At 71.8% G+C, this 55594-nt stretch carries 45 protein-coding genes and 15 pseudogenes (2 of these 60 only partly in view); 25 read left to right on the top strand and 35 right to left on the bottom strand.

The annotated features are described in order from the left end of the window. Positions 1-445 (top strand): annotated as a pseudogene (locus ABZV31_RS08495) (SigB/SigF/SigG family RNA polymerase sigma factor) (its annotated part extends 201 nt beyond the left edge of the window); the annotation flags it as partial. A 49-nt stretch (positions 446-494) separates the two neighbouring features. Here the strand turns inward: ABZV31_RS08495 and ABZV31_RS08490 are convergent. Both ABZV31_RS08490 and ABZV31_RS08485 read right to left on the bottom strand, forming a co-directional pair. Next, the gene (locus ABZV31_RS08490) at positions 495-950 is read right to left on the bottom strand and encodes an ATP-binding protein (protein WP_355889880.1); all 456 of its coding nucleotides are present in this window, start codon (positions 948-950) and stop codon (positions 495-497) included. A 105-nt stretch (positions 951-1055) separates the two neighbouring features. Continuing rightward, complete coding sequence (locus tag ABZV31_RS08485) at positions 1056-2333, bottom strand: DUF6777 domain-containing protein (protein ID WP_355889877.1); 1278 nt, start codon at positions 2331-2333, stop codon at positions 1056-1058. Positions 2334-2724: 391 nt separating this feature from the next. Between ABZV31_RS08485 and ABZV31_RS08480 the strand changes: the two genes are divergently transcribed. After that, on the top strand, positions 2725-3906 hold the full coding sequence (locus tag ABZV31_RS08480) for a streptophobe family protein (RefSeq protein ID WP_355890099.1): 1182 nt from the start codon (positions 2725-2727) through the stop codon (positions 3904-3906). Between the two features lie 143 nt (positions 3907-4049). Here ABZV31_RS08480 and ABZV31_RS08475 read toward each other — a convergent pair whose 3' ends face one another. Genes ABZV31_RS08475 through ABZV31_RS08465 form a run of 3 tightly spaced genes read right to left on the bottom strand, consistent with a single transcriptional unit; the run spans position 4050 to position 7411 of the window. After that, positions 4050-4598, bottom strand: coding sequence for a hypothetical protein (locus ABZV31_RS08475; protein ID WP_355889874.1), 549 nt, complete (start codon positions 4596-4598; stop codon positions 4050-4052). A 13-nt stretch (positions 4599-4611) separates the two neighbouring features. Next, positions 4612-6951, bottom strand: a complete 2340-nt coding sequence (locus ABZV31_RS08470) for an FHA domain-containing protein (protein WP_355889871.1) — start codon at positions 6949-6951, stop codon at positions 4612-4614. A gap of 49 nt (positions 6952-7000) precedes the next feature. Continuing rightward, a complete protein-coding gene (locus ABZV31_RS08465) occupies positions 7001-7411 on the bottom strand; it encodes a hypothetical protein (RefSeq protein ID WP_355889868.1) in 411 nt (136 codons plus the stop codon). Positions 7412-7721: 310 nt separating this feature from the next. On the opposite strand from ABZV31_RS08465, the pseudogene ABZV31_RS08460 reads away from it, so the two are divergent. Further along, positions 7722-8105: pseudogene (locus tag ABZV31_RS08460) on the top strand (nuclear transport factor 2 family protein). Between the two features lie 86 nt (positions 8106-8191). Beyond that, positions 8192-8480: pseudogene (locus tag ABZV31_RS08455) on the top strand (DUF1905 domain-containing protein). A 78-nt stretch (positions 8481-8558) separates the two neighbouring features. Here the strand turns inward: ABZV31_RS08455 and ABZV31_RS08450 are convergent. After that, positions 8559-8639: pseudogene (locus ABZV31_RS08450) on the bottom strand (hypothetical protein); the annotation flags it as partial. Positions 8640-9341: 702 nt separating this feature from the next. After that, entirely contained in the window at positions 9342-10331 is a 990-nt protein-coding gene (gene mgrA / locus ABZV31_RS08445; protein ID WP_355889865.1) for an L-glyceraldehyde 3-phosphate reductase, read from the bottom strand. Positions 10332-10458: 127 nt separating this feature from the next. Between mgrA and ABZV31_RS08440 the strand changes: the two genes are divergently transcribed. The 3 genes from ABZV31_RS08440 to ABZV31_RS08430 all read left to right on the top strand — a co-directional run bounded on the left by ABZV31_RS08440 (position 10459) and on the right by ABZV31_RS08430 (position 12238). Beyond that, complete coding sequence (locus tag ABZV31_RS08440; protein ID WP_355889862.1) at positions 10459-11373, top strand: LysR substrate-binding domain-containing protein; 915 nt, start codon at positions 10459-10461, stop codon at positions 11371-11373. 67 nt (positions 11374-11440) lie between these two features. Then, positions 11441-11695, top strand: a complete 255-nt coding sequence (locus ABZV31_RS08435) for a carotenoid oxygenase family protein (protein ID WP_355889859.1) — start codon at positions 11441-11443, stop codon at positions 11693-11695. A 27-nt stretch (positions 11696-11722) separates the two neighbouring features. Then, positions 11723-12238 carry a DinB family protein gene (locus tag ABZV31_RS08430; protein WP_355889856.1) on the top strand — a complete coding sequence of 172 codons (516 nt, stop codon included), beginning with the start codon at positions 11723-11725 and terminating at the stop codon, positions 12236-12238. Here the strand turns inward: ABZV31_RS08430 and ABZV31_RS08425 are convergent. The 4 genes from ABZV31_RS08425 to ABZV31_RS08410 all read right to left on the bottom strand — a co-directional run bounded on the left by ABZV31_RS08425 (position 12220) and on the right by ABZV31_RS08410 (position 15691). After that, positions 12220-13290, bottom strand: coding sequence for an adenosine deaminase (locus tag ABZV31_RS08425; protein WP_355889853.1), 1071 nt, complete (start codon positions 13288-13290; stop codon positions 12220-12222). The two genes, ABZV31_RS08430 and ABZV31_RS08425, sit on opposite strands and share 19 nt — an antisense overlap. A 43-nt stretch (positions 13291-13333) precedes the next feature. Beyond that, positions 13334-13792 (bottom strand): VOC family protein, encoded by a 459-nt coding sequence (locus ABZV31_RS08420; RefSeq protein ID WP_355889850.1) that lies wholly within the window; start codon positions 13790-13792, stop codon positions 13334-13336. A gap of 601 nt (positions 13793-14393) precedes the next feature. Next, positions 14394-15323 carry a M48 family metalloprotease gene (locus ABZV31_RS08415; RefSeq protein ID WP_355889847.1) on the bottom strand — a complete coding sequence of 310 codons (930 nt, stop codon included), beginning with the start codon at positions 15321-15323 and terminating at the stop codon, positions 14394-14396. After that, entirely contained in the window at positions 15320-15691 is a 372-nt protein-coding gene (locus tag ABZV31_RS08410) for a BlaI/MecI/CopY family transcriptional regulator (RefSeq protein ID WP_355889845.1), read from the bottom strand. The genes ABZV31_RS08415 and ABZV31_RS08410 overlap by 4 nt, the downstream gene beginning before the upstream one ends. Positions 15692-15920: 229 nt before the next feature. On the opposite strand from ABZV31_RS08410, the gene ABZV31_RS08405 reads away from it, so the two are divergent. Together ABZV31_RS08405 and ABZV31_RS08400 are read left to right on the top strand one after the other, a co-directional pair. Next, positions 15921-17048, top strand: coding sequence for a sodium-dependent transporter (locus ABZV31_RS08405; protein ID WP_355889842.1), 1128 nt, complete (start codon positions 15921-15923; stop codon positions 17046-17048). A gap of 71 nt (positions 17049-17119) precedes the next feature. Continuing rightward, complete coding sequence (locus tag ABZV31_RS08400) at positions 17120-17578, top strand: pyridoxamine 5'-phosphate oxidase family protein (protein ID WP_355889839.1); 459 nt, start codon at positions 17120-17122, stop codon at positions 17576-17578. Between the two features lie 180 nt (positions 17579-17758). On the opposite strand, the gene ABZV31_RS08395 is transcribed toward ABZV31_RS08400, so the two are convergent. The 6 genes and pseudogenes from ABZV31_RS08395 to ABZV31_RS08370 all read right to left on the bottom strand — a co-directional run bounded on the left by ABZV31_RS08395 (position 17759) and on the right by ABZV31_RS08370 (position 24066). Further along, positions 17759-18664 carry an oxidoreductase gene (locus ABZV31_RS08395; protein WP_355889837.1) on the bottom strand — a complete coding sequence of 302 codons (906 nt, stop codon included), beginning with the start codon at positions 18662-18664 and terminating at the stop codon, positions 17759-17761. 42 nt (positions 18665-18706) lie between these two features. Continuing rightward, entirely contained in the window at positions 18707-20077 is a 1371-nt protein-coding gene (locus ABZV31_RS08390; protein WP_355889835.1) for a phospholipase, read from the bottom strand. Between the two features lie 60 nt (positions 20078-20137). Beyond that, entirely contained in the window at positions 20138-20848 is a 711-nt protein-coding gene (locus ABZV31_RS08385) for a chitinase (RefSeq protein WP_355889832.1), read from the bottom strand. Positions 20849-21087: 239 nt separating this feature from the next. Continuing rightward, a pseudogene (locus ABZV31_RS08380) lies at positions 21088-22331 on the bottom strand (aldehyde dehydrogenase family protein). Positions 22332-22505: 174 nt separating this feature from the next. Beyond that, positions 22506-23702 (bottom strand): RNA polymerase sigma factor, encoded by a 1197-nt coding sequence (locus tag ABZV31_RS08375; protein WP_355889829.1) that lies wholly within the window; start codon positions 23700-23702, stop codon positions 22506-22508. Continuing rightward, positions 23702-24066: pseudogene (locus tag ABZV31_RS08370) on the bottom strand (YciI family protein). The gene ABZV31_RS08375 and the pseudogene ABZV31_RS08370 overlap by 1 nt, the downstream one beginning before the upstream one ends. Before the next feature lie 98 nt (positions 24067-24164). Here ABZV31_RS08370 and ABZV31_RS08365 point away from each other — a divergent pair. Beyond that, positions 24165-25214, top strand: a complete 1050-nt coding sequence (locus ABZV31_RS08365) for an acyl-CoA dehydrogenase family protein (RefSeq protein WP_355889826.1) — start codon at positions 24165-24167, stop codon at positions 25212-25214. 3 nt (positions 25215-25217) lie between these two features. Here ABZV31_RS08365 and ABZV31_RS08360 read toward each other — a convergent pair whose 3' ends face one another. From ABZV31_RS08360 to ABZV31_RS08335, 6 genes and pseudogenes are all read right to left on the bottom strand, one after another. Beyond that, positions 25218-26399 (bottom strand): LLM class flavin-dependent oxidoreductase, encoded by a 1182-nt coding sequence (locus ABZV31_RS08360; RefSeq protein WP_355889823.1) that lies wholly within the window; start codon positions 26397-26399, stop codon positions 25218-25220. A 26-nt stretch (positions 26400-26425) separates the two neighbouring features. After that, positions 26426-27610, bottom strand: coding sequence for an SfnB family sulfur acquisition oxidoreductase (locus ABZV31_RS08355; protein WP_355889821.1), 1185 nt, complete (start codon positions 27608-27610; stop codon positions 26426-26428). Between the two features lie 5 nt (positions 27611-27615). Next, positions 27616-28170: an NADPH-dependent FMN reductase gene (gene ssuE / locus ABZV31_RS08350; RefSeq protein ID WP_355889818.1), complete on the bottom strand. Its 555-nt coding sequence runs from the start codon at positions 28168-28170 to the stop codon at positions 27616-27618. Between the two features lie 56 nt (positions 28171-28226). After that, positions 28227-29439, bottom strand: a pseudogene (locus tag ABZV31_RS08345) (acyl-CoA dehydrogenase family protein). A 45-nt stretch (positions 29440-29484) separates the two neighbouring features. Next, complete coding sequence (sfnG, locus tag ABZV31_RS08340) at positions 29485-30606, bottom strand: dimethylsulfone monooxygenase SfnG (protein ID WP_355889816.1); 1122 nt, start codon at positions 30604-30606, stop codon at positions 29485-29487. Positions 30607-30762: 156 nt separating this feature from the next. Beyond that, the gene (locus ABZV31_RS08335) at positions 30763-30840 is read right to left on the bottom strand and encodes a putative leader peptide (protein WP_351520955.1); all 78 of its coding nucleotides are present in this window, start codon (positions 30838-30840) and stop codon (positions 30763-30765) included. 143 nt (positions 30841-30983) lie between these two features. On the opposite strand from ABZV31_RS08335, the pseudogene ABZV31_RS08330 reads away from it, so the two are divergent. The 3 genes and pseudogenes from ABZV31_RS08330 to ABZV31_RS08320 form a co-directional block, all read left to right on the top strand. Further along, positions 30984-31892: pseudogene (locus ABZV31_RS08330) on the top strand (LysR family transcriptional regulator); the annotation flags it as partial. A gap of 190 nt (positions 31893-32082) precedes the next feature. After that, positions 32083-33615: an SDR family oxidoreductase gene (locus ABZV31_RS08325; protein ID WP_355889813.1), complete on the top strand. Its 1533-nt coding sequence runs from the start codon at positions 32083-32085 to the stop codon at positions 33613-33615. 73 nt (positions 33616-33688) lie between these two features. Beyond that, positions 33689-34102 (top strand): annotated as a pseudogene (locus tag ABZV31_RS08320) (deoxyribodipyrimidine photo-lyase); the annotation flags it as partial. On the opposite strand, the pseudogene ABZV31_RS08315 reads toward ABZV31_RS08320, so the two are convergent. Beyond that, positions 34102-34443: pseudogene (locus tag ABZV31_RS08315) on the bottom strand (IS200/IS605 family accessory protein TnpB-related protein); the annotation flags it as partial. The pseudogenes ABZV31_RS08320 and ABZV31_RS08315 sit on opposite strands and share 1 nt — an antisense overlap. Continuing rightward, positions 34436-35011: an IS607 family transposase gene (locus tag ABZV31_RS08310; protein ID WP_355889810.1), complete on the bottom strand. Its 576-nt coding sequence runs from the start codon at positions 35009-35011 to the stop codon at positions 34436-34438. The gene ABZV31_RS08310 and the pseudogene ABZV31_RS08315, both read right to left, overlap by 8 nt. Positions 35012-35083: 72 nt before the next feature. On the opposite strand from ABZV31_RS08310, the pseudogene ABZV31_RS08305 reads away from it, so the two are divergent. Together ABZV31_RS08305 and ABZV31_RS08300 are read left to right on the top strand one after the other, a co-directional pair. Further along, a pseudogene (locus ABZV31_RS08305) lies at positions 35084-35287 on the top strand (FAD-binding domain-containing protein); the annotation flags it as partial. 17 nt (positions 35288-35304) lie between these two features. Then, positions 35305-35439 carry an SPW repeat protein gene (locus ABZV31_RS08300; protein ID WP_355889808.1) on the top strand — a complete coding sequence of 45 codons (135 nt, stop codon included), beginning with the start codon at positions 35305-35307 and terminating at the stop codon, positions 35437-35439. Between the two features lie 77 nt (positions 35440-35516). Here ABZV31_RS08300 and ABZV31_RS08295 read toward each other — a convergent pair whose 3' ends face one another. Further along, on the bottom strand, positions 35517-36284 hold the full coding sequence (locus ABZV31_RS08295) for a metalloregulator ArsR/SmtB family transcription factor (RefSeq protein WP_355889805.1): 768 nt from the start codon (positions 36282-36284) through the stop codon (positions 35517-35519). Between the two features lie 645 nt (positions 36285-36929). Between ABZV31_RS08295 and ABZV31_RS08290 the strand changes: the two genes are divergently transcribed. Both ABZV31_RS08290 and ABZV31_RS08285 read left to right on the top strand, forming a co-directional pair. Beyond that, on the top strand, positions 36930-38111 hold the full coding sequence (locus ABZV31_RS08290) for an ROK family transcriptional regulator (protein WP_355889803.1): 1182 nt from the start codon (positions 36930-36932) through the stop codon (positions 38109-38111). 105 nt (positions 38112-38216) lie between these two features. After that, positions 38217-40943 carry an exo-beta-D-glucosaminidase gene (locus ABZV31_RS08285; RefSeq protein ID WP_355889801.1) on the top strand — a complete coding sequence of 909 codons (2727 nt, stop codon included), beginning with the start codon at positions 38217-38219 and terminating at the stop codon, positions 40941-40943. 40 nt (positions 40944-40983) lie between these two features. Here ABZV31_RS08285 and ABZV31_RS08280 read toward each other — a convergent pair whose 3' ends face one another. Continuing rightward, the gene (locus ABZV31_RS08280) at positions 40984-42429 is read right to left on the bottom strand and encodes a hydrolase (RefSeq protein ID WP_355889799.1); all 1446 of its coding nucleotides are present in this window, start codon (positions 42427-42429) and stop codon (positions 40984-40986) included. A gap of 213 nt (positions 42430-42642) precedes the next feature. On the opposite strand from ABZV31_RS08280, the gene ABZV31_RS08275 reads away from it, so the two are divergent. Continuing rightward, positions 42643-42909, top strand: coding sequence for a GlsB/YeaQ/YmgE family stress response membrane protein (locus ABZV31_RS08275; protein WP_355889796.1), 267 nt, complete (start codon positions 42643-42645; stop codon positions 42907-42909). Between the two features lie 157 nt (positions 42910-43066). On the opposite strand, the gene ABZV31_RS08270 is transcribed toward ABZV31_RS08275, so the two are convergent. Further along, a complete protein-coding gene (locus ABZV31_RS08270) occupies positions 43067-43645 on the bottom strand; it encodes a hypothetical protein (protein WP_355889794.1) in 579 nt (192 codons plus the stop codon). Positions 43646-43700: 55 nt separating this feature from the next. Here ABZV31_RS08270 and ABZV31_RS08265 point away from each other — a divergent pair. Next, positions 43701-43853, top strand: a pseudogene (locus ABZV31_RS08265) (WHG domain-containing protein); the annotation flags it as partial. A gap of 104 nt (positions 43854-43957) precedes the next feature. Here the strand turns inward: ABZV31_RS08265 and ABZV31_RS08260 are convergent. Beyond that, entirely contained in the window at positions 43958-44734 is a 777-nt protein-coding gene (locus ABZV31_RS08260; RefSeq protein ID WP_355889791.1) for a GNAT family N-acetyltransferase, read from the bottom strand. Positions 44735-44775: 41 nt separating this feature from the next. After that, positions 44776-45186, bottom strand: coding sequence for a MerR family transcriptional regulator (locus ABZV31_RS08255; protein WP_355890096.1), 411 nt, complete (start codon positions 45184-45186; stop codon positions 44776-44778). 223 nt (positions 45187-45409) lie between these two features. On the opposite strand from ABZV31_RS08255, the pseudogene ABZV31_RS08250 reads away from it, so the two are divergent. Beyond that, positions 45410-45698 (top strand): annotated as a pseudogene (locus tag ABZV31_RS08250) (nucleoside deaminase); the annotation flags it as partial. Here ABZV31_RS08250 and ABZV31_RS08245 read toward each other — a convergent pair. Then, entirely contained in the window at positions 45695-46549 is an 855-nt protein-coding gene (locus tag ABZV31_RS08245; RefSeq protein WP_355889788.1) for a GNAT family N-acetyltransferase, read from the bottom strand. The pseudogene ABZV31_RS08250 and the gene ABZV31_RS08245 overlap by 4 nt on opposite strands. 327 nt (positions 46550-46876) lie before the next feature. Between ABZV31_RS08245 and ABZV31_RS08240 the strand changes: the two are divergent. Then, positions 46877-47086: pseudogene (locus ABZV31_RS08240) on the top strand (glycosyl hydrolase); the annotation flags it as partial. Positions 47087-47169: 83 nt separating this feature from the next. Here the strand turns inward: ABZV31_RS08240 and ABZV31_RS08235 are convergent. Continuing rightward, complete coding sequence (locus ABZV31_RS08235) at positions 47170-47820, bottom strand: chaplin (protein ID WP_355889785.1); 651 nt, start codon at positions 47818-47820, stop codon at positions 47170-47172. Positions 47821-48079: 259 nt separating this feature from the next. After that, positions 48080-48586: a hypothetical protein gene (locus tag ABZV31_RS08230; protein ID WP_355889782.1), complete on the bottom strand. Its 507-nt coding sequence runs from the start codon at positions 48584-48586 to the stop codon at positions 48080-48082. A gap of 287 nt (positions 48587-48873) precedes the next feature. Between ABZV31_RS08230 and ABZV31_RS08225 the strand changes: the two genes are divergently transcribed. Next, positions 48874-50469, top strand: a complete 1596-nt coding sequence (locus ABZV31_RS08225; RefSeq protein WP_355889779.1) for an alpha/beta hydrolase — start codon at positions 48874-48876, stop codon at positions 50467-50469. 160 nt (positions 50470-50629) lie between these two features. Next, positions 50630-51145: a DUF4232 domain-containing protein gene (locus tag ABZV31_RS08220; protein WP_355889776.1), complete on the top strand. Its 516-nt coding sequence runs from the start codon at positions 50630-50632 to the stop codon at positions 51143-51145. Here the strand turns inward: ABZV31_RS08220 and asnB are convergent. Next, positions 51138-52979 (bottom strand): asparagine synthase (glutamine-hydrolyzing), encoded by a 1842-nt coding sequence (gene asnB / locus ABZV31_RS08215; RefSeq protein ID WP_355889773.1) that lies wholly within the window; start codon positions 52977-52979, stop codon positions 51138-51140. The genes ABZV31_RS08220 and asnB overlap by 8 nt on opposite strands. Before the next feature lie 474 nt (positions 52980-53453). Next, positions 53454-53943, bottom strand: a pseudogene (locus ABZV31_RS08210) (arginine deiminase family protein); the annotation flags it as partial. Between the two features lie 124 nt (positions 53944-54067). Here ABZV31_RS08210 and ABZV31_RS08205 point away from each other — a divergent pair. Both ABZV31_RS08205 and ABZV31_RS08200 read left to right on the top strand, forming a co-directional pair. Beyond that, positions 54068-55168 (top strand): chemotaxis protein, encoded by a 1101-nt coding sequence (locus tag ABZV31_RS08205; RefSeq protein WP_355889770.1) that lies wholly within the window; start codon positions 54068-54070, stop codon positions 55166-55168. 73 nt (positions 55169-55241) lie between these two features. Next, a protein-coding gene (locus ABZV31_RS08200) for a Gfo/Idh/MocA family oxidoreductase (protein ID WP_355889769.1) crosses the window boundary here: on the top strand, positions 55242-55594 show its 5' end (the start). The gene runs 673 nt beyond the window's last position; 353 of the gene's 1026 nt are visible here — the first part of the coding sequence; the start codon lies at positions 55242-55244; its stop codon lies off the right edge, out of view.

Here is a 55594-nt window from a genome sequence, read left to right as displayed (position 1 = left end):
CTGCGCGTGGAGCTGGCCAGGGCCCGCGAGGAACTCTCCAGCCGCCTGGACCGGGAGCCGACCGTCGCCGAGCTCGCCACCCTGATGAACCTCTCCGAGGACGAGGTCGTCGAGGCGCAGATCGCGTCCAACGGCTACAACTCCGCGTCGCTCGACGCCGCCCTCACCGGTGACGGCCCCGAGGACGGCGAGGCGGTACTCTCCGACTTCATCGGCGTGGAGGAGACCGGGATCAGGCTCGTCGAGGACTTCCACTCCCTCGCGCCGCTCGTGGCCGAACTCAGCGAACGCGATCGGCAGTCATCCACCTCAGGTTCGTGGAGGAGGCCACCCAGGCAGAGATCGCGAACGGCTCGGCTGCTCGCAGATGCACGTCTCCCGCCTGATCAAACGCATCATCACGCAACTGCTTCAGGGCATGCTGGGCGAGCTCGGCCGCGCCTGACGGACGCGCCCCCGGCGCGCGGGTGCCGCCCAGTCCGCAGTCCGCGGAATCAGCCGCGCCCGAGATCCACCACGGCACGCACCCGCTTGCCGACCGGCACCCGTTCGACGGTCACGTCCGTCGCCAGTGCGTGCACGATCTCCAGCCCGTGCCGGCCCACGCGTTCCGGGTCCCGGGGGAACCGCCGGGGCAGTGCGGCGCTGCTGTCGTACACGGACACGGTCACCGAGGTGTCCGTGCCCTCCAGCTCCAGGACGTACGGCCCGTTGCTGTGCCGGTTCGCGTTGGTGACCAGTTCGCTCACCACCAGGAGCAGTGCCTCGCCGGCTCGGCCGTCGATCTCGGCGCACCACTCGGTCCTGAGCTGTTCGAGGAAGCACGCGGCCAAGGACCGCGCCTCGGCTATGCATCCGGGTTCACCGGTGTAGTGCGCCGCCCGCCGAAGCGGTTCCACGGGAACGTCGAAACCAGTCGGTATCACTGCCCCGTCCAGGTGCTCGCTCATGCGTGTGTCTCTCGGAAGCCGGTCTGACCGGTCGCTGCTGCACTTGTGCTCGTACCCCGGGCCGCGCCCGGCAGTCCCCGCCGAGCGGCCTCGCCTCGGACCGCGTCAGGACGCCGGTTCCGTCGCGGGGGATTCCGGGGCGCTGGGGGTGGACGCCGGCTGGGAAAGCGTCTCGGCCGGGGCGGAGGTGGGCGGAGCTGCGGAGGTGGGCGGAGCCGCAGAGGTGGGCGGGGCTTCGGAGGTGGGCACGGACTGGGAGCCCAAGGATTCGGAGTACGGCGGCTGAGAGGTCGCGGGCTCGGAGGACGGCGGCCCGGAGGTCGGGGGCGCCACGGACGACGACGAGGACGGCACGCTCGACGACGACGACGGGGACGGGGACGGGGACGGGGAAGTCTTGGACGGGGACGGCGAGGACGGCGAAGTCTTGGACGACGACGAAGACGGCGAAGTCGTGGACGCCGATGGCGTGCAAAGCGCCGGCTTTCCGCTCACGCACGGTGTCGGCGTGCCGGGGGCCGTCGTGGTGGGCAGTGTGACGCTCACGCTCGGGACGGGCGGGTGCTCCGGCGGCCGCGTCCAGTGGTCCTTGTGGCCCGTGTCGCCGGGGTAGCGGGCGAACCACTTGTCGTGGTGGGGGTCGAAGACGACGAACGCCTTGACGATCTGCGGGGCGGGCGTGACCACGACGACGTTCTGGGGACGGTACGACGACCACTTCGGGCCGACGTACCGGGGCGCGGTCCGCTGGGCGACCGGCGGCGCCAGCGGGTTGCCGCAGGCGCACCGGGTCCGGGGCACCCCGTGGCTGTCCACGAGGACGGCCGTCCCCGCCTGCAGGACGGCCTGGTAGCTGGTGGTGGATCCGTTGCGGTAGCCGTGATTGGTGACGCGTGTGTCCATCCGCAGCTGTACGGGCGTGAGCGAGCGCAGGTACGCGGGGACGTCGGACGGGCGGACGCCCACGGAGGCGGCGAACGCGCTGTTCCGGGCCGGACTCGCCTGGTAGTACTTGACCTGCTTCTCCACGTTGCAGCTGGAGACCTTCTGGGTGCCGCTGTAGAGGCCGGGTGCCCCGCCCTCGATGCCGCGCACGGCGTTCGGCGCCGTCGACCGTGGAGCCGGGGCTGTCGAGGCGGACAAGGTCGGTGATGCCGACTGGCCGGGAGATGTCGGCGATGCCGAGTGGGCAGGCGCTGCCGACGAGGGGGAGGTGTTCGTCGCGGACGACTCCGTGAAGGGATCGGGGCCCGTCTCGGCCGCGGGCTGGAGGAAGACCTCGCCCTGGGCCTTGGAGCCACCGCCGGAGTTGGTGAGGACGACGGCCACCACCACGGCGGCCACCACCACGGCGGCGAGCACCGCGACCCGGGGTACCGACAACCACAAGTGGCGGCGAGGCTCTGGTTCGTCGGCATCGCCCCCGCCCGAAGGCTGGGTGGGCGGGCCCGAAGGCGGCTGGGAGGGCGGGCCCGACAGGGGGCCGGAAGGCGGTCCGGTGGGGCGGCCGGAGGCCGGCGGTTCCACACTCACAAGCGCTCCCGATGTCGGCATTTTGCGGCGTATGAACTAACTACTGCCGCATTTCCCGAACATGACCATTGTGTGCTCCGGTCCCGTACCGCTCGCAAGCGGACGCGGACGGACCTCCCGGCGGGCGCGGCGCTGCGGCGCTGCTTAGCGTGGCAGCGTGATCCCAAGCCCCTCCGCCCCGCCGACCGCCCCCCACGGCTGGGCGCAGGCTGTCGCCACGGCGCTGGCCGGGCTGATCGCCATGGGCGTGGTCGCCGCGCTGGGGCTGTGGGCCGCCGGGTCCGCTTACCTCCCCGACCGGGCTTTCCCCCGGGCCGTCGCCGCGACCGTGGTGACGGCGGTCGGCGGGACCGTCGAGCTCTCGGGGAACGCAGGCGCCCTCGCCGAGACGCACGCCGGCATCACGGTGATCCCGCTGTCGGTCACGCTCGTCGGGGCGCTCGTCATCGCCACGGGCTTCCTGCGGCCGCTTCGGCACCGGGCGGTGACCAGCGTGCGGGAACTGGCCGGGTGGGCCGCCCGGATCGCCGTGCTGTGGCTGCTGGGCCTCGTCGGTCTGGCGCTCGGGGCCCGCCAGACCTTCGCCATCGACCTCGGCAACGGGGTGCTCGGCGACATCGGCGACCTCTTCAACGCCTCGCCCAAGGTCGGCTTCACCACCCAGGTGCCGCTGACCGTGGTCTTCGGGCTGCTGTGGCTGGCGGGCGTGCTGGTGCTGGCCCTGCTGGTGGCGCGCGGGGCGCCACTGCCGTCGCGGCTGCTGCGGTTCCAGGCTTCGGTGCGTCCGGCGGCGTACGCCATGGTCGTTCTGCTGCTCGCGTACGTCGTCGTGGGCCTCGTCGTCGCGCTTGTCACGGCGGCGACGCGCGGACATCCTGCCGAGACCTTCGCCTTGATCCTGCTCGGTCTGCCGAACCTGGCCTGGCCGGCCCTCACGATCGGTTTGGGAGCCACCTGGAACGGCCGGGTGGACGGCCCGTTCGGACTGCCCGTACCGCACCTGCTCGACGAGGTGCTGCGCACCCGGGACGTCTCCACGCTCAATCTGCGCACGCTCGCCGAGCACGACGGCACGGTGTGGTGGCTGGTGGTCGTCGACACGGTGCTGCTGCTGGCCACCGCGTTCCTGATGGCGGCACGCTCACCGGCGCGGGTGCGCCCCCGGCAGCACGCCCTCCGCATGGCCGTCGCCCTGGCGCTGACGGTGCTGATGATCTGTCTCGTGGGCCGGATCTCCGCCCATTACGGGCTCTCCCTGCTCGGCCTTGGCGACGTGGGCGGCGGTCTGTCCGGGGAGTTGCTGCTCAGGCCCCGGCTGTGGAGCGCGCTCGGCCTGGCCGTGCTGTGGGGCCTGGTCACCGGCTTCCTGGGGGCTCTGTCGGCCCAGCGGGTGCGCCGGCGAGGCGAGGTCCCACACGGTTAGCGGCCGGCCCGTCGCCAGGAGCGGGTGCGCTCGGCCGGCGACAGGAGGGCACCCTGCGTGGCGCTCCTCGTGCCGGGCGGCACCGTCCACCGCCCCTGTCGGTGGCGCCGGCCGGCCCGAGGACCGGCTCGGATCGTGCTGTGTCAGGGCTCTCCGTTCGGCGTGACGACGCGGGTCGGGGTGTGGTCGGAAGGTCCGGCGGCGGCCTGTGGTGCCTCGTCGGCCGCGTACGTGGTCAGCCGCGTTCCGTCCCCGTACACCCACCGCCCCTGCTCGGCGTCGTACAGCCACACCGACTCGCCGTCGACGACGACGCCGATCCGCAGCTCCCGCGTACGACTGCGGAAGGACTCTCCGTCGAGGCCGCCGTCGGCCAGCTCCTCCACGGCGGCCCGGTAGCGCGCCAGTGCCTCTTCGGCGCGGGCGAGCAGCGGGCGCGGGTCCGCCGTACGGTCGGGCGGCCCGTCGGCGACGGGCGGGTCCCGCGGGACGGCGACCAGGCGGCGGCCGTCGACCCAGGCGGACCAGCCGTTGGCGCACAGGATGTTTCCCCAGTCGCCGCGCCGTTCGAGGAGCTGCACGGGCAGCAGCGGGTCGAGAGGCGCGGTGGGCCGGTCGGGGTCCGGGGCCTCCCAGGCGGGCAACCCGTCCTGGGGCACGATGTGGGTGGGCCGGAAACCGGGGCTCGTCATCGTGGCGCCACCCTCACTTCCGCATGACGGCGGGTTCATGGCGGCGCAGCAGCCGGGAGACCCCGTAACCGAAGCCGACCGACAGCACCACCAGCACGAGCAGGTTGCGCAGCCACACCTGCGGCGCGTGTCGGAACAGCGGGTCGGCGGTCAGGTCGCTGGGCACGATCCGGGCCAGATCGACGGTACCGGCCATCGCGCTCAGCGCCCACCGCGAGGGCACCAGCCAGGACATCTGGTCCAGGCCGGGCACGCCGTGCAGCTTCACCAGGGCCCCGCAGAAGTCGACTTGGACGACGGTCAGCAGCACCAGCAGCGGCATCGTCACCTCCTCCTTGCGCACCAGCGCGGAGACCAGCAGGCCGAGCAGCATCGCCGTGAAGGCCAGCAGGGCCACCGCGAGGATGATTTCGATCAGGGACGGCAGCAACACACCCTTGCCGCCGGGGGTGTTGAGGTCGACGCCGAGCAGGCCCACGAGGGTGAGCACCACCGCCTGCAACACCGTGATCGCCCCCAAAACGATGACCTTGGAGACGAGGTACGCCGATCTGGGCAGGCCGACGGCCCGCTCACGCTGGTAGATCACGCGTTCCTTCACAAGTTCGCGCACGGCGTTGGCCGCGCCCGTCAGCATGCCGCCCACGCACAGGATGAGCAGCACGTTCATGGCGGTCAGCGGGGTGAGTCTGCTGCCGGCGACCGCCCGGGCCATCACGCCCGTGAGGAACGGCAGCGCGATCATGGTGGCGAGGAAGGTGCGGTCGGCGCCGATCACGGCGGTGTAGCGGCGCACCAGCGTGCCGAGCTGGGTGACCCAGCCGCGCGGTTTCGGCGGCGGGGTCGCGGCGACCGGTCCGGAGCGCGGCAGGTGCGGCTGCGCGGTGGAATCCACGACGTACTGGCTGTGCAGCGGCGAGTCCCGGTACGTCCCCGCCCAGTCCCGCTCGCGGTCGCCCTCGAACGCCTCGAAGGCCTCCGGCCACTGCTCGAAGCCGAAGAAGCCGAGGGCGTCGTCGGGCGGCCCGTAATAGGCGACCTTCCCGCCAGGCGCGAGGACGAGCAGACGGTCGCAGACGTCGAGGCTGAGGACGCTGTGGGTGACGACGACGACGGTGCGGCCGTCGTCGGCCAGGCCGCGCAGCATGCGCATCACCGAGCGCTCCATGCCGGGGTCGAGGCCGGAGGTCGGCTCGTCGAGGAAGAGCAGGGAGGGCTTGGTGAGCAGTTCCAGGGCCACGCTCACCCGCTTGCGCTGTCCGCCGGACAGGCTGTGCACCGGCTGCTGGACACGCTCCTGCAGGCCCAGCTCCTGCACCACCTCGTCGACGCGGGTCCGACGCTCGGCCGACGAGGTGTCCTGCGGGAAGCGCAGCTCGGCGGCGTACGTGAGCGCGCTGCGCACGGTCAGCTGGGCGTGCAGGATGTCGTCCTGCGGGACCAGGCCGATGCGCTGGCGCAGTTCGGCGTAGTCGCGGTAGAGGTCGCGGCCGTCGTACAGGACCGTGCCGTGCTCGGCGGGCCGCTGCCCGGTCAGGGCGCCCAGCAGCGTCGACTTCCCGGCGCCGCTGGGCCCGACGACTGCGAGCAGGCACTTCTCCCCCACCGGGAAGGACACGTGGTCGAGCAGGACCTTCCGGCCGCGGTCGACGGTGACCGTGATGTCCTGGACGTCGAGGGAGACCTCGCCGGTGTCGACGTACTCCTGGAGTTCGTCGCCGACGAGGCAGAACGCCGAGTGGCCGATGCCGACGATGTCGCGGGGGCCGACCACGGCCCGGCTGACGGGCCGGCCGTTGAGGAACGTGCCGTTGTGGCTGCCGAGGTCGACGATTTCGTACGTTCCGTCGGGGCGGGCGTGCAGTTCGGCGTGCCGGCGGGAGACGACCAGGTCGTCCACGACGAGGTCGTTGTCGGCGCTGCGGCCGATGCGGATGACACGGACGGGCAGCGGCCGCACGGAGGTGGGCCGCCGGAAGGTTCTGGTCTGGGCGGGCATGGAGACCGCGGACGGGCGGTCGGGTGCCGGTGCCGGGCGGCTGACGAGGAGTGCGCGCGGTCCGTCGACCGGGTTGCCGAAGCGGATCACGCTGTCCGGCCGGACGCCGCAGTCGTGGATGCGGCGGCCGTCGGCGTAGGTGCCGTTGGTGCTGTTGTCGTCGTGGAGCGTCCAGTGGCCGTCCTCCGGGCGCAGCACCGCGTGGTGCCAGGAGACCCGGGAGTCGTCCAGGACGACGTCGCTCAGCGGGTTGCGTCCGACGTGGTAGTCGCGGCCCGGACTCATCACCGTCGAGCCCGTCTCCATTTCGAGGACGAGCTCGGGTGCAGTCGGCGCGACCGGCCGCTCAGCCATGTCAGAATTCTATCGATTCGTCCATATGTGCGCCCGACCGGCGCGGCCGTCAGACCAGCGGCAGGACGAGCGCCGGGATGGTCCGCTGCATGCGCAGCGCGTCCACGGACTCCGCGAGCAGCTCGTACTCGGTGGTGTCGTCGTCGGCGGCGATCCGCACCAGCCGCCCCTCGGTCAACTCGTAGGCCACGATTTCCTGTTGGGCCACGTCGGCGCACCAGGCACGCAGGATGCCGGGCACGTCGGGCACGGTGTCCGGTACCGGGACGAGCGCGCGCGGCGGAAAGTGCGGGCTCGCCGGCGCGGGGTCGAGCCGTTCGGCGATCCAGGAGGCCCGGTCGCGCAGCCACCACAGGGCAAGAGCCAGGGTGGGCGCCCGGTAGGTGCCGAGCGGTACCCCGATGCGGCGGCCGTCGCACATGCCGTACGCGGTGACATGGCACAGGAATTCGTCGTGCACTGCTCCTCCCCCGTCGCGTGGTTCGTCTGCCGGTCGTGCCTCGCTCTCCGTGCGGTTCCTGTGCGGTGAAGCATCCCTGACCTTCGAGTATGTTCACCCCTGAAACACTGTCACCATGGCTTTCCGGCCAGTCTCCTGGCATATTCACCGCCCCCCTTGGCCGAAACCGCGCGGATCCGCTGTCGCGGGCACTAGCCGGGCGGTAATCGACCCCTCCGCCGCCTCCCGGCATGGTGGTCCCAACGGGTCGCCGACCACGGAGATCCGGGTCCTGACCAGCACCTACGACCTCGATGGAGGCCGATTCACCATGTCCGCGCACACCGACCGTTACGAGAGTGCCGTCGCCCGCTACTTCGAGGCCTGGAACGCGGGCGAGCCGGAGGCCCTGGCGAAGGCGGTGGCCACCGCCTGGGCGCCGGACGGCAGCTACACCGACCGGCTCGCCGACGTCCGCGGCCACGAGCGGATCGCGGCCGTGATCGCCGCGGCCCACGAGCAGTTCCCCGGGTTCGCCTTTGGGCTCACCGGCGCCGTCGACGGGCGCCACGACACGGCACGGTTCTCCTGAGAGCTGGTCAGCGAGGCGGACGGTTCCGCGCCGGTCGCCGGGTCCGACGTGATCACCCTGGACGGTGAGGGGCGGATCCGGACGGTGCTCGGTTTCCTGGACCGGGTACCCGCCGGAACCTGACGCCCGCCGCCGCGATGAGTTCTACCGCGCGCGGTGGTCTCTTGAAACGAACGGTCCGTCGGGATCGCCGTGAGCGGAGGAACACCATGGGCACGACCGGAGAAGTGGACGCGGAATTCACCACCGAGCTGCGCAGGAGTCCGAACAAGGGCGGCTGGACCTATGTCGTCTGGCCGGAGTCCGTCGCCTTCTTCGGAACGCGCGGACTCGTCAAGGGTCCGCGGCACGATCGACGGCCACCCTTTCCGGAGCTCCTTCATGGCGCTGGGCGAGGGGACCCACAATTTGCCGGTGAAGGCCGACGTGCGCAAGGCGATCGGCAAGGGCGAGGGCGACACGGTGACCGTGCACCTTCAGGAGCGGCTCAGCTCGTAGCCCCCGTGCGCCGCGCCTTCTCCCGGTAGCGGCGGGGGCGATACCGACGGTGCGCCTGAAGGCGTTGCTGAAGGCGCTCTCGGAGGTGTAGCCGACCGAGCGGGCGAGTGCCGCCACCGGTGTCCCGTCCTGCCGGAGGGCGCGGGCGGCCAGGCTCATTAAAGGACCATCCCTTCTGCAGCCCTCACGGGTAGGGTTGTGACCTCTCGGTCCCGGCGGGTGCACGGCCTGCGGCGCGCCTAGGGGTTGACTCAGGGAACTCATGCGCGAACCACCTGGGGCACTTCCAGCTGGTGGCCCGGCTGTGGCCGGCGCTGGTCGCGGCCGGCGGGGCGCGGGTGGTCGCGGTGTCCTCGCGGGCCACCGCTTCTCCCCCGTCGTCTTCGACGACCTGCACTTCGAGCACCATGCGTACGACCGGTTCGCCGCCTACGGCCAGTCGAAGACGGCGAACGCCCTTTTCGCGGTCGAACTGGACCGGCGGGGCCTGGCGCAGGACGTGCGTGCCTTCTCCGTGCATCCCGGCGTCATCATCGACACCGGTCTCGCCAAGCACATCACCGAGGACGTCATCCGGGCGGCCGGTGCCGTCGACGACGAGGGCCGCCCCGTACGGGACCCCGCCCGCCAGCTCAAGACGGTCCCGCAGGGAGCGGCCACCAGCGTCTGGTACGCCACCCTGCCCGCAGCTCGACGGCCTGGGTGGCGTCTACTGCGAGAACTGCGATATCGGTCCGCTCGTCGAGGACGAGGCCGCATGGCGCACCGGGGAGGAGACGGCCGGCGTCCTGCCGTACGCGGTGGACCCGGAGGCGGCCGCCCGCCTCCGGGAGGCGAGCGAGCGTCTCACGGGTGCGCGCCTCACGGCTTGACGACCGCGTCGATGCGCGCCAGCTCCTCCGCGTCGAAGTCCAGGTTGCGGATCGCCGCAACGCTGTCCTCCAGCTGCTGTGGGCTGCTCGCGCCGACCAGGGCGGAGGTGACCCGGCCGCCCCGCAGGACCCAGGCAAGAGCCATCTGGGCCAGGGACTGGCCGCGGGACTTGGCGATCTCGTCCAGGGCGCGCAGCTTCCCCACCAGCTCCTCCGTCACCGCGTCGGAGTTCAGGAAGGGGCTGTCGCTCGCCGCCCGGGAGTCCTCGGGGATGCCGCCGAGGTAGCGGGCGGTGAGCAGGCCCTGTTCCAGCGGGGAGTAGGCGATGGAGCCGACCTGAAGCTCGTCGAGGGTGTCGAGCAGGCCCTCCTCCGGGCGGCGGTCGAGCATCGAGTAGCGCGGTTGGTGGATGAGCAGGGGGGTGCCGAGTTCGCCGAGGATGCGGGCGGCCTCGCGGGTCTGCTCCGGGGAGTAGTTGGAGACACCGACGTAGAGCGCCTTGCCCTGCTGGACCGCCGAGTGCAGGGCGCCCATCGTCTCCTCCAGGGGAGTCTCCGGGTCGGGGCGGTGGGAGTAGAAGATGTCGACGTAGTCCAGGCCCATCCGCTTCAGGCTCTGGTCGAGCGAGGACAGCAGGTACTTGCGCGAGCCCCATTCGCCGTACGGGCCGGGCCACATCAGGTAGCCGGCCTTGGTGGAGATCACCAGCTCGTCGCGGTACGGCGCGAAGTCCGCCTTCAGCGCCTCGCCGAGGGCGGACTCGGCGGCGCCGGGCGGCGGGCCGTAGTTGTTGGCCAGGTCGAAGTGGGTGACGCCGAGGTCGAAGGCGCGGCGCAGGATGGCACGCTGGGTGGCGACCGGGCGGTCGGGGCCGAAGTTGTGCCACAGGCCGAGCGACAGCGCGGGGAGCTTCAGACCGCTGCGTCCGGTACGCCGGTAGGGCATGTCCGCGTAGCGGTCGGGGTGGGCGGTGTACAACGCGACTCCATCATGGGTTGGCACACAGGTGACCGGTTCCGGGGAACCGGTGTCCACTCTGGCGCGACCTGCGGGCAGTGGTCCAACAGAAGAATCCGATGGAATTCAGCGGATACGCTTCTCAATCATGGAACTGCGTCACCTCCGGCACTTCGTCGCGGTCGCCGAGGACCAGCACTTCACCCGGGCTGCGGAACGGCTGATGGTGTCCCAGTCGGGTCTGTCGGCGTCGATCCGGGCGCTGGAGCGGGAGCTGCAGACCCCGCTGTTCGTGCGCACCACCCGCCGGGTGACCCTCACGGAGGCCGGACGCGCGCTGCTCGGCGAGGCGGAGCGGATCCTGGCACAGGTGCGGGCGGCCCACGAGGCGGTGGCCGCGGTGCAGGGCGTGCTGCGCGGCACGCTCTCGCTCGGCACCGAGCAGTGCATCGCCGGGGTGCACGTGGCGGCGCTGCTGGCCGCGTTCCGGCGGCGGCACCCGGACGTGGAGATCCGTTTGCGGCAGGCGGGGTCGGGCGCGCTGGCCGAGGAGGTCGCGGCCGGGCGACTGGACCTGGCCTTCGCCTACCGGACGCAGGCGGACAGCGACCAGCTGCGCTCGGTGGCAGTGACCCGCGAGCCGATGACGGTGCTGTGCCACCCCGACCACCGGCTCACGGCGCCGGGAGCGGCCCTCATACCGGAGGACCTGAGCGGCGAGGTCTTCGTGGACTTCCACCCGGACTGGGGCCCGCGCCGCACCACGGACGCGGCCTTCTCCGCCGCGGGCGTTCGCCGCACGGTGGCCCTGGAGGTGAACGACGTGCACAGCCTCCTCGACCTGGTCGACGAGAACCTCGGCGTCGCCGTCGTCCCCCGGCACTTCCGGCACAAGCGTCCGTCGCTCACCGCGCTCCCCCTCAAGGGCACCGGCGAGACGGAGTACGAGACCGTCGCGCTGCTGCCGCCCGAGCAGGCCACCAGTCCGGCGGCCCGCGCGCTGCTCGCCCTGCTGGAAACAGGGGACCTGGCACCGCCCTCGGACGGGGCCCATCCTTCCTGACCCGGCCGTCCCGCCGCCACGGACACGTGACCGTCCCTCACGGCAACTACGCCCAGGCGTACGGACGATGACGGAACACACGCGGCACAACGTGCTGCGCGGGGCCGCGGCGGCGGGCGGGGCCGTGTTCGTCCCGGCGCACCCCACGGACCCGGGGGCGGCCAAGGGCGCCGGGTACGCGCTCGCCCACGTCCACCATCCCGACCGCGGTGCGGCCGGCCTCAAGATCCGCGCCGCGCAGGACTTCACGGGTGAGCCGGTCGCGCGGATCCATCTGCGGGTGCCGCTGGGCTTCCACGGAAGCCGGATTCCGGACGCATGACGGACAGCGATGCGCGATGGTGGACGTATGCATGCAAAGGACGTCCTCATCGACGGCTACGGCCGCATCCAGGAAGAAGTCCACGCCGCCGTCGACGGTCTGTCGCCGGACCGGCTCAACGCCCGTCCCGCCGCCGACGCCAACTCCATCTCCTGGCTGGTCTGGCACCTCACCCGCGTGCAGGACAACCACGTCGCCGACGCTTTCGACCTCGACCAGGTGTGGCTGTCTCAGGGCTGGGAAAAGCGCTTCGGGCTCGACCTCAACCGCCACGACACCGGGTACGGCCACAGCTCCGCGAAGGCCGCCAAGGTGCGGATCGACTCCGGGGACCTGCTGACCGGCTACTACGACGCCGTGCACGAACAGACCCTCCAGGCGCTGCGCCAGCTGACCGCCAAGGACCTCGAACGCATCGTCGACGAACGCTGGGATCCGCCCGTCACCCTGGGCGTGCGGCTGGTCAGCGTCCTGTCCGACGATCTGCAGCACGTCGGACAGGCCGCCTACGTCAAGGGGCTGCTTCAGAGCGCGGCCTCGTAGCCCGGCAGGACGACGTCCTCGATGAGGGCCTTGCGCTCGTCGAACGGGATGAACGCGCTCTTGACGGCGTTCACCGTGACCGTGCGCAGGTCCTCGACCGTCCAGCCCGCCTCCTCGACCAGCAGGGCCATTTCCCGGGTCATCGTCGTGCCGGAGACCAGACGGTTGTCGGTGTTGAGGGTGACCCGGAAGCCGAGGTCCTTCAGGGCGGTGATGGGGTGCTCGGCGATCGACGCGGCGGCGCCGGTCTGGAGGTTGGACGTCGGGCACATCTCCAGGGCGATCCGGCGGTCGCGCACCCAGCCTGCCAGGCGACCCAGTTTGCCGTCGACGATGTCGTCGGTGATGCGCACGCCGTGCCCGATGCGCTGGGCGCCGCACACCTGCAGGGCCTGGTGGATGCTGGGCAGGCCGTGCGCCTCGCCGGCGTGAATGGTGAACGGCACGCTCTCGCGGCGCAGATACTCGAAGGCGGCCAGGTGGTCTGCGGGCGGGAAGCCGTCCTCGGCGCCGGCGATGTCGAAGCCGACGACACCGGCGTCGCGGTAGGCGACGGCGAGGTCGGCGATCTCACGGCTGCGGTCGAACATCCGCATGCCGCACAGCAGGGTGCCGACCCGCACCGGCGTACCGGCGGCGGTCGCCTTCGCCATACCGGCCGCGAGCCCCTCCTGGACGGTCTCGACGACCTCGCTCAGGGTCAGCCCGCCCTTGACCATCAGCTCGGGCGCGTAGCGCACCTCGCCGTAGACGACGCCGTCCTCGGCGAGGTCGAGGACGTACTCCTCGGCGGTGCGCAGGAGGCCTTCGCGGGTCTGCATCACGGCGAGGGAGTGCTCGAAGGTGGCTATGTAGCGAACCAGGTCGCCGGAGTTGGCGGCCTCGAAGTACCAGGCGGCGAGCTCGTCGGGGTCGGTGGTGGGCAGGGTGTGGCCGACCGCGTCCGCGAGTTCGACGACGGTGGAGGGGCGCAGGCCGCCGTCGAGGTGGTCGTGCAGCACGGCCTTGGGGAGCCGGCGGAGGGTGTCGGTGTCGATGCGGGGCGCGGTCATGCGGGTGCTTCCTCGGCAGGTGGTGCGGTGGTGGGCGGTGTGGTCAGTCGATCGCGGGGGCGGGCTGGAGCAGGTCCCAGCGGTTGCCGTAGAGGTCCTGGAAGACGGCGACGGTGCCGTACGGCTCGTGGCGCGGCTCCTCCAGGAAGGTCACGCCCGCGGCGTGCATCCGGGCGTGGTCGCGGGCGAAGTCGTCGGTGTGCAGGAAGAAGCCGACGCGCCCGCCGGTCTGGTCACCGACCCGCGCGGACTGAGCCTGGCCCTTGGCACGGGCGAGCAGCACACCGGTGCCGTGGCCCGCCACGTCCAGACCTTGGCCCGCGGCGTCCAGACCTTGGCCCGCGGCGTCCAGACCTTGCGGAGCCGGCGCGACGACGACCCAGCGTGAACCGTCCGGGCGCGGGGCGTCCTCGACGAGCCGGAAGCCGAGCGCCTCGGTGTAGAAGCGGATCGCCTCGTCGTAGTCGTCGACGACAAGGGTGACCAGGGCGATGCATCTCATCGGAGCCTTTCGGGGCGGGTGATCGACGGGTGAGGTTATACGTAAAACTCCGCGCACGCCAGTCAGGCCCGGGACGGGACGGTTTCGACTGCCGGGGCAGTGCGAGGGAGAGTTCTGCGCGGAGCCCCCGACGACCGCTCGGGCGCGGTCACCAGCAACTGGACGCCGCGGCCCGGCCCGCTCCGGTTCGGTCTGCTGCGCGCCCCGCACCCTGGCCGGCGGGGGAATTCGGCAGCCCGCCGACACGGCTTCCCGCCCTCGGCACCCCGGACCGCCCGGACCGCCCCGATCCGCCGCCATCGGCTCGAGGCATTCCTTTCCCGTCAGCGACCTTCCGCGCGGCGGGCCACGGCAGCCCGGCGGCCCGAACCCGCGCAACCGGTGTCCGACCGCGTCCGACCGCGTCCGACCGCCCCCGGTCCTCCTCTCGACCCAGTGGCAGCCGTCTCGCCCCAGCGGCACCCGTCCTCTCGGCGGACGGCCGCGCGGCCCGCCCGGCCCGCCCTGCACTCCGACGGTTCGGCCTCCTGCCTGACACCAGCCGGACGATCCCGTGCCGCGCCGACGGGTGTGCCCAGGCGTCCGGCCCGCCGCGGGCGGCTCAGTGGGACTCTTCGCCCTGCGCGATCTCCACCCGGTGATGGAAGTCGATCATCCCGGTCGCGGAGGCGGCGCAGGAGGCGGTGGCGCAGGCCACCAGCAGCCCGGCGATCCAGGCCGCGGCGCGGCGCGGGACGTGCGGGGCCGACAGGAGGGCCTTGACGCGCTGCGGGACGGGGCCGGAGGTGGCGGCGGGGGCGAACTCCGGGCGTTCGGAGCGGGCCTCCTGCCCGGCGAGGGCGGCACGGGCGATGGCGCGCGCGGTCAGGCGCCGGTCGCCGACGGCGGCGGCCGCGGCCTCGTCGGCGGCACGTTCGGCCGCGAGGCCGATGGTCTCGCGGACCGGGCGCAGCGCGGGATGGCAGTGGGCGGCGAGCTCGGCGGCGGCCAGGAAGTAGTGGTGGCCGCCCCGGTTGTGGGCGCGTTCGTGGGCGAACAGCGCCTCGCGCTCGGCGGCGTCGAGGCTGCGCAGCATCGCGGTGGTGACGACGATACGGTGCGGGCGGCCGGGCAGGGCGTACGCGTCCGGGTGCGGGGAGTCGACCACGCACAGGTCGCCCGCGGCGGGCCGGCGGTCGGCCTCCGTGTGGGCGCTGCGGAAGGCCCGGAACTCCCGCACCGCCGCGCGCCCGAGGGTGCTCGCGCACACGGTGAGCGCTCCGACGGAGGTGGCGGCCGCCGGTACGACCAGGAGGTCGGAGGCGGTGTGCAGCGGGCGGACGAGCTCCCCGAGCGCGGCGAAGACGGGGAGCTCGAGCAGGCCGATGAGGACGAAGGCGCCGAGCGCGGCGAGGGAGCAGCTTGCGAGCACGGCCGCGGAGACCGTGATCACCCACAGCGCGGTCACGGGTGTGAGGCGGTCGAGTGCGCGCCGGGCAAGCGCCGGCATGGCGAACGGCAGCACGAGCGGCAGGAGCAGCAGCGCGATCATCGCTCACCGGATTCGAGCAGGTCGCGCAGGATGCGCTCGTCGTCGGGGCTGAGCTGCGCGACGAAGCGGGCGAGGACCCTCTCGCGGTCGGTGTCGCGGTCGAGCTCGGAGTGCATGCGGCGAGCGGTGAGTCCGTGCGCGTCCTGGACGGGGTAGTAGGCGTAGCCGCGACCCTGACGCCGGCGTTCGACGACCCCTTTGTCGTGCAGCCGGGTGAGGATGGTGGTCACCGTGGTGCGGGCCAGGTCGGCGCCGAGGCTCCGTTGGACCTGGCCGGGGGTCTGGGGCGCGTCGGCGGCCCACAGAACGGCCATGACACTGGCTTCGAGCTCGCCGGCCGGCCGGCGTTCGTCCTTCGCGTCGGTCATGGGAACGTTCCTCACCCCGCCATGGTCTACAGTTCAGTAGACCGTCTACACGATTGTAGTCATCGGGTGCCGTCTCCTGCTCATGGCTGCGCCCGCATGCCCATTATGAAAGGGCCCTCGCCGATGACCGCAGCGATTCGCACACTCGTGCACCGGCGCTTCCCGGCGAGCCCCTCCGCGATAGCGGCGTTCCGTCTCCGCCCAGGTCCGACGACGGAAGAGCGCCGCCATGCACGTCCAGCAGCAGAATCATCCCGCCCCGCCCCCGCACTGCGCGGGCCCGCGTCCGAAACGGCCCGCCGCGCACCGCGCCGTCGCCCTGCTGCGGCGCCGCCTCGGCCGGGCCGTCACCGTGACCTACGTCGCGGCCGCGGCGCTGCCCTCCCCCGGCCTGTGGCTGCGCCGCCCGCATGTGCTCGGTGTCGCCGGGCTCGTTGAGCTGCCGTTCAAGGCACCGCAGTTCCTGCTCGCACTGGTCCTGTTCAGCGCGGGCCTGCAGGTCCCGCTGGGGGAGCTCCGGCGGCTGGTGCGGCGGCCCGCCGCCCTGGTCACCGGCCTCGCGCTGCACGTGCTGGCCCCGCTGCTCATCGTCCCGGCGGTGGCGCTCGCGCTGCGGCAGACGTCGGACAGCGACGGCGGCAGTGGCATGGTCGCCGCGATGATCCTCATCGTCGCGATGCCGGTGGCGGCCGGGGCGACGGTGTGGACCGCCAAGGGCGACGGCGACCAGCCCACGGCCGTCGGCCTGGTGCTCGCCTCCACCCTCGCCAGCCCGCTGACCCTCCCGCTCACGCTGGCCGCCCTGTGCCCGCTGCTGAGCGCGGACTACGCGGGCCGGCTGGCCACGGCCGGGCAGGCGGCGGGGCACGCCTTCGCGCTCACGTCGGTCGTGCTGCCGTGCGGCGCGGGCCTGCTGAGCCGCCTGGTGCTGCCGCGCCGTGCGCTGCACGGCCTGCTCTCGACCGCCGTCCCCGCGGCCCTGCTCGGTTCGCTGCTGCTCACCTACGTCAATGCCAGCGGCGTCCTCGGGCCCTTCCTGGCCCGCCCCAGACCGGTCCTGCTGGCGGCCGCGCTCACCGTCGCGGCGACCGTGTGCGGACTGTCCTTCGTCCTGGGTGGCCTCACCGCCCGCGCCCTGCGGCTGGACGCGCACGCCGGGGCCTCCGTGACGCTGGCCTGTGGGATGAACAACAGCAGCGCGAGCGCCGTGCTCATCACCACGACCCTGCCCGACCGTCCCCACATCCTCCTGCCGGTCCTCGCCTACGGCCTGCTGCAGAAGGTGGCGGCCGGCCGTGTCGTACGGGGGTACGGGCGTGGCAACGTGGCATCGGAGCGCATCGGGCCGGGGTCGTAGGGGTCGGGCCCGAGGGAATGCCGAGCTCAAGCCCGAAGTGCCGTGCGGGACCGGCCGGTGGCGTCCCCCGCATGAAGATCCCCGAGCCGCCCCGCAGCCCCGAACACCGCAAGCGCGACCTCCTGGCCCGTCTGGAACGGGAGACGGACATCTGGGTGGCCTCCGCGGACGCCGGCGGACTGCCGTGTCTGGTCGCGCTGTGGTTCGTCTGGGACGGCGAGTCCGTGTGGCTGTCGACCCGCCTCACCAACCCCACCGGCCGCAACCTGCACGACGGCAGGCGCACCCGGCTGGCATTCGGGGACACCCGCGACGTCGTGCTCATCGACGGCGACGTGGAGACGTTCACCGCGGCGGACGTGCCGGCCGCGGCGGCCGACGCCTTCCGTGCGAGGACCGGCTGGGATCCCCGCACGGACAGCCCCTCGTACGGCTACTTCAGGGTGCGGCCGCGGGCCGTGCAGGCCTGGCACGGGGAGCCTGAGCTGCGTGGCCGACACCTGATGCGGGACGGGGTCTGGGTGGTCTGAGCGCGCAACCCGACCCGGCGCCCCATCCGGGGACTCCCTCACCCGAGAGCTCCGTCGCCCGAGGTCGCCCAGGAGAGGTGCGCGCCCCGGACGGTGACGAGTTGGGGCACCGCCTCCACGGACACGAGCCTCTCGGACCACTGTCCGCCGACCGCGCACGCGGGCCGGGCCCCGCGTCGGTCAAGCGGCCTTCGTGTGCAGCGCGTCGAGCCGGGCCATCTCGTCGTCGCTGAGGTGGAGCGCTCCCGCGGCGACGTTCTCCACGAGGTGGTCGGGGTTGCCGGTGCCGGGGATGGCCAGCACGTGCGGGCCCTGTTGCAGCGTCCAGGCGATCCGGACCTGCGCGGGGGTCGCGCCGTGGGCCCGGGCGATGGCCGCAACCTCCTCGTCGTGGTCTCCGCTCACGCCCTGCGAGCCGCCCTCCCCGGCGATGGCGAAGAACGGCACGAAGGCGATGCCCTGGTCGCGGCAGATGCGCAGCAGCTCGTCGGTCGCGGGGTCGTGGAGGTCGAGGCCGTAGCGGTTCTGCACGCACACCACGGGCGCGATGGCCTGGGCCTCGGCAAGGTGCCGGGGCTCGACGTCGGAGATGCCGAGGTGCCGGATCAGGCCCTCGTCACGCAGTTCGGCGAGCGCGCCGAAGTGCTCGGCGATCGAGTCCTGCCGCATCCGGCGCAGGTTGACGACGTCGAGGTGGTCGCGGCCGAGCTGGCGCAGGTTCTCCTCGACGTGGCCGCGCAGGTCGTCGGGCCGCGCCGAGGTGCCCCACTCCCCCGAGTAGTTCCGGTAGGGACCGACTTTGGTGACGATGACCAGGTCGTCCGGGTACGGCGACAGCGCGCTGTTGATGAGCTCGTTGGCGGAGCGCAGGGAGGAGAAGTAGAAGGCGGCCGTGTCGATGTGGTTGACGCCGAGCTCAACGGCCTTGTGCAGCACGGCGATCGACCGCTCCCGGTCGCTCGGTGTGCCGAGGTGGAAGGCGGCGCTGCCCGTCAGCCGCATGGCGCCGAGGCCGATCCGGTTGACGGACAGCTCGCCGAGTTTCCAGGTGCCCGCGGCGTCCGCGGTGATCGTTTCGGAGGTCATCGACGGAGTGTCGCACATGCCCCGGGCACCGATGCGCGCGCTTTACGGATACGTGTACGTGTTCAGCGTGTTGACGGCAGCGGCCGGATTGCCGAGGTCGTAGCGGTCCACGGCGAGGAAGTTGGGCTTCTTGCGCGCGGCCGACTGGCAGAACCGCTGGGCCCGGTCGGTGAGTTTGGTGTTGTCGGTCTGCGCCGTGCCGGCGATGGTGGCGTCCCGGAAGTGGTTCATCACGAACAGCGGGCGGAAGCCGGGCTCAATGTGCGTCAGCGGGATGTTCGTGTTGGCGTCGTACCAGCGGCTGTAGCAGGACCAGTCGGAGGAGCCGACGCCCGAGCCCATCGACCAGTAGTTCTCCACCGTCCACTCCCGCTGGTACATCACGCCGAAGCTGTCCCGGGTCAGGCCCGCGGCCTCGTCGGCGGCGCGGCTGTGGTCGGTGAAGATCAGCAGCCGGTGGTTGGCGGCGATCAGGTCGGCCAGCTTCGGCCAGCCGCTTTGCCGCACCCCGGTCTGGTCGGGCCGGTAGAGCACGTCCGACAGGCCGCTGACGCGGGCGAGTTCACCGCGCAGGACGCCGGGGTCGACGTAGTCCTCGAGGAAGACGGTGACGAACTGGTCGGGATGCGCCTTGAGGAAGTTCACCATGCGCTGGAGGTCGCCCCACAGGGCGACCGGCTTGCTGACCAGCGTGCAGCTGTTGTGGCAGAGGATCGCGCCGTCCGGGGTCTGGTGGATGTCCAGCATGAACCCGCGGACGCCGTCGGCGAGTTGCTGGTCGATGCCGCGGGACTGGTTGGGGACGAGGTTGACGAACGGCGGGGCGAAGCCGCCGTCGACTCCGTTGGCGTAGGCGTTGTGGGCGGTGAGGAAGGTGACCTGGTCGAGGGTGCGCTGGTCGGCCGGCGGCATGGGGCGGGTCGTCGGCGTCACCGGGGTGAGGTACCAGGCGGCGAGGGTGCCCGAGGAGCCGATGGCCAGCTGGGCGGGGTAGTTGGCGCCGGAAGGTTTGGCGCCGACGGTCAGGTAGCGGTCGGTTCCCGGGGCCTTGAGCGTGTACTGGTCGGCCCCGGCCGGCGTGATCTCCCAGGCCGCGTCGGCGCTGGTGCAGGCGACGGTGCGGGCCTGGTCACCGGAGCGGCCGAGACAGCTGCCCGCCGTGTCGGTGCTCTCCAAGAAGTACGAGGAGCCGCTCGCTCTCAGGTTCCACTGCTGGTGGTCCTCGTTGCCCTTGGGGTTGTGCTGCTCGACGGCGCCTTGCTTGTCCGCCGCGTTGAGGCCGGTCGTCGCGCTCTGGACGTAGTAGGTGCCTGCGGCCGGATCCGCCGCCGCGGCGCTGGAAGAAGGCGGAGGAGCCACGACCGCGGCGGCCAGCGCCGCGGTCGTGGCGAGCAGGGCGTGGGGGGTGCGCATGACGGTGTGCCCTTTCGTCGAAATAGTCAGGTGCATGACACCATGCCCTGTGGTGGCGCGTCAGCAGTAAAGGTTGCCGCCCGGTGAAACTCCGAGGATCTGCGCGAAGCGCTGGTAGGCGTCCACGCGGCTCTGCACCTGGGCGGGGTTCTTGCCGTCGCACTCCAACGCGCCGTTGATGCTGCGGATGGTCTGGCCGAATCCCGCATCGTTCACCATGGCATTGTGGCCGGTCATGCTGCCCGGGCCGGACTGGGTGTTCCAGTACCACAGGCCGGTCTTCCAGGCGACGGAGGCGTCGTTCTGCACCTGGTACGGGTTGTTGAGCAGGTCGATGCCGAGCGCGTCGCCCGCGGCCTTGTAGTTGAAGTTCCAGCTGAGCTGGAGCGGGCCGCGCCCGTAGTACGCCGCCTGGCCGGCCGGACAGCCGTACGGCTGGCTCCAGTCGCAGTAGTGCGGGTAGTTGGCGGTGTTCTGCTCGACCACGTACACCAGCCCGCCGGTCTCGTGGCTGACGTTGGCGAGGAAGGCCGCGGCCTCCTGCTTCTTCACCGTGTCGCTGCCGGTGTTGGCGAAGGCGGGGTACGCGCCGAGGGCGGCGGTGAGCCCGCTGTAGGTGTAGAAGGAATTCCGGTTCGGGAACATCTGGTTGAACTGCGCCTCACTCACGACGAAGCCGGCGGCGGACGCCGAGGGGGCCTGTTGAAGCACCAGAGCGGCGCTGGACAGGGCAAGCGAGGTCAGGACTGCGGCGATGCGGCGCCTCGACACAGGATCAACTCCTTTGCGATGCACGGCCGCACCCGGACAAGGGCAGAGCGGAGCCGACCTTGTGCGCACGCGCCGGTGGTACCGGCCACGCGTGGGGGCGGCCGTGGTGGGGGGTGTGGAGGCACACTCAACCGCGTTGGTCTGTACCAGTCAAGGGTGTAGACCAGTCAACTGCTCATGCCGACAGGACGACTCGGGCCCGGCCGCAGACGCGACCAAACCCGACGGCTCTGCGCACGTCAGCCCAGCGGCTTCTCCAGAACCGCCTTGCGGTGGCTGAACGTCTCGATCGAGTAGCGGCCGTGGTAGCTGCCCGTCCCGCTCTCCCCCACGCCGCCGAACGGCAGGTCGGAGACGGTGAGATGGGCGAGCGGCAGGCCGTGTCCGAGGCCGCCGGAGGACGTCTCGGCGGCGATCCGCTGCCGCGTGTCGTCGGACTCCGTGCACACGTACAGGGCAAGCGGCTTGTCGCGGTCGTTGATGAAGGCGATCGCCTCGTCGAGGCCGGACACCGTGACGATCGGCAGGACGGGACCGAAGATCTCCTCCTGCATGACCGGCGACTTGGGATCCACGTCCGCCAGGACGGTCGGCGCGATGTACTTCGCGGTACGGTCGCTGCCCCCGCCCACGACAGCACGACCGGAGTCGAGCAGGCCGACGAGCCGGTCGAAGTGCCGCTCGTTGACGATCCGGCCGTACTCACCGGAGGCGGACGGGTCGGTGCCGTAGAGGGCCTCGACGGCGCGGGCAAGCGCCGGTTCGAGGGCGGCGGCGGTTTCCGGATCGGTCAGGACGTAGCCCGGGGCCACGCAGGTCTGCCCGGCGTTGAGGAACTAGCCGCGGGCCAGCCGGTCGGCGACCACGTCGAGGTCGGTGCCGCGGTCGACGAACACCGGGGACTTGCCGCCGAGTTCGAGGGTGACCGGGGTGAGGTGCTCGGCGGCGTGTGGTCGAAACGCTCGGCCAGCAGGGCCGTGGTCTCCGGGATGCCGCCCTCGACGACGGCGACCGCCGAGGTGTCGAGGTACGCCGGCAGCAGCCGGGCCAGCGCGGCCGAGGTGGCCGGGGCCAGCTCGCTGGGCTTGGCGACGACCGCGTTGCCCGCGGCCAGGGCACCGATCACGGGGGTCAGCAGGAGCTGGGCCGGATAGTTCCAGGGCGCGATCACCAGGACGACGCCGAGGGGGTCGTACTGGGTCCAGGCCGTCGCGTCACCGCCGAGGTGCGCCGGGACCGGGGCGGGCTCGGGGCGCAGCCACTCCTCGAGGTGGTCGAGGGTGTGGTCGATCTCGCGGATCGTGAAGTCGATCTCGGTGCGGTAGGCCTCGGTGGAGCTCTTGCCGAGATCGGCGTGGAGGGCGGCGGCGAGCTCCGGGCCGTTCTCCGTGAGCATCTCGCGCAGGCGGCGCAGCTGGGCCGTGCGCCAGTCGACGGGCTTGGTACGACCGGCGCGGAAGGTGGCGCGCAGCCGGGCGACCACGTCGGTGGGCTGCTCGGGGGTGGGCTGCTCGGGGGTGGGCTGCTCGGGGGTGGGGTGATTCACGGTGCCTCGCCGGTGGTGTGCGGCCCTTGCGGCCGCGGAACAGGTCGGGTGTAAACACCGACCTTTCAGGCGCCAGAATAAATTCCGAGCACGAGAGGGTTACGTGCGCGATCAATCACGTACGAGTTCCCGCCGCCGCCGTTCGAGGTATGCCCGTTGCGCCAGGCTCTCGGTGCGGGCGAGGGCCGCCTCGTAACTCCGTACGGCCTCGGCGGGGCGGCCGAGGCGCCGCAGCAGGTCGGCGCGGACCGCGTGGAAGACGTGGTAGCCGTCGAGGTCCAGCGCGTCCACCAGGTCGAGGGCCTGCCGGGGGCCCTCGGCCTCGGCCACCGCGACCGCCCGGTTCAGGGCGACGACCGGGCTCGGGGCGAGCGTCATGAGCTGGTCGTACAGCCGCAGGATCTGCCCCCAGTCGGTGGCGTCCACTGATGGCGCATCGCTGTGCACGGCGTTGATCGCGGCCTGGATCTGGTAGGGCCCCGGCCGGCCCAGGCGCAGGCAGCGGCGGACGAGGTCCTGCCCCTCGGCGATCAGGTCGCGGTCCCAGCGGGTGCGGTCCTGCTCGGGCATCGGCACCAGCTCACCGTCGGTCCTCTCGCGGGCGCCCCGGCGCGCCTCGATGAGCAGCATCAGCGCGAGCAGGCCGGTGACCTCGGCCTCGTCCGGCATCAGTGCAAACACCAGGCGGCCCAGGCGTACGGCTTCGGTGCACAGGTCCAGCGAGCCGCTGTAGCCCTCGTTGAAGATCAGGTAGATGACGGCGAGCACGCCGTTCAGGCGGTCGGGCAGGTCGGCGTCGCGGGGCACGCGGTACGGAATGCCCGCATGGCGGATCTTGGCCTTGGCACGGACCAGGCGCTGGGCCAGCGTGGGCTCCGGCACCAGGAAGGCGCGGGCGATCTGCGCCGTGGAGAGCCCGCCGAGCAGGCGAAGGGTCAGCGCCACCCGGGTCTGCAGGGCCAGGGCCGGGTGGCAGCAGGTGAAGACCAGACGGAGCCGGTCGTCGCGCACGGGGCCCTCCTCGGGCGGTGCGTCGGGCACGTACAGCCGTGCCGCCTCGGCGTGGCGGGCGTCCCGGGAGGACTCGCGGCGCAGCCGGTCGATCGCGCGGTTGCGCGCGGTGGTGATGATCCAGCCGGCCGGGCTCGGCGGCACGCCGGTCTCCGGCCACTTCTGCAGGGCCGTGGTGAAGGCGTCCTGGACCGCTTCCTCGGCGAGGTCGATGTCGCCGAGGAAGCGGACGAGGACGGAGACCGCGCGGCCGTACTCGGCGCGGAAGACGGCCTCGACGTGGGGGGCGTCCGGCATCAGCCCTCGGCGTCCTCGGCCGTGTGCAGGAAGGGGCGCACCTCGATGGGGAGGGTGGTGGCCCGGGTCGCCTTCCGGCCCCATTCCAGGGCCGCGTCGAGGTCGGGAGCCTTGATCAGGCACAGGCCGCCCAGGTACTCCTTGCCCTCGGCGTAGGGCCGTCGGTGATCAGCACGTCGTCGCCCTTGGGGCGCAGGACCGTGGCCGTCTCCGGGCCGTGCAGCCCGCCGGCGAAGACCCAGGCCCCGGCCTCGCGCAGCTCCTGGTGGAAGGTCTCGACATCGCCCATGATCTTCGCGAGTGCCTCGGCCGAGGGCGGCTCGCCCTCGCTCGGCTGGATCACGCTGAGCAGGTAGTACTTCATGACGTCCTCCTTGGCGTCGTGCCGTTGTCCCACCTCCTACACGAACGGCACACCCCCGGATCGACACCTTGCCCGGCGACATCGGGAGAATCTTTTTCATGACCACCGCAGCGCACCCCCTCGTCACCCGCGCCCGCCGGCTCGCGCAGGACCTGCTCGCCCCGAACGCCGAGCGCGTCGACCGGGAGGGGGTGGTGCCCACGAGCCACATCGAGGCGGTCAAAGGGTCGGGCCTGCTCGGGCTGAGCGCGCCGGCGGAGTACGGCGGGGCGGCCGCGCCCGGCGCCGTGGCCCGTCGGACGGCGGAGATCCTGGCCGGGGCGTGCTGTTCGACGTGGTTCGTGGTGACCCAGCACTACACCCCGGTGAAGCTGCTGGCGGCGTCCGAACTCCCCGTCCGCGAACGGCTGTTGCGTCCCCTGGCGTCCGGCGAGCTGCTGGCGGGGATCGCCTTCGCGCACGTCCGCGCCTTCCCACGGATCCCCGTGCGGGCCACGTCCGAGCGCGGCGGCTGGCGCTTCGACGGCACAGTGCCGTGGTACACGGGCTGGGGCCTGAACGACGTGATGCTGCTGGCCGGGGTCACCGACACGGCCGAGGTGGTGTTCGCGTTCAGCGAGGCGCGCGAGCAGCCGGGCCTGCGCCCGTCGTCGCCGATGCGGCTCGCGGCGCTCACCGCCGCCCGCACGGTGTCGCTGGAGCTGGACGGCCTGTGGCTCCCCGAGGAGGCGATCGTCCTGCGCACCCCGCAGGAGAAGTTCGCCCTCGTCGACCTGCCTCGCAACACCAACGCCTCCCCGGCCGTCTTCGGAGTCGCTTACGCGGCACTCGCCCTGCTGGACGGCGCCCCGGAGGCGGCGGACACGGCGCGTTCCCTGCGCACCCGCCTCGACGAGGTACGGGAGCAGGCGTACGCCCTCTGGGACCACCCGGTGCCGCACGAGCGCGTCGAGGAGCGGCTCGCGCTCAAGATACGGGCGTACGACCTGATGCGCGCCGCGACCACCGCCGCGATCGTGGCCGGGGGCGGCCGGTCCCTGGACCTGGGCAGCCGGGCCCAGCGGCTGGCACGGGAGGCGATGTTCCTGCTGGTCCAGGGGCAGACGGCCGAGGTGCGCCGGGCCCACCTCGGCCATCTGGCCGGCTGAGGCTCAGCTCGCGAACGGCACCTGTGCCGCAGGGGCGTCCTGCTTCCCGGCCGGATGCCGCCACAGACCCTGCGCGGCGAGCCGCGGCAGCACGCCCTCGCCGAACCAGTACGCCTCCTCCAGGTGCGGATACCCGGAGAGCACGAACTCGTCGATGCCGAGGGCGTGGTACTCCCTGATCCGCTCGGCGACCTCGTCGTGGCTGCCGACCAGGGCGGTTCCCGCGCCACCGCGCACCAGCCCGATCCCGGCCCACAGGTTGGGGTGGATCTCCAGCCCGGTGGGGGTCCCCCCTGCTCGAGCGGATTCGAGAGCTTGGGGGAGGCCGCCGCCGTGCAGCGCGAGCATGCGCTGCTGGCCCTCGGACTCGCTGCGGGCGAGCCCGGCCTGGACGGCCCTCACGGTCTCCGCGTCGAAGCCGTCGAGCAGCCGGTTCGCCTCGGCCCAGGCCTGCTCGGAGGTGTCGCGGGTGATGACGTGCAGCCGGATGCCGAAGCGGAGGGTGCGGCCCTCCCTCGCGGCCAGCGACCTGATCCAGGCGATCTTCTCGGCGACCTGCGCGGGAGGCTCGCCCCAGGTGAGGTAGACGTCGACGTGCCGGGCCGCGACCTCGCCGGCGATCGGCGAGGAGCCGCCGAAGTAGACCTCGGGGACCGGATCGGGCACCCGGGCCAGCTTCGCGTCCTCGACCCGGAGGTGCTCGCCGTGCAGGTCGACGGTCTTGCCCTCCCACAACTGCCTTACGATCTGCAGGAATTCGCCGGTACGGCGGTACCGGGCGTCCTTGTCGAGGAAATCGCCGTAGGCCCGCTGCTCGTGGCTCTCGCCGCCCGTGACGACGTTGAGGAGGAGCCGTCCGCCGGTCTGCCGCTGGAAGGTGGAGGCCATCTGCGCGGCGAGCGTCGGCGAGACGAAGCCGGGCCGGAAGGCCACCAGGAACTTCAGGCGCTCGGTGTTCTGGCTGACCATCGCGGTCGTCAGCCACGCGTCCTCGCACCAGGCGCCGGTCGGCGTGAGCGCGCCGACGAAGCCGAGGTCCTCGGCCGCGCGCGCGATCTGGGTCAGATAGGCGACCGTCGGCGGCCGGTCCCGTCCGGTGGCGGTGGCCGGGGTGCCGTGGCCGCCGCCGACCACGTGGCGGCTGTCGCCATTGGTGGGCAGGAACCAGTGGAAGGTGAGGGACACGTGGGGTCTCCGATCGCGAGTGTCCGTTAGAGCAGGCCGTGGCGGGGCGGCCTGGTGCCGTTCAGCACGTACCGGCCGATGTGCTGGATCTTCCAGCGCACCGGGTCGTGCAGCGTGTGGGTGCGGGCGTCGCGCCAGTGGCGGTGCAGGTTGAGGGAGTCGAGCGCCGAGCGGGTGCCGGACACCTCGAACAGGGCGCCCGCCACCTCCACCGCGGCCTGGGCCGCCTGCACCTTGGCGGCGGCGACGGCGATGGAAGCCTCGGCCGCCGAGCCGTCGGTGAGGTCGGCGCGGGCCGCGTCCACCGCCCGGGCGGCGTCCCGGAGCAGCGCCTCGGACGCCCGTACCTGGAGGGCGAGTTCACCGAAGCGCTGGATCAGCAGCGGGTCCTCGGCCGCGGTCTCGGCCCCGCTTTCGAACCAGGGCCGGCTCTTCGTCCGTACGAACGCGACGGCCTCCGCCAGCGCTCCCCGGGCGATCCCCGTGTCGATGGCCGCGTGCAGCAACTGGGCGACCGCTCCGTGGAGTTGGGGTCCTTGGAAGGTGAGGTGGTGCGGGAGGACCCGGTCGGCGGGCACCGGGACGTTCTCCAGTCGGACGGTGCCGCTGGCGGTCGTCCGCTGGCCCATGCCGTCCCAGTCGTCGACGACCGTGAGGCCGGGGGCGTCGCGGGGCACGTAGGCGACGTGCAGGTGGTCGTCCTCGGCGCGGGCCAGCACGGGAATCCAGTCGGCGAAGAGGGCGCCGGTGGAGTAGTGCTTGACGCCGCTGAGGACGTACGAACCGTCGGGCCGTGGCTCCAGGCGGGTGCGGAGGTCCTGGACGTGCCGGGTGCCCGCCTCCGACTGCGCGTTGCCGAAGCGGCGCCCGGCGAGCAGCTCGGCGAAGAAGAACTTCTGCTGCTCCGCCGTCCCCTGACTGCGGATCACATTGATGTAGACGAAGTGGCTCTGCGGAATCTGGGCGAGGCTGCCGTCGGCCGAGCCGAGCAGCCGGAAGATCTCCGCGAGGGTCTCCATGCGGACGTCCGCGCCGCCGTGCTCGGCGGGCACGGTGACGGCGAGCAGCCCGGAGGCGGAGAGCCGGTCCAACTCCTCGCGGGGCAACCTGCGTTCGGCGTCGCGTGTACTGGCGCCGACGCGGAACTCCTCGGCGAGCGACGCGGCGACGGCGAGGGCCTCGGCGTCATCGGCGATCACATGTGCGGTCATGGTGCTCAGCCCGCCACGGCCAGGAGGGGGGTGCGGCCGAGGGCCGCCGAGAACTGGTCGACCACCTGGGTCAGCGCCTCGCCGGCGGACGGCGCGACGGACAGGGAGCCGTCCTCGTGCACGGTGATGTCCTGGTCGAGGGTGAACCAGCCCTGCACGATGTGCGACGCTCCCATGGAGTTGAGGACAGGACGGAGGGCGTAGTCGATGGCCAGGACATGGGCGGTGGTGCCGCCGGTGGCGAGCGGCAGCACCGTCTTGCCGGTGAGGGCGTACTGCGGCAGCAGGTCGAGCAGCGCCTTGAGGACACCGGAGTACGAGGCCTTGTACACGGGGGTGCCGACGACGACCCCGTCGGCGCGGGCGAACAACTCGGTCGTCTCGACGATGGCAGGGTGCCGGAAGTCGGCGCCGAGCAGGGCCTCGGCGGGGATCGTACGGACGTCGAGCGGGATCACCTCGTGGCCCTGTGCGGTCAGCCGCTGGTCCAGATGGCGCAGGAGGCGATTGGTGCGGGAGGAGGCGGAGGGGCTGCCGGAGACGGACAGAACGGTGGCCATGGGTCCTCTTTCTGGGAGCCCGGGCGCCCGTACGGACGGGCGCCCGGAGTGAGCGGTCAGGAGTACCAGGTGGGTTCGGGCAGTTCGCCCTCCAGGACCCAACGGCCGACCTCGCGCCGCTTGTAGGCGACGGGGTCGTGCAGGGTTGCGCACGTTGCGCCAGAAGCGGTCGAGGCCCTCGGCGGTGGCCGTGGAGCGGGCTCCGGTGACCTCGAAGATGCGGCTCGTGATCTCCAGAGCGACGTCGGTGGCGCGGGCCTTCACCGCGGCCACCCGTACCTCGAACTCGCAGCGCGCCTGCTCGGTTACGGCGTCGGGGTCATCGTGCAGCTTCTGTCCCTCGGCGGCGACGGCGTCGGCGAGCGCCTCGACCGCCCACAGCTTCGCGGTGAGGTCGCCGTAGATGTCGATGACGTACGGCTCGTCGACCGCGCGCTCATGGCCACCGTGCAGCCAGGACCGCGACTTGGTGCGGGTGTAGGTGGCGGCCGTCTCCAGCGCGCCGCCCGCGATGCCGAGGTAGAAGTTGACGAAGACCAGTTGGATGGTAGGGACGTTGAGGGTGTTGTAGGTCCGCGGCTGGAACCCCTTGTCGACGTACCCGGCCGCCGAGGACCACGGCGTGCGGACCCCGTCGATGGTGACGCTGCCGCTCTCGGTGAGCCGCTGGCCGATGTTGTCCCAGTCGTCGTGGAAGGTCAGCCCCTCGCTGTCGGAGGGCACGATCGCGAAGACGTGCTTGTCGGTGCCCTCGAAGACGCCTTCCAGGACGGTGACGTCGGAGACCTTGCTGCCGGTGGAGAAGGACTTGCGTCCGGTGAAGACCAGGTCGTCGCCGTTTTCGGTGACGACCACATCCTTGTCGCGGGGGTTCACGGCCCCGCCGAAGAACCAGCGGTTGCGTGCGGCCTCCGCCTCGACCTGCTCCCACTGTTCGCGGGTGCCGACCAGGCGGGCGGCCCAGTTCCACAGGTAGTGGTAGCCGAGGAGCTGGCCGATGGAGCCGTCGGCCTTGGCGATCTCCCGGACGACGCGGTAGGCGGTGGGCCAGTCCTGGCCTCCGCCGCCGTGCTCGGTGGGGCCGAGCAGGGTGACCAGGCCGGCGTCCTTCAGCAGCTGGACCTCGGCGTACGGGGTGGCGCCGGCGCGGTCGCGTTCGGCGGCGTCGGTGGCGAGGACGGCGGCGACCTCGGCGGCGCGGGCGATCCACTCCGGGGCGGTCTGCGGGGCGGGACGTGTCTGCCAGTCGGTGGGCGTGACGGTGCTCATGCTTGATGACCTCTTTCGCAGTGCGGTGCCGAAGGTGGGGGGTGGTCAGGCGTGCACGGGGACGGACTCGGCCTCGTCGTCCGGGAGCTGGGCCTCCAGCTCCCGGACGAGGGGCAGCACGTGCTTGCCGAAGTACTCGACCTCCTCGTGGTAGTGGAGGAAGCCGAGCAGGAAGAGGTCGACGCCGAGCTTCTTGTAGGCGACAATGCGCTGGGCGATCTGCTCGGGGGTGCCGATCAGCCCGGTACGGAAGCCGTCGTTGTACTGGACGAGGTCCTCGAAGCTGGAGTCCTGCCACATGCCCTTGCCGTCGGCGGTGGACTGACCGGCCTGCTTCACCGCGGCACCGAAGCCCTCGACTGCCTCGGTGTCGGCCTTGGCGACGATCTCGCGCAGGGTCTCGCGGGCCTCGGCCTCGGTGTCGCGGGCGATGAGGAAGCCGTTGAGGCCGAACCTCGGGGCCCTGCGCCCGGCTTCCGAGGCGGACTGGCGGACGTCGGCGATCTGCTCGACGACGCCGTCGAAGTCCTTGCCGTTGGAGAAGTACCAGTCGGAAACCCGGCCGGCCATCCGGCGTGCGGCGGTGGAGTTGCCGCCCTGGAAGATCTCCGGGTGCGGGCGCTCGGGTGTGTTGAGGGGCTTGGGTTTGAGGGAGAAGTCGCGCAACCGGTAGAAGTCACCGGCGAGTTCGGCATGGTCCTCGGTCCAGATGGTGCGCAGGGCGCGGATGAACTCCTCCGAGCGGCGGTAGCGTTCGTCGTGCTCCAGCCAGGGCTCGCCGAGGGCGGTGAACTCGCCCTTGAACCAGCCGCTGACCACGTTGACGGCGAAGCGGCCGTTCGACAAGTGGTCGGCGGTGGCGCCGAGTTTGGCCAGGACGCCCGGGTGCCACAGGCCCGGGTGGACGGCGGCGATGACCTTCAGGCGCTGGGTGGCCAGGAGGAGAGCGAGGCTGAAGCTGGTCGACTCGTGCTGGTACTCGGCGCCGTAGCTGGCCATGTAGCGGACCTGGCTGAGCGCGTACTCGAAGCCGTTGTTCTCGGCGAGCACGGCGAGTTGGCGGTTGTAGTCGTATCCCCAGTCGGTGCGCTGCTGGATGGTGCTGGTGACCAGTCCCCCGCTGACGTTGGGGACCCAGTAGGCGAACTTCACGGGCTCTGCGGGCATGCGGAACTCCTGTTGCGGATTGCTCGGGATTTCGGGGACGCCGAATTCAAAAAGCGTGAGATGTCGCTGAATTCATGCGGTGAAGGGAATACACGACACGCAGCCGTCAGCCGACGGGCGCGGCGTGGGAGAAGAAGGCGCGGCGGATCAGCAGGATCAGGCCGCGGTGCAACAGGAGGCGCTGGAGACGCGCGCGAGGTCGACATGGCGTCGCCGCGTGAGGTCCAGTCGCATCTTCATGCCGACGATCGTGGCAGCAGCCGGTGACGGCAGTCAAGGAAAACCCGACCGGTCTCGTATCGCGGACCATTGAATTTCACGAAGGTGTGACAGGGAAACCCTTGAACCGGTCCCCGTAAAGGCCACAGTCTGCGGTCGTGCGGACAGAACGGCTGGAATACATTGCGGCGGTCACCCGGCTCGGCTCGCTGCGCCGGGCCGCCGAGGAACTTCGCCTGTCACAGCCCGCGTTGAGCGAGACTGTGCGGAATCTGGAACGGGAGCTCGGCGTCGACCTGCTGGAACGCAAGCGCTCCGGCGCCACGATGAGCGCGGAGGGCCGGGAGCTCTGGCCGCACATCGTCGGCGTGCTGGATGCGGTGGACCGGCTGCGGGCCGCGGCGGGCGAGCAGTACCGCATCAGCCGCATGGTGCGCGTCGGCACGGTCAACGCGGCGACCGTGCCGCTGCTCATTCCCGTGGTGCGGTCCTTCCGCGCCTCCCACCCCGTCACCCAGGTCGAGGTGGTCGGCGCGCAGCAGACGGACATCCAGCGGGCGCTGTCCGAGGGCGGTTGCGACCTCGGCCTGGTCAACCACCTGGAGGGGGACGACGTGCCCGCCGACTTCGAGTCCACCGAGCTGCTGCGCGGCCGTCCGGTGGTGTGCGTGCGCCCCGACAGCCCGCTCGCGTCCCGGCCGGCGGTGACGGTGGACGACCTGCTGTCCGAGCCACTGATCGCCATGCGCTCCGGATATGTGATGCACCGCTACATCCACCGGCTGCTGGACGGTCGCGTCCCGTCCTTCTCGTACTCCACCGACGGCGCCGAGATGGGCAAGCTGATGGTCGCCGAGGGCCTGGGGGCGACCGTCCTGCCGGACTTCAGCGTCATCGGGGATCCGCTGGAGCGACAGGGCCTGATCACCCACCGGCCGGTCACCGAGGACGCGACCCGGGTGCTGCTGATGCTGCAGCGCCGCAGGGCGGAGTCCGTGCCGCAGGCGGCACAGGCCCTGTACGAGGTGTTCGTACGCACGGCACGGGAGCTGGGCGGAACGCTCACGCCTCAGCACGGGAACCGGGCGGAACGCACCCACACCTTCGTACCGCCGGCCCCCGATCGGAGCGGACATGTACCACCCGCGGCGACCCTCCGCCACTCGGCCGTGACCTGGTGTGACGGGCGGATCCGGAAGGGGCGTTTCGGGGAAGACATCACCAAGGGACGCGACGCCGACACGAAGGACGCAGCCGATGAACGGTGACGAGGCGCAGCAGCCGCTGCGCTGCCTGGTGACCGGTGCGACCGGGTACATCGGCGGCAGGCTGGTCCCGGAGCTCCTCGCCGCCGGCCACCGGGTGCGCTGCCTGGCACGCTCGCCGGAAAAGCTGCGTGACCACCGGTGGGCGGGCGACGCAGAGGTGGTGCGCGGGGACGTCACGGACGCCGAATCGGTCGCCGAAGCCATGCGTGATGTCGACGTCGCGTACTACCTGGTGCACGCCCTGGGCACGGGCACGGGCTTCGAGGAGACCGACCGCAGGGCGGCACGGATCTTCGGGGAGGTGGCCCGGGCGGCGGGCGTGCGCCGCATCATCTACCTCGGCGGCCTCACGCCCTCGGGCGTGCCGGAACGGGATCTCTCGCCGCACCTGCGCTCGCGCGCCGAGGTCGGCCGCATCCTGCTGGACTCGGGCGTGCCCACCACCGTCCTGCGGGCCGCAGTCATCATCGGCTCCGGCTCCGTCTCCTTCGAGATGCTGCGCTACCTCACCGAACGCCTACCCGTGATGATCACTCCGAGCTGGGTGCGCACCCGGATCCAGCCCATCGCGGTGCGGGACGTGCTGCGCCTCCTCGTCGGCAGCGCGCGCATGCCGCGCGAGGTCAACCGCGCCTTCGACATCGGTGGGCCGGACGTCGTGACGTACCGGGACATGATGGTCGGTTACGCGGCGGCCGCGGGTCTTCCGCGCCGGGTCATCGTCCCCGTTCCGGTGCTCACTCCCGGGTTGTCCAGTCTCTGGGTCGGCCTCGTGACCCCTGTGCCGGCGTCCCTCGCGCGGCCGCTCGCCGAGTCGCTGCGGCACGAGGTCGTGTGCCATGAGCACGACCTCGCCCGGTACGTACCGGACCCGCCCGGCCACCCCATCGGCTACGATCAGGCGGTCCGGCTCGCCCTGCAGCGGGTCCGTGACGCCCGGGTCACGACCCGCTGGTCCTCCGCCTCGGTGCCCGGAGCACCCAGCGATCCGCTGCCCACCGATCCCGACTGGGCCGGGGGCAGTCTCTACACGGACCACCGGGAACTGCCCGTCGACGCCCCGCGGGAGGTCTTGTGGCGGGTCATCGAGGGCATCGGCGGCGACAACGGCTGGTACTCCTTCCCACTCGCCTGGGCGCTGCGCGGCTGGCTGGACCGGCTGGTCGGTGGGGTCGGCCTGCGCCGTGGACGTCGTGACGCCGAGCGGCTCCGGGTGGGCGACTCCCTGGACTTCTGGCGGGTCGAGGAGATCCAACCAGGCCGGCTGCTACGGCTGCGGGCCGAGATGCGGCTGCCCGGCCTGGCCTGGCTGGAGATGTACGCCGCCGCGGACGACGACGGCCGCACCCGGTACCGCCAGCGCGCGCTGTTCCACCCGCACGGGCTGCTGGGCCACGCCTACTGGTGGAGCATCTCCCCCTTCCACGCCGTTGTCTTCGGCGGCATGGCGCGCAACATCGCGCAGGCCGCGGCCAGGGCGGCCCCACCCACCCGGGTGAGGGAGCGCGCGCCCTCCCGTTGACGCGCGCATCTCTCGGGTCACCCGGGCCGGAAGCAGATCACGGTCACCGTTCCTCTCGCCCGGAGTGCGCACCATGAACGTCTCGGTCGTCCTGTTCACCGCCGACCTGCGCCTGCACGACCACCCGCCGCTGCGGGCCGCCCTCGACGGCTCCCGTCACGTGGTGCCCCTGTTCGTACGGGACCGGGCCGTGGACGAGGCCGGATTCGCCACTGCGAACCGTCTGGCGTTCCTGGCCGACTGTCTGCGGGACCTGGACGCGGGTCTGCGCCGGTGCGGCGGCCGGCTCGTCGTGCGGTCCGGCGACGTGGTCGTGCAGGTCTGCGCGGTGGCCGCCGAGGCGGACGCCGACGAGGTCCACATCGGGGCCGACGTCAGCGCTCCACATCGGGGCCGACGTCAGCGCGTACGCCCACCGGCGTGAGGAGCGGATGCGGGTCGCCCCCTGGAGGCGGAGGGGCGCCGGCTGCACGTGCACGACGCGGTGATGGTCCGGATGCCCGCTTCCAGGCGACGGAGGTGCGCCAGCTGACAGCGGCGGGCCAGCGCCCACTGATCATGAGACGCCTTGGTGATCGCCCCGGCCCAGCGCGACGACGACACCGCAGTCAGCTCCCGCTTGCGGACCGCCCAGGTGTCCGTGGAATGCTCCAGACCGTCACGGCACCGGGCTGCGAGGTCCTTCGAGGCCAGCGACCCCAGATGCGCGCCCACCAGCCGCAGCACCGTCTCATCCTCGGCCGTGAGGTGCCCCAGGCGGGTGCGTATCGCCACACCGGACGGCCCGAGAGCCACGAACGACAAGGCGATCGGGCGGAGATCAGCCACGCTCGGCTGCCTCCAGCGCCTTGCGGGCACGGTTCTTCGCCGACCTGCGCCCGTACAAGCGGGCACAGAACGAGGCCAGCACCTCCACCATGTCTGGGACCAGATCGTCTTCGACCTCGCCATCGTCCAGCACGGCAAGCCGGCGCCCGGACGCTTCCAAAGCCGCCTCGACCAGTTCGGTGTTCATCCGGCCAAGCCGGTCCCGGTGCTCCACCACGACCGTGGTCACCTCGGGATCGGCCAGCAAACGCCGGGCCTTGGCACGCGCCCCGTTCATCCCCGAACCGGTCTCGGCCTCAACCCGGACGACGCGGTGGCCGGCCCTGGACGCCCACGTGGACAGCCGGGCAATCTGGCGTTCCAGGTCCGCTTTCTGATCACGGGAGGAGACCCGGGCATACAGGCCCACACCACCGACAGCCTCAGCCGCCGCGTTGGCCTCAACGTTCACCAGGATCATGCGTGGCCCAACCCGCTGCGCGGGTACCGGCAAGATGCCCTCACGAAACCAGCGATACGCGGTCTGCGGATGCACACCCTGCGCTCTCGCCCACTCCGTCAGCTTCACACCCTCACAACGATGCTCACCCCATCGAAGTCACGCTCACTCAAACGACCTCGAAGGCGAACAGTTAATTACCCCGTCACCCAGGCCAGACGGTACGACCCCGACGGGGCGTACGTGCGGCGCTGGGTGCCCGAACTCGCCGGGCTGGAAGGGCCGGCCGTGCACGAGCCCTGGAAGCTCCGGGGGCGGGACCACGCGGCCGTCGCCCACCCGGACCCGATCGTGGACCTCGCCGAAGGACTCACGCGCTTCAGGCAGGCCCGGGCCCGCGCCTGAGAAGGCCCGCGCCTGACGTGACCCACAACCTGATCATGGGGATCGCGATAGGCCTGCTGGCCCTCGGGTTCACCACTGCCCCGGCACGCTTGTACGGCCTCGGCTCGGCCATGTGCGCCGCTACGGCGGCGAAGAGCGCCCCCAGGCCGTAGCCCTCCGGCAGCCCCCTGGTAGCCCCCGGAAGGAGAGATGGCGGCCGGTCCGCTCGCGGCGGACCGGCCCCGCCGCGTCAGCGGCCCGGCACCAGCCACGGCTCCTGCGGGAGCGGACTGCCGGTCTCGATGAGGGACTTGAGGTTGGACAGGACCGCCGGCCAGCCGCCCGACACGTCGGCGAGTTCTCCCTCGTTGTTGAGGTCCTCGTGGGTGACGGTGAGGCGCACGATGTCGCCGTGCGGCTGGATGTCGAAGGTGACCCGGGAGTGCCTGTCCTCCTGGTCCTCGTTCTCCGGCGCGGCCCAGGTGGTCACCAGGCGGGTCGGGCGCTCGGCCTCCACGACGCTGCCCACCACGTCGGCGATGCCGGAGCCGTCCGTGCGGACGTGCTCCCAACGGGAGCCGGGCTTCCAGTCCGAGACGTTGCTGTGGCCCCAGTAGGCGGCGGTCAGGTCGGCGTCGGTCAGCGCGTCCCAGACCTTTTCGGGTGTGCTCTCGATGTAGATGACGTACACGAAGGTCGGCTTGTCGGTCATGGTTTCCTCGGCTCGTCGCTTCAGGGCGCCGAGCGCGCGAAGGCGCGGGCGCTCGAACTTGTCGATCCACCGCTCCTGGATCTCGTGGAGCGGGACCGGGTTGAGGTAGTGCAGCTTCTCCCGCCCCCGCCGCACCGTGCTGACCAGGTTCGCGGCCTCCAGGACGGCGAGGTGCTGGGTCACCGACTGGCGCCTCATGTCGATGCGCGCGCACAGCTCTCCCAGCGTCTGCCCGTTGTGCTCGTGCAGCCGGTCCAGAAGCCGTCTGCGGGTCTCGTCGGCGAGCGCCTTGAAGACCTTGTCCATCCCTGAGTCGCGGTCTGATTGCACACTCAAAGTTATGCAGGCAATTACCTGCATGTCAGGCAAGTGGATGCCGGGATGTCGAAGGGCAGCCGACGAACGGCGCGTCAGCGCAGGCAGGCGCCCAGTTCCCGCCGACGCGATCGGGACGAGACTCGTGTCGGCACGGGCCGCGGTCCGCTCTTCGAGCGTCACGGCGACCTGTGTGCCGGCGTACACCGGACGGTCGAGTCGACGCGGACCACCTCGTTGACCGCCCCGCCGTGGAGTCACGACTCTCACCTGCCTCCGGGCCGACTGCCTCCGGGCCGACTGCCTCCGGGCCGACTGCCTCCGGGCCGACTGCCCTCGGGCCGACTGCCCTCGGGTCGACGCGGAACGAGATCCACACGTCCGGCGGCACGTCCGGCCACCGGTGGGTGACGGGCTACCGGACATGGGCACTCCTGAAGCAAGGCGCGGGGAGGGGTACGGCGTACCGGCCACCGCCCGGTCGGCGGCCAGCGGTTCAAGGGCGGCGGGTATCCGGCCGACGCTGGGCTCCCCTTGGCTCCCCTCGGCTCGCCCGGCGAGGCTGACTGGCCGATAAAGTTAAGGAGCCTTACTTGATGCGTCAAGAGGCCTCCCCGGATGCGTGAGAATGGTGCGATGCCCGCCAGCGACGCCATGGACCGGCCAGAACAGCCCTGGAACCGCCGCCGGCTGCGCAGCACCAACGAGCGGTTGCTCCTGGACCGGCTGCGCGCCGCCGGTGCCGCGTCGCGCGCCCAGCTGGCCCGGGAGACCGGCCTGTCCAAACCGACCGTCTCCAGCGCGCTCGCCTCCCTGGAAGCGGCGGGACTCGTCCACGAGGTGGGTACCCACGCGCCCGAGCGTGGCCGCACCGCCGTCCTGTACGCCCCCGATCCGGCGGCCGGTTACGCCCTCGGCGTCGATGTCGGCCGCAGCTGGCTGCGGGTGGCGGTCGCCGACCTGGACGGCAGCGTCGTCGCCCGGTCCGACGTGCGCAACCGGGCCCGCAGCTCCGGCGCGATGGCCGACCTGGTGGTCACGACGGCCCGGCAGGTGGTCGCCGGGTCCGGCGTGGACCCGGACGAGGTGGTGCACGCGGTGGTGGGCACTCCCGGCGTGTACGACGAGAAGCAGCGGCGGGTGCGCTACGCGATGCATCTGCCGGGCTGGGGGCGTGCCGGGCTCTTCGACCGGATGCGGGAGGAACTCGGCGTCCCGCTGGAGGTGCACAACGACGCCAATCTCGCAGCGCTCGGCGAGTACACGTACGGCGTCGGCGCGGGGAGCCGGCTGTTCGCGTACATCCTGATCGGCACCGGACTCGGCATGGGCGTGGTCAGCGAGGGGCGGCTGTTCACGGGGGCGCACGGCCTGGCCGGGGAGATCGGCTTCCTGCCGTGGCCGGGGCAGCAGAAGCCGGGGCTGGAGGACGCGGTGTCGGGGGTGGCCGTGGTCGAGGCGGCGCGCCGGTTCGGGATGGACGGGCAGCTCACCGCGAAGGCCGTGTTCGACGCGGCCCGGCAGGGAAACGCAGCCGCGGTCCAGGCCGTCCAGCTGGAGGGCGAGCGGATAGCGCACACGGTGGCGGCGGCCGCGGCCGTGCTCGACCCGGATCTCGTGGTCCTCGGCGGCGGGGTGGGCCACAGCGTCGATCTGCTGCTGCGGCCCATACGCGACCACCTTCGGACCCTCACTCCCCTGCGGCCGAAGGTGGTACCCAGCCGGCTCGGCGAGGACGCGGTGCTGCTGGGCGCGGTGGCCACGGCCCTGGGCACGGCGCGGGACGTGGTGTTCGAGCGCCGGACGGCCGCGTCCTGACCAACTCGGCCAACGGCAATGGTGATTGACACGACCCACTCCGCGCCCTAGCGTGAGGCGAGTTAGTAAAGTTTCCTAACTTTACGAAGAGGCTGGAGACCCCCAGTGTTCCACCGCCCCGACACCGGACGCCGTCTCGCCACGGCCGGCGTCGCCCTGAGCCTGCTCGGTTCGCTGCCGATCAGCGCCTGGGCCGGGACCCACAGCAACCGGGCCGCCCCACACACCCGGATCACCCGGATCACCCAGGTCTCCTCGGCGCCGGGCAGCGCCACCGCCCTGTCCGGCTACACCGTCCAGTCGACGGCCAAGGTCTCCGACCCGGCGTCCGCCGTCTCCTCCCCCGGCTATCCGGCGACCGGCTGGTACCCGGCCGGCCCCCGCTCCACCGTCCTCGCGGCCCTGCTCGCGAACGGCGTCTACGCCGACCCGTTCCACTCGACCAATCAGCAGAAGATCCCCAAGGCCGACTTCCAGGTCCCGTGGTGGTACCGCGCCGACTTCACGGTCGCCGGCACCTCCGAGCGCACGTACCTAGACTTCAGCGGCGTGATCTCGGCGGCCGACGTCCATGTCAACGGCAAACAGGTCGCCACGACGAAGGACGTCACCGGCGCCTACACGCGGCACGAGCTGGACGTCACCTCGCTCGTCCGGTCCGGTACGAACACCGTCGCCTTCCGCGTCCAGCCCAACGACCCGACCAAGAACCTCACCATGGGCTGGATCGACTGGCTCCAGCCGCCGCCCGACCAGAACATGGGCATCGTCCGCGACGTCCTGGTCCGCCGCGGCGGCCCGGTCGCCCTGCGCGACGCGCACGTGGTGACCCGGCTGGACGTCCCCTCGCTGGCCTCGGCCGACCTGACGGTCAAGGCGCAGGCCCGCAACGACTCCGGTGCGCCGGTGACCACCACGGTCTCCGGGAGCGTCGGCGCGACAACGTTCGAGAAGACCCTCACCCTCGCCGCGCACGAGACGAGGACCGTCACCTTCACCCCCGCCGACGTCCCCGGCCTGCACCTGGCCGCGCCGCGGGTGTGGTGGCCCGCGGGCATGGGCAGTCAGCCCCTGTACGCCCTGGACCTCACCGCGTCCGTCTCCGGCACGGTGTCGGACACCGCGCACGAGACCTTCGGCATCCGCGACGTCCAGGCGCCCCTGAACGCGGACGGCGCCCGCCAGTACCGCGTCAACGGCCGCAGGCTCCTGATCAAGGGCGGCGGCTGGTCGCCGGACGAGTTCCTGCGCTGGGACCGGACGTACGTCGAGGACCGGCTGAAGTACGCCCTCGACCTGGGTCTGAACACGATCCGTCTGGAGGGGCACCTCGAACCGGACGAGTTCTTCGACCTCGCCGACCGGTACGGCATCCTCACGCTGCCGGGCTGGGAGTGCTGCGACAAGTGGGAGGGCAACGTCAACGGCGGCGAGACCGGCGAGAAGTGGACCGCCGCCGACCACCCGGTCGCCAAGGCCTCGATGGCCGCCGAGGCCGCCCGGCTGCGCGACCACCCCAGCGTGATCTCCTTCCTCATCGGCAGCGACTTCGCACCCGACGCCACGATCGAGAAGAACTACCTCGACGCCCTGAAGGCCGCCGACTGGCCGACCCCGGTCGTCGCCGCCGCGTCCGACAAGTCCTCGCTCCAGCTGGGCAGTTCGGGCATGAAGATGACGGGCCCGTACGACTGGATCCCGCCGGACTACTGGTACGCCAAGCGCGAGGGCGGCGCCACCGGCTTCAACTCCGAGACCGGCGCGGGCCCCGACATCCCGACACTCGACACCCTGCGGCGCATGATGACCCCGGCCGAGCTCGACACGCTCTGGAAGGACCCGAGCGCGAAGCAGTACCACCGCTCGCCGTCGTCGACCTTCGGCACGCTCAAGATCTACGACAACGCCCTCACCGGCCGCTACGGCGCCCCCACCGGCCTCACCGACTACGTGCGCAAGGCACAGCTCGCGCAGTACGAGAACGTCCGCGCCCAGTACGAGGCGTACGAGCGCAACGCGACCGACTCCTCGAAGCCCTCGACCGGAGTCGTCTACTGGATGTTCAACAGCGGCTGGACCTCCCTGCACTGGCAGCTGATGGACCGTTACCTCGACCAGAGCGGCGCCTACTTCGGGGCCAAGAAGGCGAACGAACCGTTGCACGTGCAGTACTCGTACGACGACCGCTCGGTGGTCGTGGTCGACAACCGGCACCAGGCTGCCTCAGGGCTGACCGTACGGGCCACGCTGTTCAACCCCGACGGCACCCAGAAGTACGACAGGACCGTGACCGGCGTGAGCGTGAACGGCGACGGCGCGCACAGCACCGCACTCACGCTGCCCTCGTCGGTGAGCGGGCTGTCGACCACGTACCTGCTGCGCCTGGACCTCACCGACGCTGCGGGCAGGCAGGTGAGCCGGAACGTCTACTGGCTCTCCACCAGGCCGGACACCCTCGACTGGGACAACACCGACTGGTACTACACGCCGACGACGAGCTACGCCGACCTGACGGGGCTGAGCTCCATGGCGCAGGTGCCGGTGTCGGCGACGGCGTCGACGGCGTCGTCGGACGGCACGTCGACCACGACGGTGACGGTGCGCAACTCGGGGAGCGGGAAGACGCCGTCGCTGCTCACGGACGTCCACCTCGTCGACGCGAAGGGCAGGCCCGTGCTGCCCGTTCAGTGGTCGGACAACCAGGTCAGCCTCTGGCCGGGCGAGTCGGTCACCCTGACCGCCACCTACCGCACGGCGGATCTGCACGGGTCGGCGCCGCAACTGCGGATCGCCGGATGGAACACGCAGGAGCGGACGGTCCCGGCCGGCTGAAAAGAAGGGGGGTGGGCCCGGCAGGCCCACCCCCAGGGCGTCAGCTCACGTTGAGCGCCGTGTCGTCGATCACGAACGACGTCTGGAGCGTGGAGCCTTCGGTGCCGGTGAACCTGATCGTCACCGTCTGACCGGCGTAGCTCGCCAGGTTGAAGCTGCGCTGCGTGTACCCGCTCGCGGCAGTCAGGTTGGAGTAGGTCGCCAGTGTGGACAGCACCGTTCCGCTGCTGCTCAGGACCTGCGCCTTGAGGGTGTCGTACGCCGTGGTGGTGGTCGTCTCGGCCGTGTCGACGTGGAGGTGGAAGCTGAGCGTGGCCGTCGTGCACCCGGACGGAATGGTCACGGACTGCGCGAGCGTGTCGGTGTGGGCGGAACCGTAGCCGTTCAGCCAGGCTTTGTAGGCGCCGGTGCGGGCCGCCTCTCGGGAGTCGTTGGTGATGACGCCGCTCGTGGCGCTCCAGGTCGTATTGCCGGACTCGAAGCCGCTGTTGCCGAGGAGCTGGGCGGCGGTGCAGCTGCCGGAGCCCCCGCCGCCGCTGCTGCCCGAACCGGCCAGCCAGGCGGTGGCGTTGAGGGCGAGGGGCGCGTTGGTGGCGCCGGAGTCGTTCCAGCCGTCGTAGAGGGTGTTGCCGGACTGGCCGGTGCCGTCGTCGACGGGCGAGCTGTCGCCCCAGAAGGCGACGCGGCCACTGCCGAAGGTGCTGGTGACGAAGAAGGCGCCGGTGTTGCCGGAGTAGCCGCTGCGGTAGACCAGGCCCTTGACGGAGGAGTTGTCGGACGGCTTGAGGGTGGCCGTCGTGCCGTCGGCGATCAGGCTCTTGGTGACGGTGCCGAAGGAGCCGTGCAGCACGGGGTCGCTGCTGTCGCTGATCGCGGCCGGGTAGCCGGAGCTGACGTCGAGCGAGTCGATGGAGAAGCCGAACGGGTCGGTGGAGTCGACGCTGTTGTTGCTCATCAGGTCATTGAGGATCTCGACCGCGTCCTCACCGTCGTTGTTGCGGTCGGCGCCGGTGTGATCGGAGATCATGAACAGGCCGCCGCCGTTCTTGACGAAGTTCATGATCGCCGTCTTTTCGGCGCTGGTGAAGAGGGTGTTCGGCTCCGGGAGGACCAGCGTGTCGAAGTTCGACAGGTCGGTCGACGAGGAGCCGCCGTAGGAGAGGCTGGAGCCCGACGGCAGGGTCTTGAGGCTGTAACTGCCGGTCTTCTGCAGGGCCACGCCCCAGGAGGAGAGCGCGCCGGTCCAGTCCGTCTCGGCGGACGGGGAGGAGTCCTGGCCGAGCGGGTCGGGCTGGCTGGTGGAGATGATCCAGTCGGCGTTGCCGGCGGTCTCGGCGTGGGCGTTGTCGAACAGGATGCGGTGCGTGGTGGCCGCGTGGGCCGGCGTGGCGCTGGTGGAGACCTGCAGGGCGGCTGAGGTGATGAGCAGCCCGAGTCCGGCCAGGACGGTGGTGAGTCTGCGGCGGGATCTTCTGGATCCGAGCATCCGAACGAACCTCCACGTGGGGAAAGGGGGCGATGCGGGCGCCAAATCTGCGCGCGTAGAGCAGGTTTGAGTGTTCTACACGCGTCGATTGATTGAAAGGTACATGGCATAACGGGGCGGTGAACAGAAAGTCCCGGCAATAACCGGACCGGCGTGCCTCCGGATCCAGCGGGCACATGAACAGAGCGGGGGTCACGACAAAGAGGGGCGGACATGGAGATCACGGGCATCATCAGTGCCATCGTCATCGGCGTCATCATCGGCGTCCTGGGACGGCTCGTCGTTCCCGGTCGCCAGCACATCGGCATTCTGTGGACGATCGTCGTCGGCATCGTGGCCGCGCTGATCGGCGCGGCGATCGCCTCCGGACTCGGCGTCGCCGACACCAAGGGCGTGGACTGGATCGAGTGGCTCATCCAGATCGGCCTCGCCGCGATGGGCGTTGCCGCGCTGGACCGGGCGAAGACGGCACACCGCTGAACCGCGGCCGTACGCGGCGGCGAACGGGAGCGAGGACCGCGACGGCGGACGCCGGGCGAGGGGCCGCGGCGCCTGCCGCGGGCCGACCGGTCCTCCTCGACTCGGTCCGGTCGGCCCGCGCCGGGCGTTCACCTCGGGCGTTCACCGCGCCGGGCGTTCACCGAGTGGCCCGCGGGGCGGCGAGGCCGTCGCGGCTGGACGGGTGGACGGGGGTCCAGCCCAGCTCCCGTTCCGCCTTGGCCGTGGACACCCGCAGGTTCGTCGTCGTGATCGCGTACGCGTACGCCATCGGCTTCATCAGCCACAGCGGTAGGGTCATCGGCTTCGGCAGCCCGAACTCCTCCGCGACGCACAGGAGGTGGGCGCGGAAGCCCAGCGGTGCACGTTCGGCGATGTTGTACGCCTGACCGGCCCGACCGCGTTCCACGGCGGCGACCACCGCCCGCGCGGCGTCGGTGAGTTCCACCCAGGGCAGAACACGGCCGTGGTCGCGGGGTGCGGGCAACTGCCGCTTGCGCAACTGGGGCAGGAGCGCATCGGTTCCGCCGGGGCCGTAGAACAGGCCGAAGCGGAGTGCGACGCCCGCCAGACCGGGTGTGCCGAAGGTGAGTTGCTCCTTGATGCGCATGCCCGCGAGGTGCTTCTCCAGCTCCGGCGTGGTGCCGTGCGGGCCGAAGGAGTCGTCCTCGATGACCGGGCGGTCGCCGTGGTCCCCATAGCCGTAGCCGAAAACCACGGACGCGGCGGTCGCCGAGTGGGCCCGCGGGCAGGTGCCCGCGGGAGCCGAGGGGACCGCCCTGGCCGGGGCCGTGCTCGCCTGGGCGCATCTGCATGGCGCGGTCGGTCTGGAGGTCTCCGGCCAGTTCGAGGGCATGGGCCACGACGGGGGCACCCTGCTCACGGCGCAGATCGACTCGCTGGCGGACGCGTTCGCCCTGGACTGAGCGGCAGGGTGGCAGGGGTGCGGCCACGACGCCCCGCGCGTACGGGCCTTGGCGGCGCGGCGGTGTACGAGCCTTGGCGACGGCGGCCGATCGGGGGGCGTCGGCTATGGCTCGTACACGTACGGCGTCGTCGTGGTCAGCGGCGCGAAGCCGAGGCGTTCGAGGATGGGACGGCTCTGGCCGGAGGCGTCGACCTGGAGGTAGCGGTAGCCGCGGTCCGCGGCGAAGCGGGCGCGGTGGGCCACCAGGGCGCGATAGATGCCGCGGCCCCGCCAGCCCTCGACGGTGCCGCCGCCCCACAGGCCCGCGAACCTCGTCCCGGGCGCGAGTTCCATCCGGGCCGCGCTCACCGGTACCCCGCCCGCGAGGGCGACGACGGCGACGACCGTGTCCGGGTCGGCCGCGAGCCGGGCGAGCAGTCGGTGCCGCAGTCGTGAGCCGTCCGTGCCGAACGCCTTCTCGTGCACGCCGGTCACGAGGTCGACGCCCGCCGCATCGGTGACAGTCACCAGGCGCACGCCCTCGGGTGGCTCGGCGTCGAGGTTCAGGACAGCGACCTCGCCTGCCATCAGCGTCTCCTCGCGCTCCGCGGCGAACCCGGCGGCCCGCAGCCGCTGCTCGAGGTCCACGGGCAGGTCGTGCCCGTACAGCTTCCACTCGAAGGTGCGGCGGAGACCGGTGAAGTACGTGATCTGCTCGGCGATCGCCGCGTCCGCATCGGCCTCGTCCAGGCCGGACCACAGGATGCCGTTCCAGTCCTGTTCGGAGCCGACTTGGCGCACCACGCTTCCGGCTCGCTCGACGCGGACACCTGGGCCGTCCGGCCGCGCGCCTGCGCGCATGTCCCGGTCGTAGAGGGCGAGTACCACGGCGTGATCCACGCGCCCACTCCAGCAAACGGCGCGCCTCGGCGGCAACGGGATTACCCGGGGCCCGCGCGCCCCGGCCGGCCGGGCCGGACGGCGGCCAGATACGCCCGCAGCCGGTCGCGGTTGCGGGCCAGGCAGTCGATGCGGGCCTGAATGCGGTCGATGTGGTCCTGCAGGAGCGCGGCCGTCTCCGGGGTCAGGCACGCGGAGGGCAGGAGGAGCTCGTCGGGGCCGGAGAGGTATGGCAGGATCGCCCGGATCATCTCCGTGGTCAGGCCCGAGTCCAGCAGGCCGCGGATCTGCTGGACGTCCCGCACCGCCGACTCGCCATAGGAGCGGTAGCCGTTCTCGGTGCGGTCGGGGTGGAGCAGCTCCTGCTCCTCGTAGTAGCGCAGCAGCCTGGTGGGGACGCCGGTGCGGCGGGATGGGGTGCCGCCTTCGGCGGGGCGCCGACCCTGATCCAGACCGCGCTGGTCGATGCCTCGGGACCGGCCGCCGCGGACGTGGCCACGTCCCTGCAGACCACCGTCTACAACGCGGGCATCGCCGGAGGCTCGTTCACCGGCGGCCTCGCCCTGCAGTCCCTCGGCGCAGGAGCCCTGCCATGGACGGCGCTCCCGTTGGTGGCGGCCGCGCGGGCGATGGTGGCACTCGGCCGCCGGGACGCCTTCCCGGCCGCGCGCGGACGCCGAGGACCACAACCGGATGGCCTCCGGCGACTGCACCCGGCTCCCGGCACCCGGAGTTCGAGCCGGCCCGCTGGTCCGCCGCGCACTTGAGGAGCGTCTACGTCGCCTGGTCCGGGCAACTGGTCGTACGCCTGGGCGAGTTGGGGGTGCCCGCGCCTCCGGTTCGGGCTCTGCCGGTCAACGAGGTCGCCCCCCGGGGGGTGGTCGTGACGGGTCCGATGCCGGAGCTGGTGCCGGAGGCTGCCGAACTGCACCGCCGGTTCCACGCCACCGCGGAGCGCCGCTAACCGAGTTCTAGGGTCGTGACCCCGAAGACCCGCTCCTGTGCGTACGGCCGCACGGGTCCCGTGTACATGCGGGCCGTCTCGAAGGACGGGGTGAAGCCTGCTTCCTCGGCCAGGGCGACGCCCGCAGGGTTGGTCTCGGGCACGTCGATGGCGACCTCGCGGCCCTCGACGTCGGCGGTCAGCGCGGCGAACAGGGCCCGCGCGTCCTCGGCGGTGTCGGCGAACAACGGGCCGATGCGCAGCGAGTCGTGGCCGGGGCGCAGGACGCCGTAGCCGGTGACGCGTTCGCCGGCCCGGCGCACGAGGGCGCGGTGTCCCGGGGTGGTCAGCCAGTGGACCAGGAAGCGTGGACGCTCGGCGGGGTGGCAGGCAGCGTCGTACGCGGTGACGGCCTCCAGGTCCGCGGGCCGGACGGGCCGGACGTCGGCCGGCGCCTCGGCCGCGGGCGCCGGGCCCGTGAACCGGACGGTGCGATGAGCCGGTTCGAAGCCGGACTGGCGGTAGTTGTCCTGCTGGGCGACGACGCCGTCGAGGCCGATCGTGCGGTTTCCGGCGTGGGCCAGGGCGGTCTTCCAGGTGGTCAGGCCGTGGCCGCGGCCGCGCAGGTCCGGGCGGACGAGGTAGCAGCCCAGGAAGGCGAAGTCGGCACCGTGGTTGACGACCGAGATCGCCGAGACGGGGTCACCGCCGATGCGGCCCAGGAAGAAGCCGTCGGGGTCCTGGGCGAAGAAGGCCGGGCCGTCGCACAGCCCCGGGTTCCATCCCTCGTCCGCCGCCCACCCGCTGATCACCGGCCAGTCCTCGAGGGTGGCCTGCGTGACGACGAGGTCTTCGGAGGCCGCAGAGGCCATCGGTGCGCTCCATTCCGTGGGGGGTCGGGTGCGCGCAGCATCCTTCCGGATCATGCACGACCCCGCCACGGCGGGAACCAGCCGCGTGCAGCGCTCAACCCGCTACGGCGGCATCGCCCTGCTGCCGGAAGCACGCGGGAAGGGTGTCGGGACTGTCGGGACCGAAGAGCAGCGACAGTTGGTCCGCTACCTCATCGCGCACACCCCCGTGGTGCGGATCGAGGCGGACACCGAGGCCGAGAACATCGCGGAGCAACGTGCCCTGCAGAGGGCCGGGTTCACGCAGGAAGGCGTGCTGCGCGGCGTCGCGTTCCGGGACGGACAGTCAAGGGCGCGCACGTCCGCGGCCTCGGCAGGCTCAACGCGGCCCTGCCCGACCATCCGTACACCGCGTATCTGTGCAGACAGACCGACACCGCGTACAGCGCGGACCGTACCGCCCTCGACCAGTACGGGCTGCGCTGGTCGGGCCCGGTGGACCGGACCGACGCGGCCCGGCAGCAGAGCGCACTGGACCTGCTGAACGCCACGCCCTGACCCGGACCGCGGTGCACCGGGCGCGAGGGCCCCTCCGGTTCACGGACCCGGCGGGGCCTTGCGGCCGCGGTCGTGAGCCCGTGTCAGCGGGACGCCCCGGGGCGGAAGCGCCGGTACAGGACGGCTCCGCCGAGCACGAGTGCCGCGCCGGCGGCGACGGCGGGCACCGTCTGGTCCGTGCCGGTGTGGGCGAGGGACGCCTGTGTCCGCGGTGCGGGGTGCGGCATCGGCCTCGGCGCCGGGTGCGGCTTGGGCGGGGCGGCGGGCCGGGGCGCGGGCGGCGTGGAGTGGCGGGGGCGGTGGCCGGAGGTGTTCGTGGACGTGTTGCCGGCGGCCGGGTTGCCGACACCCACCACGTTCACGGTGTTGCCGCTGACGTTCACCGGGAGGTGCACCGGGAGCTGGATCCCGTTGCCGGAGAGCACGCCCGGTGAATCCTCTCCGCTGCCCTGTGCTGCCGCTCCCCCGGCTGACGTCGCCCGATCCCTCCCGGCGGACGCGTTGGCGCACCGGTTGCCCGCCGCGGGGTTGAGGAGCCCCACCACACTCACCGTGTTCCCGCACCCGTTCACCGGGGCGTGCACCGGGAGCTGGATGGTGTTGCCGGAGATCAGTCCGGGCGAGCCGGCCGCGGAGCCGTCCGCCGCGGAGTCGGCGTACACCGGCATCGTCACGGCCATCGCGCCAGAGGCGGCAGCGACGGCGATCACACCGTTTCGGGTAACCCGTTTCATAGGTTCCCTGCCTTCCAGACATGGTCGCGGGCGCTCGCCCGCACCGGGTAAAACGCCTGGCGAACCATCCGAGTTATGGCTAATCGGCCTTTCACTCCATCGAGCGGCCCGGTTATCGAACTACTCGTAAAACCGCCGCCGGGCCCGCGTTGTCTTCACGATGATCTTTCCATCAGTCATGTCAGCCACGTACGCGCTGAGCTGGCTGGATCATCGGCATCCAAGGGGTGTTCGGCGTCATAGGCACGCGGCATGTTCCTCACGTCGTTCCGCGCTGAACGAGCAACCCTGACCCAGGACCGGACAAGATGGGTGGTCGTCGGAGCCGACGACCACGCACTCCACCAGGAGGCCCGGCCAGCAGATCGGCCAGGTCGGCACCGGCGGGAAGGTCTTCGAGGAAGTCGGTGACCAGCAGCAGGACGCGCCCCGCGGTCACCGCCGTCTCCCGCCAGCCGGGCGGCAGGGGCGGGACGGGCCCGTGGCTGAACCGGGGATTGACCGGCGAGATGACGGTCAGCTCGTCCTTCTCCGGGTCGAGCCGTGCCGCCCAGCCCGGCGGCGCCTCGATCGTGCACATCTCCGGCCCCGTGGCCGGTATGCGCGGGAGCCTTTCCTCGTACCCCTGAATGAGCATGCAGGGCGAGCGGCCGCTCACCGCCGAGACGGACCGCCCCACCGAAGTGCTCACCACGAGGCCCGCGTAGGCCGCACCGTCGATCTCGGAGATGGTCGCGATGACCCGGGTGTCCTGTGAATTGCGCATGGTCCCCACCCCCCGATGGCACCGCGCACCCCCCAGGCGGCGACGCGTACGGTCTGGGGTGCACAACCGGTCCTGATCCGCCAGGAAGCCTCAAAGTCGTACACCGGGCGTAGGCCGCCGCGGCGGGGGCCATCGGTTTCACCCGTGCGTGGAGATAACGAGCCCGGGGCGGCAGTGTGCGGTACTCCTCGGGGCCGCTCGCCGGGAGGCGGGGCCCACGGGGTCCGCTTATGGTGATCGAGGGCGCTGGTCCCCGGTCCGCAGCGGAGCGTCCCCTGGAGGCATCGATGCTGGCCATGCTGTCGACGCGGTCCACGGCCCGGCGCTGTGCATGCGTGGGAGCCGTCACGCTGGCCCTGCTCGGCGCGGGGCTGCCGACGGCGGCCGCGGGTGGCGACCAGCCCGACCTGAGCCGGTTCTACCGCCAGAAGGTGACGTGGTCGGCGTGTGATGCGGACATGCCCAAGGACCTGCAGTGCGGGAAGGTCACCGTCCCCGTCGACTACGCCAGGCCCCGTGCGGCCACGCTGGACCTGGCGCTGGCCCGCTACCGGGCCACCGGACCGTCGCGGGGCTCGGTGCTGCTGAACTTCGGCGGACCCGGCGGCGCGGGCGTCCCGGTACTGGCGGCCGACGGCCGGGAGTTCATGGACCTGACCAACGGCTACGACGTGGTCACCTTCGATCCCCGGGGCGTGGGCAGGTCCTCCCCGGTCAGCTGCGGCCTGGGCTCCGACCAGGCCTCGGCGGCGCCGGACGGGAGCGTGGACCTCACCGGCGATCCGCAGGCCGCCCTCAAGCAGTGGCAGAAGATTGCGGCCGAGTGCGGCAAGCGCTCCGGGCCGGTCCTGGGGCACATAGGCACCGTCGACGCGGCGCGCGATCTCGACGTGATACGGCAGGCGCTCGGTGACAAGAAGCTCAACTACCTGGGCTTTTCCTACGGGACCCGGCTCGGCGCGGTGTACGCGGCCGAGTTCCCCGACAAGGTCGGGCGGCTTGCGTTCGACGGGGTGGACACGCTGACCGAGCCGCTGTCCGAGCAGGGTCTGGCGAACGCGGAGGGGCAGCAGACCGCGCTCGACGGCTTCCTCGACTGGTGTGTGCAGGACATCGCCTGCCCGTTCGGGCAGGACCGGCGTGCGGCCGGCGACCAGGTCCTGCGGCTCGTCCGCTCGCTCGACGAGAACCCGGTGCCCACTGACTTCGGCGGCCGGCTGTCCGGCCAGGACCTCGTGGGCGCCATCGGCCTGGCGCTCTACAGCAGGGCGATGTGGCCCTCCCTGGAGCGGGCCGTCGCCTCACTGATCGAGGATGGTGACACGCGCAGGATCGAGGCCTTCTCGCCCGGGGGTGTCGCCCTGCCCGTGCGGCAGGCGCACCAACGGTACGACGGCGGGCTCGTCGAGACGGCGGACGTCCCGCTGGACAACCTGCCCGCCGCGATGATGGCGATCAACTGCGCGGACGACCCCGACCGGCCCAGCGCCGAGCAGTTCACCAGGGACCTCGGCCGGCTGCGCGCCGAGTACGAGCAGGCCTCGCCCGTCTTCGGCCGGTACCGGCTCACCGAGCTGCTCATGTGCTACGGCCGCCCCAAGGGCACCGACTTCATCCGCGAGAAGGTGAAGGACCTCGACACGGCGAAGATGCTCCTGGTCGGCACCCGCGGTGACCCGGCAACCCCGTACCGCTGGACCGTGGAGACGGCGCAGCGGATCGGCTCGCCGGCCGTGGTGCTCGACAACAAGGGCGAGGGGCACACGGGATACGGGTCCTCCAAGTGCGTGCACCGCAAGGTGTACGACTTCCTGTTGTACGGCTCTCTGCCGGCCAGTGGCAGTTCGTGCCCGGCGGACGCGGCGGCGGATCCGAACGGGTGAGCCACCGACCGCGAACACCGCCAAGAAGCCGCAGAAGCGGCGCAAGCCGGTAACAGCACCAATCCAAATACAACCTGCCGCGCTCCCCGACCGTCACACTGTGCAGGCGCGTCCCGTCCGCGCCGCATCCGCACGTGACCGAAACAGGGGGAATCCACCGATGCGCATCCGCACCGCCGTCGCCGTACCGGCCGTCTCGGCCGCCGCCGCTGCTTTGCTGCTCTCCGCACCGCCCAGCCAGGCCGCCGCCCGCCCCGCCGTGTGCGCCGAGAAGCACCTGACGATCGAGGCCCGGGCCGCGTCCGCCGACCGGACCGTGGTGCGCGTCCGCGTCACCAACCACGGCGGCCGGACCTGCACCGTCGACCGCATCCCCACGGTCACCTTCGGGGACCTCGACGGCGCCGCCCTGCCGGTTCCCGCGGGTGAGAGCGGCCCGTACCGGGTCGGCCCGGGGAAGACGGCGTACGCGGGCGTGCGCACCGTCGCGGACCCGGCGGACCCCGAGGTCCGCCGGGTGGACGCGCTGACCGTGTCCGCGGACCCGTCCCGACCGGGCCGTGCGTTCACCGCGGCCGACCTGGGTACGGGGAACGCGATCCGGGTGTGGGAGCCGGTGACGACGTGGTGGCAGCCGTCGGCGGCCGCCGCGGACCGGGCGATCGGACTCAGCTGAGCACGATCTCCGGCCGGTAGAGGTCCAGCCACAGGGCCAGGTCGAGGGTCTTCTCCAGGCCGCTCCGCGCCGCCTGCGTGCTGACGGGGGCGTCGCGGAGCGCGGCGCGGCGCACCCGCTCCCGGTCGACGAGGTCGAAGACCGGGTGGCCGGGGCGGGCGAGCAGATCCTTGGCGTGATCCTGGAGGGCGACCGCGTACTTGGGGTCCTGGGTGGACGGGTAGGGGCTCTTGGCCCGGTCGTACACGGACTTCGGCAGGAGGTCCGCGGCCGCCTCCCTGAGCAGGCTCTTCTCCCGGCCGTCGAAGGACTTCAGGGACCAGGGCGCGTTGTAGACGTACTCGACGAGCCGGTGGTCGCAGAAGGGCACCCGGACCTCCAGGCCGACGGCCATGCTCATGCGGTCCTTGCGGTCGAGCAGGGCGCGGACGAAGCGGGTCAGGTGGAGGTGGCAGATCTGCCGCATCCGGTACTCGAAGTCGCTTTCGCCGTCGAGGCGGCGGACGCCGGAGACGGCGGTGCGATAGCCGTCGGCGATGTACGCCTCGAGGCCCAGGGCCCGGGTGAGGTCCGGGTGCAGGACGTCGCTGTCGTCCCCGAAGTCCCGGGTGTAGCGCACGAGCCAGGGGAAGGTGTCGGCGCGGCGCGCCTCCTCGTCGAAGAACTGCAGGTAGCCGCCGAAGACCTCGTCGGCGGACTCGCCGGACAGGGCGACGGTGGAGTGGTCGCGGATGGTCCGGAACAGCAGGTACAGCGAGGCGTCCATGTCGCCGAAGCCCATCGGCAGGTCGCGGGCCCGGATCACCTTCGCCCGTACGTCCAGGTCGGCGAGGGTCTGTGCGTCCAGGACGATGTCCTGGTGGTCGGTGTCCGCGGCGCGCGCCACGTCGTGCACGAACGGCGCGTCGGGGGTGGCGCGCAGGTCGTCGGCGACGAAGTGGTCGCTCTGGCCGACGAAGTCGACGGCGAAGCTGCGCACCTTCTCGCCGTGCTCGGCGAGCTGCCGGGCGGCGAGCGCGGTCATGGCGGAGGAGTCCAGGCCGCCGGAGAGCAGGGTGCAGCGCGGCACGTCGGCGACGAGCTGGCGGCGCACGATGTCGTCCAGGAGCGAGCGCACGGTGGCGATCGTGGTGGCGCGGTCGTCGGGGTGCGGCCGTGTCTCCAGCCGCCAGTAGGCACGGGTGTGCAGGCCTGTGCGGTCGACGGTGACGACGGTGCCGGGCTCGATCTCGTGCATGCCGTCCCACACGGCGTGTCCCGGGGTCTTGACGAAGGTGAACAGCTCGCGCAGGCCGTCGAGGCGGACCCGGGGGCGGGCCAGGGGGTTGGCGAGGATCGCCTTGGGCTCGGAGCCGAAGAGGACGCCGTCGGGGGTCGGGTGGTAGTAGAAGGGCTTGATGCCCATGCGGTCGCGGATCATGACGAGCCTGTCGTTGCGGCCGTCCCAGACGGCGAAGGCGTACATGCCGTTGAGCCGCTCGGCGACGGCGTCGCCCCACTCGAGGTAGCCGCGCAGGACGACCTCGGTGTCGGAGTCGGTGGTGAAGCGGTGGCCGCGCCCGGTGAGGTCGCTGCGCAGTTCCGTGAAGTTGTAGGTCTCCCCCGAGTAGACGAGCGCGACCGTCCCGTCCGGGGTGGTGGCGGTCATCGGCTGGCGGCCGCCGGGCAGGTCGATGATCGCGAGCCTGCGGTGCCCGAGGGCCGCGGGTCCCTCCGCCCAGGTGCCGCGGTCGTCGGGGCCGCGGCAGGCCATCGTCTCGGTCATTGCATCCAATGTCGCGGCCTCGTCACGCAGGTCGCGGTCGTAGGAGACCCAGCCGGTGATGCCGCACATGTGTTACCTCCTGCCGTCCGGCTGGCCGGAAGGGCCCGCTCACCTGCGCAGGGAGGGGTGGGACGCCGACGTCCGCCGAATCAGTTGTACCCAGCACCTATATGACGAGCGTGTGTCACGGCGGCGGAGCCGGTCAACGTGGCCGTAACCCGAACGGCCCCGCGGCCCCCGCACTTTCGGCCGGACTTTGCTCCCGGGAAATCCGCGGACCCGCCCCGCACCAGGCACGCCTCGTCAGGAATCAGCCAAGAGCAAAGATTTACCCAAGATGGGCGCGACCGGGGCACCGGCCCGTCGCAGGCCGTCCCGGCGGCGCCGGCCCTCAGTGCTCCACGGGTACCAGGGTCCACGGGTACCAGGGCTCCACGGGTACCAGGGCTCCACGGGTACCAGGGCTCCACGGGTACCAGGGCTCCACGGGTACCAGGGTCCACGGGTATCAGGGCTCCACGGGTATGGAGCGAGGCGGCGCGGTCAGAACGTGACCGGGTCCCGCACGATCGGGCACGTCATGCAGTGCCTGCCGCCCCGGCCCCGCCCGAGTTCGGCGCCCACGATGGTGATGACCTCGACGCCGCCTTGCGCAGCAGGGTGCTGGTCGGTCACCAGAGCGCGGTCGGCGAAGGTGAAGATTGGGCAGGCCGGCGACGATGACGTGCTCGGCGGCGCCGCCCTCGAACAGGGCCTTGGCGACCTGGGTGATGGCCTGGCGGGAGGTGCGTTCGCGCATACCCATCAGCACGACGCCGTTGCCGACGGACATGATGTCACCGCCCTCGAACGTCGCCTGCCCCCAGTCGAGTTCGGGGTCGCCCCACCACACGGTGCAGCCCGCGCAGTCGGGGTGGAAGGTGTAGATCGCCTTCATCAGGAGCGTCTCGTCGTGCCGGGCGGGCCAGTACAGCGGGTTGAGGGTGAGGCCGCCGTACAGCCAGCACGGGGTGTCGCGGGTGTAGAGGCGATCAGCGCGCCGGCCGCGCCGGTGGTGGTGAGCGTCGGCAGACCGAGCTTGGCGGCGGCAGGTGTCTCGAATATCGGATCCAGTTACCCCAAATGCCTGAATCGCGAAACGGTCCTATGGTTTTGTCATGGAGCACGACCTGAGTCCCGCGACCCTCGCCGAGCTGCGGCGCCCGCGCCCCTATCCCGCGGTCTCCGTGCTGACGCCGACACACCGCCGTGAACCCGACAACACCCAGGATCCGGTCCGGCTGCGCAATGTCGTGACCGAGGCCAAGAAGCAGCTGGAGACCGACCCGGCGGTATCCCGGGAGCGGCGCACCGACGTCGTCCGGCAGCTCGACCAGGCCCTGACCGAGGTGGACCTGGCGCACGCCGAGGACGGCCTGGTGATCTTCGCTGCTCCGGGCGAGCACCAGGTGTGGTCGCTGGCCCGGAGCGTGCCGGAGCGCGTGGTGCTCTCGGACACGTTCCTGACCCGCAACCTGGTCTCCGCGCAGGCCGCCGAGCGCCCGTTCTGGGTCCTGTCGGCCTCCGCCGACCGCGTCACGCTGTGGAGCGGCGGCGCCGACCGCGTCGCCGAGGACCGCATCGGCGGCTTCCCGCTGACCAGGAGACTCGTCGAGAACTTCGACGCCGAGCGCCAGGAGCGCATCGGCGACCTGCCGAGCACCTTCCGTGACGAGCGCACCCGCCAGTTCCTGCGGGAGGCGGACACCGCGATGAGCACGGTCCTGCGCGAGCACCCGCGCCCGCTGTACCTCACCGGCGAGCCGGTGGCGCTGTCCGCCCTCGACGAGGTCGGCAGTGTCACCAAGAACGCGGTGCACGTCCCGCACGGAGGCCTGGCGCACGGCACCCCCGAGGCCGTGTGGCACGCGATACGGCCGGTGCAGGAGGTGGAGGCCCGCAAGGCCGCCGCCGCCGTGGCCCGGGAACTGGAGACCGCCCGCGGCCGCCGGGAGTTCGCGGCCGGTGTCGACGAGGTGTGGCAGAACGCCCGGCAGGGCCGCGTCCGGCTGCTGGCCATTGAGGAGAACTACCGCGTGACGGTGCGCGACGACGCCGGCGACCACCTGGTCCCGGCCGAGAGCGGCGACCTCGACGCCCGCGAGGACATCGTGGACGAGATCGTCGAGCAGTGCCTGGAGACCGGGGCCAAGGTCCGCTTCGTCCCGGACGGCGCCCTGCGCGAGGCGCACGGGATCGCCGGAGTGCTGCGCTACTGAGGACACCCGAGCCGCTGCCCTTCCCCGAGGTCCTACGCTACGCCGGGACCGTCGGCGAAGAGGGAGTGCACACGTGGGTGACCTGCTGGGCGTGGCCGTGCTGGGTGCCGGACGCATGGGGGCCGATCACATACGACGTCTTGATCAGGTGGTGAGCGGTGCCAGGGTCGCCGCCGTGGCCGATCCGGACACCGCGCGGGCCGAGGAGGCCGTGGACGGGATCGAGGGAGTCTCGGTGCACGACGACGCCGTGGCCGCGCTCGACGCGCCCGGCGTCGACGCCGTCCTGATCGCGTCGCCCGGTCCCGCGCACGAGGAGGCTCTGCTCGCGGCCTTCGCACGCGGGCTGCCGGTGCTGTGCGAGAAGCCGATGGTGCCCGACCCCGCCGGGGCGCTGCGCGTGGTGGAGGCGGAGGCGCGGCTCGG

Source organism: Streptomyces sp. NPDC005202 (assembly GCF_040608235.1).
Classification (GTDB): Bacteria; Actinomycetota; Actinomycetes; order Streptomycetales; family Streptomycetaceae; genus Streptomyces.
This window is presented reverse-complemented; position numbering and strand designations above follow the sequence as displayed.

Excerpts from the sequence above, each read along its gene's own strand:
- ABZV31_RS08410 (WP_355889845.1), bottom strand. The coding sequence starts at position 15,691 with ATGACCGACGCGAAGGACGAACGCCGGCCGGCCGGCGAGCTCGAAGCC.
- ABZV31_RS08245 (WP_355889788.1), bottom strand. The coding sequence starts at position 46,549 with ATGGCCTCTGCGGCCTCCGAAGACCTCGTCGTCACGCAGGCCACCCTC.
- ABZV31_RS08290 (WP_355889803.1), top strand. The coding sequence starts at position 36,930 with ATGCCCGCCAGCGACGCCATGGACCGGCCAGAACAGCCCTGGAACCGC.
- ABZV31_RS08430 (WP_355889856.1), top strand. The coding sequence starts at position 11,723 with ATGCATGCAAAGGACGTCCTCATCGACGGCTACGGCCGCATCCAGGAA.
- ssuE (WP_355889818.1), bottom strand. The coding sequence starts at position 28,170 with ATGGCCACCGTTCTGTCCGTCTCCGGCAGCCCCTCCGCCTCCTCCCGC.
- ABZV31_RS08415 (WP_355889847.1), bottom strand. The coding sequence starts at position 15,323 with ATGATCGCGCTGCTGCTCCTGCCGCTCGTGCTGCCGTTCGCCATGCCG.
- ABZV31_RS08395 (WP_355889837.1), bottom strand. The coding sequence starts at position 18,664 with ATGACCTCCGAAACGATCACCGCGGACGCCGCGGGCACCTGGAAACTC.
- ABZV31_RS08225 (WP_355889779.1), top strand. The coding sequence starts at position 48,874 with ATGCTGGCCATGCTGTCGACGCGGTCCACGGCCCGGCGCTGTGCATGC.
- ABZV31_RS08490 (WP_355889880.1), bottom strand. The coding sequence starts at position 950 with ATGAGCGAGCACCTGGACGGGGCAGTGATACCGACTGGTTTCGACGTT.
- asnB (WP_355889773.1), bottom strand. The coding sequence starts at position 52,979 with ATGTGCGGCATCACCGGCTGGGTCTCCTACGACCGCGACCTGCGTGAC.
- ABZV31_RS08335 (WP_351520955.1), bottom strand. The coding sequence starts at position 30,840 with ATGCGACTGGACCTCACGCGGCGACGCCATGTCGACCTCGCGCGCGTC.
- ABZV31_RS08365 (WP_355889826.1), top strand. The coding sequence starts at position 24,165 with ATGACCACCGCAGCGCACCCCCTCGTCACCCGCGCCCGCCGGCTCGCG.
- ABZV31_RS08405 (WP_355889842.1), top strand. The coding sequence starts at position 15,921 with ATGCACGTCCAGCAGCAGAATCATCCCGCCCCGCCCCCGCACTGCGCG.
- ABZV31_RS08230 (WP_355889782.1), bottom strand. The coding sequence starts at position 48,586 with ATGCGCAATTCACAGGACACCCGGGTCATCGCGACCATCTCCGAGATC.
- ABZV31_RS08275 (WP_355889796.1), top strand. The coding sequence starts at position 42,643 with ATGGAGATCACGGGCATCATCAGTGCCATCGTCATCGGCGTCATCATC.
- ABZV31_RS08400 (WP_355889839.1), top strand. The coding sequence starts at position 17,120 with ATGAAGATCCCCGAGCCGCCCCGCAGCCCCGAACACCGCAAGCGCGAC.
- ABZV31_RS08355 (WP_355889821.1), bottom strand. The coding sequence starts at position 27,610 with ATGACCGCACATGTGATCGCCGATGACGCCGAGGCCCTCGCCGTCGCC.
- ABZV31_RS08220 (WP_355889776.1), top strand. The coding sequence starts at position 50,630 with ATGCGCATCCGCACCGCCGTCGCCGTACCGGCCGTCTCGGCCGCCGCC.
- ABZV31_RS08280 (WP_355889799.1), bottom strand. The coding sequence starts at position 42,429 with ATGCTCGGATCCAGAAGATCCCGCCGCAGACTCACCACCGTCCTGGCC.
- ABZV31_RS08235 (WP_355889785.1), bottom strand. The coding sequence starts at position 47,820 with ATGAAACGGGTTACCCGAAACGGTGTGATCGCCGTCGCTGCCGCCTCT.
- ABZV31_RS08475 (WP_355889874.1), bottom strand. The coding sequence starts at position 4,598 with ATGACGAGCCCCGGTTTCCGGCCCACCCACATCGTGCCCCAGGACGGG.
- ABZV31_RS08480 (WP_355890099.1), top strand. The coding sequence starts at position 2,725 with ATGGGCGTGGTCGCCGCGCTGGGGCTGTGGGCCGCCGGGTCCGCTTAC.
- ABZV31_RS08390 (WP_355889835.1), bottom strand. The coding sequence starts at position 20,077 with ATGCGCACCCCCCACGCCCTGCTCGCCACGACCGCGGCGCTGGCCGCC.
- ABZV31_RS08470 (WP_355889871.1), bottom strand. The coding sequence starts at position 6,951 with ATGGCTGAGCGGCCGGTCGCGCCGACTGCACCCGAGCTCGTCCTCGAA.
- ABZV31_RS08325 (WP_355889813.1), top strand. The coding sequence starts at position 32,083 with ATGAACGGTGACGAGGCGCAGCAGCCGCTGCGCTGCCTGGTGACCGGT.
- ABZV31_RS08295 (WP_355889805.1), bottom strand. The coding sequence starts at position 36,284 with ATGGACAAGGTCTTCAAGGCGCTCGCCGACGAGACCCGCAGACGGCTT.
- ABZV31_RS08425 (WP_355889853.1), bottom strand. The coding sequence starts at position 13,290 with ATGACCGCGCCCCGCATCGACACCGACACCCTCCGCCGGCTCCCCAAG.
- ABZV31_RS08375 (WP_355889829.1), bottom strand. The coding sequence starts at position 23,702 with ATGCCGGACGCCCCCCACGTCGAGGCCGTCTTCCGCGCCGAGTACGGC.
- sfnG (WP_355889816.1), bottom strand. The coding sequence starts at position 30,606 with ATGCCCGCAGAGCCCGTGAAGTTCGCCTACTGGGTCCCCAACGTCAGC.
- ABZV31_RS08420 (WP_355889850.1), bottom strand. The coding sequence starts at position 13,792 with ATGAGATGCATCGCCCTGGTCACCCTTGTCGTCGACGACTACGACGAG.
- ABZV31_RS08205 (WP_355889770.1), top strand. The coding sequence starts at position 54,068 with ATGGAGCACGACCTGAGTCCCGCGACCCTCGCCGAGCTGCGGCGCCCG.
- ABZV31_RS08435 (WP_355889859.1), top strand. The coding sequence starts at position 11,441 with ATGACGGAACACACGCGGCACAACGTGCTGCGCGGGGCCGCGGCGGCG.
- ABZV31_RS08440 (WP_355889862.1), top strand. The coding sequence starts at position 10,459 with ATGGAACTGCGTCACCTCCGGCACTTCGTCGCGGTCGCCGAGGACCAG.